The following is a 46,255-nucleotide window of genomic DNA, read 5'->3' as shown; positions in this document are numbered from 1 at the left end:
AAAAAGCATAGCCATAAGCCCCATGAAGACGAGAAAGCAAAACAGGGGCCAAAAAGAGATGATGGCACCAAGAGTAAAAAGGAAGATTAGGACATATAGGGGAAAGGTCAATAGATACATCATCGCATTTGCTCCTACGGAAGGTTAACACAGGCAATGGCGGAAAACAAGGTACAAATTATAATAAGTGCGGTGAATATGGCGAATGCGGCGATCGAATCCGCCCGCGCCGCATTGAATCAATATAGGCAGACGCTGGCAGAGATCAACGGTACAGCGGCGCAGACAGCCAATACTCTCCGCAATTTGATCGCAAGCGTAGTTGGAGGTGGCATCTTCGCCGCGGCGATCCGGTCGGGCTATCAATTCAACGCAACGATTGAAGATACTCGTGTGGGACTTGCATCTCTCATCTACGCCATGAATGAATTTCGCGATGCGCAAGGACGAATCGTTACAGGACACGAGGCATTTAATGCCGCCTTAAAAGCAAGCGAAGAAGTGCAGATTCGACTGCGTCTTGCCGGCCTCGAGACGGCCGCTACATATGAGCAGTTAACAAAGGCATTCAGTCAGGCGTACGTTCCCGCAATCCAGGCCGGATTTGACGAAAAACAGATCGTCGATTTCACCGTGGCTGTTGTGCAGGCCGCGACGGCCATGCGCATCCCTCTCGATATGCTCGGCGAAGAGGTGCGCTCAATTTTGACCGGTACCATGCAGGCGCGCACGACTTTACTCAAGCCGCTCATGGATGCTGCTGGTCTTACGAATGAAAAGATTCAGGCACTTGCCGCTTCCGGGAAACTGTACATAGCGGTCATGGATGCTCTGAAAGGTGCATCTTTAGGTGCTTCTGTCGCGGCGAATAACTTCAGTGTTCGTCTTTCCAACCTGAGGGATGCGATGAGCCAGATATTGGGCAGGGCGCTCAATACCGGTTTTGAAAAAACGAAATCGCTCATCCAGGAAGCAACGAATTGGCTCGTCAAATTCAATAAAGAGACCGGGGAAATCAAATGGAATGAAAATATTGTGTCGGCAATTAAAAAACTTGATGAAGTGATTTTTTTGGTGATCGACAGTATCAAGGCCTTGTCTAAGACCATATGGGAGTTCACGCAGGAGCATCCCATAATCACAGAAATTGCTCTCAAATTCGCAGCCCTCATCGCGATTATCGGTGGCGCAACGGTTGTGTTGCGCAGCTTTGCTGGACTTTTCATCTGGCTCAAAGCAACAGCGTTAGCGAATCTCGCATTCATTGTGTCACTCTTCGGTGGTCTCATTGCGACGCTAAAATCCATCACCATTGAGGCAGGTATCGCATCCGGAGCTTTTACAACGCTATCTGGCACATTAACGGTATTAGGCGCAGCAGCCGGTTTAATAGGCGCCGCATTTGCAGGCTGGCAGTTGGGGAAGATCATCTCTGATATTGAAAATGCCGGCCGTTCCATAGGTGAGTGGGTACAGGCCGGCTATGCGTATATAGATAAATTCCTCGCCCACAATGACCTTTATCCCCTCTGAGATCATTTTTCAAAAAGTAGACAAAAAAAAGGCGTTTCATGTTTCAGAAACGCCTTTTTTTCCGTGGTGGGCCGCACAGGAATCGAACCTGCGACCCGCTGATTAAGAGTCAGCTGCTCTACCTGCTGAGCTAGCGGCCCACATATTATCCTTTTTTTGGCGCGCCCGGTACGACTCGAACGTACGACCAACAGATTCGAAGTCTGTGACTCTATCCAACTGAGCTACGGGCGCCCAATATTCTATACATAGAAGGTGAGTGAAGGGACTCGAACCCTCAACCTCCGGGGCCACAACCCGGCACTCTGACCATTTGAGCTACACCCACCGTATTATCTTTTTCTGGTGCGCCTGGAGGGATTCGAACTCTCGACCCACGGATTAGAAGTCCGTTGCTCTATCCAGCTGAGCTACAGGCGCACTCACTATTCTAGAAACGCAGCTAATAACTTGATATTGTACTGTTTGTCAAGTTTAAATTATCAACGAACATAGCCCACAATTCTGTCAAAACGGTAGCCTTTTTTCTGAATATTCTCACCGTGCGGTGCTGTGGTCAAAAAACAACTTCCCGTTTTTGCGTGCAACCATCTGTAAAGAGGCTTCGTATGTGGCAATTTTGTAACCCCAATGTTCCCCATAGGATAGGCTGAACGAAGATTAACTCTGATACGTTCACTTCCTGTTAAATCCGCTGAATAACAGTACCCCCCCCATTCGGTCGCAAAACGGTACAAAGTTTTTGTTCCGGGAATCTCTGCTGGGAAAAGGAAAAATGCCACTCCCTCTTTGGCAAAGTTCCCCGCTCGAATCAATTTCTCCTCCTCATGAGTTCCGATGGTATACAGATAATCACTGCCGTTGAAGTATCGGTAAACTGCAACGAGCTGCGCTCTTTTATCAACAACCTCACCGTAGACTTCCATTAAAAAATCTCCACCATTCGACTCAAAAAGAATTTCTCCCCTGAAAATACCCGGCTTCATCTTTCTTGCGTCCAAAGTAACTGTCACAAAATCAACTTCTCTGGTAGTAACTCCCTCATCAGGTAAGATAAACATCGAACCAGAATGAACAGATTGAACATGAACACCCTTAACAACCACTCCCTCCAGAATGTTCTTGCCCTCTTTTGGAATAATTTCGATAATCAGAGGACCATATTGGACGTTATCACATATTACCACTTCACCTCTTTCCTTAACCTCCGAGATTGTATTTATCTCCCCCACAAAATGACCATTTAGAGAAACTGCAAACTTACCGCCTTCACTGTCTTTCCAAAACAACAGTTTTGCCCCATTCCCTGAAATGTTGAGTTTCATAACACATCCCTTAACACCTACTGGATAACCTCCAACCTCACCCCAACCACCCAACAACGTGATATGATCCGCCAAACTCGACGAAACTCTATAACTTCCACTACCCTTAACTTCACTGTTGTACAGACTGATAATCCTCGAATCGGGCATGGCAACAGATTTGTCCTTCAGCACTCTCCCATGCCATTTAAGTATTCCTCCGCCCCTATTGGTAATCTCAAACCTTCTTGAGACTTGGGCATCGTTAGGAATCAATCCGAAGTCAAGGACACGAGGCTCAACCCCTATCTCTGGCTCTGCTTCTGACATGGAATTTACTTTTGGTAAAGTAACCGAAGGTGCTTCTCCACATCGCCCGTCCCTGGGAAAAAGGGCGATGAAAATCAGCAAAAAAACACAAAGAATAACCTTCTGGCTCTTATAAAGAAACAATCTGATCATCATCCAGATTTAAAAATATATACTTGACAGTCAATAAACTCCCACTATAACAAAGCTCACCTTAATTAAACGCATAACGAATGTTACAATAAGACAGAGAAAAAAGGAATGTTAAAATACCTCTTGGCCTTAAAGAAAATAGAAGGTCTTGGGAACCTAAGCATAAGGACCCTTATAGATAATTTCCATGATCCCGAACGAATATTTAATGCCCATTTTGAGGAGCTCATTCAGGTGCCTGACATAGGTGAAAAAATCGCTTCCAAAATCTTGTCTTTCCAGGGATGGAATTCAATTGATAAAGAGTTGAGTTTATTAGAAAAACTCGGTGTGAATGTAATCCCTTACTGGGACGAGAACTATCCGGAGCTCCTTAAAAATATATACGACTATCCTGCCTTCCTTTACGTGAAGGGTCAACTTATGAAAGAAGACATATGCATTGCTATAGTTGGTTCACGACAGGCATCTGCCTACGGAAAATTTACCACTGAAAAAATTGCCAGAGAGCTTGCACTCCAGGGTATAACTATCGTCAGCGGCATGGCCCGAGGGATTGACTCCGCCGCGCATTACGGTGCACTATCTGTTAATTGCAGAACAATTGCTGTTCTTGGTTCGGGTATTGATGTCATATACCCACCCGAAAACAAAGACCTCTACAACAAAATTACAGAATTTGGCGCAGTGATCTCCGAATATCCTCCTGGCACACCTCCGATTGCTGCTCATTTTCCAGCGAGAAATAGAATTATAAGTGGCCTCTCATATGGGGTGGTTGTGGTTGAGGCTTCAGACAAAAGTGGCTCACTTATAACAGCCCGTTTTGCACTTGAACAGGGACGCGAGGTTTTCGCCGTACCCGGAGCCATAGATCATCCGGGATCCCGAGGAACAAACAAACTCATCAAGCAGGGAGCCAAACTGGTGCAAAATATCGATGATATTATCGATGAGATATCACCTATGATAAAAGAACACCCTGCACTCAGAAAGAAAACGGATGTTGATCAAAAAGGAGAGCTAAAAGAGTTACCTGCCGATCTCAGTGAAGTGGAAAAGATGGTTATGTTACTACTCAGTAATGAACACCCACTTCCAGTGGATACAGTCATTCAGAAAAGTGGATTCAGGGCTAATGAAATATTAAATGCCCTACTTATACTTGAACTCAAAGGACTAGTAAAACAACTGCCAGGAAAACGCTACGTGAGAGATCATTAATTATGCCCAACTCTCTTATTATTGTTGAATCCCCAACAAAAGTTAAAACTATAAGAAAAATTGTCGGAAATGATTTCGATGTCCGGGCAACGATGGGGCACATAAAGGATCTGCCAAAGAAAAGCTTGGGCATAGATATCAACAACGGATTTGAACCAAAATACACAACCATCGAGGGTAGAAGAAAAGTTGTAGAAGAACTAAGAAAGGCAGCACGCGGTGTGGATCACATTTACCTGGCACCGGATCCCGACAGGGAGGGGGAAGCCATAGCCTGGCACGTAGCTCATGAAGTGGGCGGCAATGGCAAAGTCATCCATCGTGTGCTGTTCAACGATCTAACAAAGAAAACAGTACTAGAAGCACTTAAAAACCCCCGTTCCCTAGATGTGAATAAATATGAAGCGCAACAGACAAGAAGGATACTCGACCGGTTGGTGGGTTACAAGATAAGCCCTCTTCTGTGGGAAAAAATAAAGATGGGTCTCTCTGCAGGCAGAGTCCAATCTGTAGCGGTTCGCTTGATCTGCGAACGAGAGGAAGAGATACGTGCTTTCAAACCTGAGGAGTACTGGAATATATTTGCCAAGCTGGAAGCTCAAAACCCACCACCCCTCGAAGCAAAACTCATCAGAATAGACAGAAAGAAAGCCAGAGTTCAAAACGCCGAAGAAGCACAACGCATCACAGAAGAGGTAAAAAACCTCACATTTACAGTTCTTAAAGTTGACCGCAGAGAAACAAAACGCTCTCCGCAACCGCCATTCACAACAAGCAAACTGCAGCAGGAAGCGGCAAGAGCTCTTGGATTTTCGGCAAAAAAAACCATGAACCTCGCACAACGTTTATATGAAGGTGTGGAATTGGGACCGGAAGGTTCAGTGGGGCTCATAACTTACATGAGAACGGATTCGGTGCGAACTGCCGATGAAGCGTTGGAAGAGGTTCGAGAATACATAAAGGCAAACTACAACTCAGAGTTCTTACCGCCAAAACCCGTCATTTACAAGAACCCATCAACAGCACAGGATGCACATGAGGCGATAAGACCAGCGTCTTTGAAATATAAACCCCAGGACATAAAAAAGTACCTCTCCACGGATCTCTACCGCCTCTACCTCCTCATATGGAACAGATTCATCGCCAGCCAGATGACCCCGGCTCTGTTTGACCAGACAACGATCGATTGTATAGGTGGACCTTACATTTTCAGAGCTCAGGGATCCATCATGAAGTTTCCGGGATACACAGTCATTTATCGGGAAAGCAAGGATGAAAATGAGAAAGATGAAAAAGAAGAATACGAGGATCTCCTTCCCGAGTGCAGCCCTGGTGAAACACTGAAGCTTCTTCAAATCAGAACGGAACAGAAATTCACCCAGCCGCCTCCACGCTACTCAGAAGCTACTCTTGTTAAGGAGCTTGAAGAAAAGGGCATAGGTCGGCCAAGCACTTATGCTACCATTTTAAGTACAATCCAAGAGCGCCATTATGTGCGTCTGGAAAATGGCAGGTTTGTACCAACAGAGCTAGGGATGCTCGTGACTAAGATTTTAGTGGAACACTTTCCCCGTATTATAGATGTATCTTTCACAGCCCAGATGGAAAACGAACTTGACCAGATAGAGGAAGGAAAACTTTCGCGTATCGAAACACTCACACGTTTCTACAACACCTTTGAACAAGAACTGAAAAAAGCTGAGGAAACAATCCAAAAGATAAAGCTTAAAGGAACACCGGTTGAAATAACGTGCGACAAATGTGCTCACAAAATGACAATAAAATGGGGTAAAAACGGGGAATTTCTTGCGTGTTCTAATTTCCCAAAGTGTCGTAACACTATGAATTTCACACGTGACAGTCAGGGAAATATTGTGCCGGAAAAAACGGAGAACATAGAAACGGAACACAAATGCGATAAATGTGGAAAACCGATTATACTAAAGAAAAGTCGCTTTGGAACCTTTCTGGGATGCAGTGGTTATCCAGATTGCAAAAACGTGGTCAGCCTAAAACAGAAGCAAAATGTCCAAGCTGAGCAAAGCGAAACGTGTGAGCTGTGTGGCCGTCCCTTTGTATTGAGGAGAAGCCGTTTCGGGACTTTTCTTGGATGCAGCGGCTATCCTGAGTGCAAGAACATAAAAAAGATAACCTAACCATGTTCACACAGAAAGTTCACATCATTGGTGGTGGTCTCGCTGGATGCGAAGCTGCATGGCAGCTTGCCAAAAGAGGACATAAAGTTCTACTTTATGAAAGGAAGCCCCTGAGTTATTCACCTGCGCATAAATCTCCTCACCTTGCAGAACTGGTCTGCAGTAACTCCCTAAGGGCGGCTTCGATAGAAAACGCTGTGGGTCTTTTAAAAGAAGAGATGCGCAGACTTGGTTCTCTTTTTATGGAAGCCGCAGATGCTACCGCTGTTCCTGCCGGAAAGGCGCTTGCTGTTGATAGAGATGCTTTCTCTAAATACATCGAAAATCGCCTGATGGAACTATCACTAATAACGATAATTAGAGAGGAAGTGACAGAAATCCCATCCGAGGGAATTGTAATTCTTGCCCCTGGACCCTTACCATTGGATGCCCTTGCCAGAGCTATAGAACAACTCACGGGAAGCAGTTACCTGTATTTCTACGATGCGATATCGCCAATAGTGGAAGCCCATTCAATTAATATGCGCAGAGTATTCAAAGCCTCCCGATACGGTGAAGGGACTGAAGAAGATGGTGACTATATTAACTGCCCTCTCAGCGAGGAGGAGTACCTCCGCTTTCGCGAAGAGGTGCTAAGAGCAGATAAGATGCCCCTTCGTGAATTCGAGCTTCCCATTTATCTTGAGAGCTGCCTGCCGATCGAAGTACTTGCCGAAAGGGGGGTACTTACACTGGCACACGGTCCTATGAAACCAGTGGGTCTTATTGATCCAAGAACAGGAAAGCAACCTTTTGCTGTCGTTCAGCTAAGAAAGGAAAACAGGGAAGGCACCATGTACAACATGGTTGGTTTTCAGACGCGACTTACCTGGCCAGAACAAAAAAGAATTTTCCGAATGATTCCTGGACTTGAAAATGCTGAATTTGCCAGGTTAGGTAGCATTCACCGCAATACTTTTATCAATTCGCCAGCCCTGCTTACAGATCATCTACAGCTGAAAAAACAAAAACGCATCTATTTTGCCGGTCAGATTTCAGGCGTTGAGGGTTATGTGGAATCAGCGGCAATGGGTGGACTGGCAGGTATTTTTGTAGCTGCTGAAATTGAAGGGTTCGAACTGCCTACTCCACCCAGAACCACAGCTCACGGGGCACTCATACATTACTTAACCACAGCAAATCCCAAGAACTTTCAACCCATGAATGTCAACTTCGGCCTCTTCCCCCCCTTACCTAGGAAAATTAGTCACCATTCAAGGGGCAAATTTTACAGTGACCGCGCCCTTAAAGACTGGCAAGAGTGGCTCACCGAGATAAGACCGTGAAATGTTGGTTATGGAAATTCACTTTGGTACCCCGATGATTTCAAAGCTCTCCACTATACCGGCCGCAATTATTACACTTGAACCTGTTAGAACAGCACCCGTATTCGAGCGCATCGTGGCACACACGGAGTTATTCCCAACCTTTGTTTTTCCAGTCTTGTAAAGGACGAGTCCTATTGCCTCTTTGGAATTCCTAAGTTGCTGGAAAGAACTTGCTAGTTTCGCATAAGATCTAGACTCGTTCATCCTATTTACGAACTCTTCAAATGGAGGCGAGAAATCGGGGGAATCATTTACAAGAGCGATAACTTTCTTTATCTTGTCCTTTACAGTGCTTCCTGAAAAAGCTGCTTTAATATCAGAGCTATTCACAGATCCGTTAAAATAGATCCTTGACTGAAGTTCTGAGAAACTCGCAATACCAAAATTAATTGGGCCTCCAACATAGGTGAGATCTGTTCTTATGGCTACTGGAACGCTTGTATTTGTGTAAAAATCAGCACATTGTCCGGCTTCTGCCGCAGAACCTCCAACAAATGCATCTGCATAGAAATTGAACCATCCATTTGTTCTGTAAGCACGAGCCCATGCATACGCAACACCCGGTTCCTTAGTCCATTTGAACTCCCTGCTGAAGGGAGGAGTTATCACCATAGTTTTTGCATTTGAACGTTGGACAGTAATATCGATTTTTCCGTCACCTTCATCTCGCGCTAGCCACCGGTCAATCAAAAAGACGTCTTCCCCTCCCTGTTCTAGATTCCTAACCCTGATAAGTGTGACGTACCATCCTGGTTTTTTCCCGGTGTTATCATGCCTTAGCCTTATCGTATGAATTGATCCGTAGTTCCTATCGAGACTGAAATATATTTTATTCCATGAATTGCGTTCAAATAAGTCAATGTTACCCGATGGTGCCTTTATTTCAGGCGAAATGCCCAAATCGCCATGAAGGGTAATGTAAACGTTCGCATCAGTACCCGCACCCTCTACATCTCCAGTAACAAAAGTGATTTCATACACATGCATAGACTGAGGTGGTGCAGATCCTGATCCTTCCTTTTTTCTCCATTCAGACGGGGTCGTTACAGAAGGCACCCTTTTATCCTGTCCTTTTGACTGATCAGATTGCACAGAGTCACCAGGAGTTGACGGCCTCTTTTTCTCCCTTTTGTCCGTAACGGTTGCAAAAGATGGTGTCATCGTTATAAAAACGACCAGCATAATCATGAAAAAGCACACAAATCTTCTCATAAAAACCTCCTTGAATAAGTCTAAAAGCCTGATCCTACTTTTAGATTGTTACCACAGTGACTTATAAACGCAACTACAATATTTTAATTCCCTCCCATTAGGGGAGTTCCTATCTTTCCTTATCACTCAAAGAACATTGGCAAATGTCAAAACTAAATGCTATTTGTAAAAAAAATAATCCAAAAGGAAAGGAAAACAAGTGGGGCATAACCCTGAAAAATGTGCCCTTTGCAGTTCACAAGAGAGAAAGATACTTGTGGAAAAGCCACCTTGGACCGTTTACGCATGCACAAAGTGCGGTCTCGGCATTCTTTATCCCCAACCTACAGAAGACGAACTAAAAAAAATATACGCCGAGGAATACTTCGAAGAACAATACGGTAAACAGATCGAGCCTGATTCGCAAGAAATGAAAAAACGACTCCGACAAGAGCAGCACCGTTTACGTTTCTTCAGAAGTTTCAAAAGGAGAGGCCATATCCTCGATATTGGATGTGGCATGGGATATTTTCTTCTTGCTTGCCGCAATGCCGGATATGAGGTAACGGGTTTGGACGTTTCTGAAGATGCGGCAAGATTCTGTCAGAATAAGTTAAAAATAACCGTTTTAGTTGGCAACATAACAAAAATAGACCTTCCAGATAAGCAGTTTGACGTGATCACAATGTGGCACACCCTCGAACACACCCACGACCCCAGAGGATACTTAAAAAAAGCACATAAATTGCTAAAAGATGACGGGATTATTGTAATAGATGTACCGAACTACGAGGGAACGGATGCTAAAATCGCAAAAGAAAAATGGAAGGGTTGGCAACTTCCCTTCCACCTGTATCATTTCACCCCCGGCTCTATTCTCGAGCTTCTCAGACAGGAAGGATTCGTGCCTTTAAAAACAAAAAATTATCTTTCCGAAGAATGGAAAGAAAGACTCATGCGTTTGCCCCTGGGCTTCATCTATGCGAGACCTATAGCAAGATTATTCTCAGGCCACAGTTTCGCGGTACTCGCAAAAAAGAACATATGATTTTTTGCAGAAAACCCGGATTACCTCACCGAATTCAACCGCAGAAAGACTTACAAAAGTAAGACAAAAAAGCTAAAAAACTCTTTAACAATCACTGTTTAGCAGTGGTTTTTTTCAATTCTTCATACCACAAAGTATGTCTGTGCTTCACATACTCTTCGTCAACGTATCCTGTAAACATACTCCTAAGAAGAGGCCAATTTGCCTTAAAAAGCAAAACCACACCCACATGAACAACAAAAGCTAACATAAAAAGCAAACCGAACAAGGTATGTATAAGGGTATTCACTGTTTCGACCATTGGTGGGAGAATGACCCATTCCAGGTTTTTTAAAACCTTTATAATCCCCGTTCCTGTTAAAACCAATATGACAAAACCCATTCCCACATAGGCAATTCTTTGTTCAGGAAGGTACTTTTCTGAAGGTGGTTCTTCACCAAAACCAAACATTGCTTTAATAACTTTAAGACCTCTTGAAACATCACCCCTCTTCGGTAGAAGACCGAATTCTTTCCTCAAACCATGAAACACTATATGAAACAACACAGCAGATACAAAAACAATTGAAGCTACATAGTGAACCATTGTTACATTGTTAAAATCCGCTGTCCATCCCAGCCCAGGAATTTCGGAAATAAAATACCTCTTGTAGAGAGGCAAACACCCAAGACCGGTAAACAGAAGAACTATACCTGAAATAGCAACGCTCCAGTGTTCTAAAAGCTCAATAAGAGAGTGCCTTTTGATCTTAGCCTTCATCGTGCTTTGCCTCCTGAGGACTTTTCTTAAACAAAACTGCTGCAACCACTGCCCCCACAGTTGAGATTAATCCTGAAGCTAAAACCACTTTGCCAATGGGATTAAAGGATTTTTCAACTCTGTTTTCAACCCCAACAGGCAACATAAACCTCTCCTTTTTTGCTTTCAAACCTTCATTTATAGCCTCAAAGGGGACTTGTGAAAGATACAGTGTGGATGTTCCACCATTTTCTCTCTTTCCATATACACACAACCCCTCTTCTTTAACTCTTCTCTGGGCAAGCTCGAACACATGCTTCCTTTCACCAAAAATAAACACAGCTTTTTCACCAAGTCTTTCCCGACAAGCTATGACACAAGCGGGTTCCTGACCTTCCTTTATTCTATCTTTGCAAAGGTCACATTTGTACATTACCCCGCCGCCCGCATATTTTGGCAGAATCTCTAAATAGATCCCTACACCAGCCTGTCTCTGCGGTATATGCCAAGGGCATACATCCCTGCACTTTGCACCCCCAAAACACAGTTTGTCGTTTATCACAGAATTGCCTTCCGGCTGTTTTGTCAAAGCACCAAAAGGACATCCCCTCACGCATGGAGGATTATCGCAGTGCATGCACCTTCTTGGAATGTATATCTCATGAGAATCTATACTGACTCTTTGAACGAACAGCCAATTGTAAGGAGTTAAAGTGTCAACTTTATCCCTTTTATCTGACCAGTCCTCATAAAAATCTCTAGGCCAGTAAGGTGGGATCGGTTTCTTTGGTTCGGGAAATCTATTTTTATTATAGTCTCTACATGCCTTCACACACCAATGTACTGGTTCGTTCTTACAACCATCACATCTGGTAATGTCAATTATCGTTGCGAACTGCCCTCCAACGGCATTCACCCTCCCACCGCCAAGAACAAAGGAAAGAAAAATAGATGATGACAAAGTCATAAAACTCCTTCTTGAGAGTAGCATGTCTTTTCCTCCGCTAACTATTAATATCCACGCATTTCTACGTTTTACCAACCCGACAATTAAAGACCACAAATGTTTTAAACTTAATAGCCGATTTCATATACCACATCGAAAAGAAAAAACCGAAAAACATTTAACAGACTTCGATACAACACATCTCACCCTCTGACACATCTTGAAAGACATCTCATGTTGATTAACTTCAGCAATCAGTATAAAAACAAACAAAAGAAAGAAGGAGGGTAAGATGGCTCTTAGAACTAAAGAAGCGTACTTCGACAGCATAAAAAAACAAAAAGTGGAACTCTACGCCTTAGGGGAACAGATCTACGACCTAACCTCTCATCCACTGATAAAGCCGGCGCTAAACGCCATCGGCCTTGTCTATGAACTCTCCCTTAAGGAGGAATACAAAAATTATCTGACGGTCTGGTCCCCATTTATTAAAGACACGGTAAACCGTTTCTTACACATTATGCTGGACAGGGATGACTTAGCAAAAAGGTTTAACATGGCGCGATATTTCGTGCGCAAACACGGTGCCTGCATTGGTGCTCGCTGTGTCAGTACCGCCGCATTAAACAGTCTTTACGCAGTCACGTTTGAAATGGACCGTGAATTGGGTACTCCATACCACGGCAGATTTCTGGAATTCCTAAAATACGTGCAGAAAGAAGATCTAGCCGTATGCGGAGCGATGATGGATGTAAAAGGAGACCGGAGCCTTAACCCAGGCAGTCAATCCGATCCCGATTCATACGTGCACATCGTAGAGAATACGGAGAAAGGTATTGTAGTAAAGGGAGCAAAAGCAAGTATATCAGGAGCTGCAATTGCCAACGAAATAGTCGTAGTACCCTGTACTGCCCTCGGACCCGGCGAGGAAAGCTACGCGGTGAGTTTTGCCATACCGACCGATACACCAGGTGTCATCCACATAGCCGAGGCACCAGCACCCAATATGAGACGTCTCGTGGGAGAGGAAATGGATTTCGGGAACGCTCACTACGGGGTACACGGATCAACACACGTAATTTTCGACAATGTCTTCGTGCCAAAAGATAGAGTTTTTATGTGTGGAGAGTGGAAATTCGCCGGTTCTCTTGTCAACTATTTCGCTCTTCTTCAAAGGCTAGCCACTTCGGGATGCAAAACGGGTCACAGAGATTTACTCATTGGGGCATCAGCCGTAATCGCTGAGTACAACGGGGTTGGTAAAGCTAGACATATACAGGAAAAACTTAACGAACTCTACTTCCATAGTGAGCTTTCAGCAGGATGCGCACTCGCCTCTGTATATAAAGCCTTTAAAAGCCCATCGGGCGTCTATTTCCCCGACTCCCTCTACATAAACGTCGCAAAATTGCAAGGTGTAAAGGCCATTTGGGATGGAACATTCAAGATTGCAGACATTGCAGGCGGTTTAGTGTGCACGGCACCTACCGCTCGAGATTTTAAGCATGAAAAAATCGGTCCTATTTTGAAAAAGTATCTAAAGGCGAAAAATGACGTTCCCACAGAACACCGTATAAGAATGATGAGACTGATTGAATATCTGAGTGGCCAAGCATCAGTGATCCCCATTGAATCAACCCACGGTGCAGGATCTCCCCAAGCCCAAAGAATTGCAATACAAAGTGCCCTCTCTAAAGTCCTCGATCAACTGAAAAGAGACGCCCGAGTAATGGCGGGTATAGAGACTGAAGTGTAACGGACACACCTTCTTCACCAGTTCCGTCAGGAGGTAGCAGCTATGATATCAAAAATACCTTTCGGCTGACACGGAAGACGATTAGTTCTAACAAAAAAGGTAGTCTTCCCAAAGGGCAGAAACATTATGCCCGGACTTCGCTGTACTCCACCAAGATCACATCACAGAGTAGAATAAAATGCCCATACCCATAAAGCTCTTTGCGATGTGTATCTCAGCGAGAGTTGAAATCGTAACCGATCCCAAGAAGTGCGTGAACAGCACTGTTCCACAGCTCTGAGTGACCATCCTTCACAGGAACCCGAACCCATGATAGGGTGAACTTACCCTCCGCACTGAGGAAAAGATTCTTACCGATATAGAGCCTCTTCTCCAGAGCTACCTGAGCTGTTGGACCAGAAATGTAATACCCATCTATGATGCCCCCACTCTGTTCAAAGGTTTTACCGTGGATTGTGCTCTCAGGGTGAGTGACAACGACACCTCCACCGAGCCGGCCGATGAACCAGGGGAATAACCATGCGCGGTTAACCGTAAGTAGGTTGAAACCATGGGTTATGCTGAAATGTTCAACTCCAGGAGGGTTATTTTTTAAATACAGCTTATGATGAACAAGCTCCAATTCCCACGAATTTTTTTTGTCCCATAGGCCGGCACGTAATGACCAGTACACAGGCGTTTCAAAGGCCTTTGTGTCATACTTGGCGTTGAATCGCACGGTATCAGCACCATCCTGGCGAATCACATGTCTCGTTTTGAAATTGTACGCAGTACCGCCAAATACCTGTAGACACAACTTATCACCTGCAAAAGTGTATCCCGGTAACGAAAGGAAAAAAATTATAGCAAACAGACGGAAAAATGTTTTCACACTTTCACTATAAGACACTTTTTGAATGCATAATGAATCTAAAAAAGAAGACATGTCAAGTTAGTATTAGCCTTTAAGCCAAAGACAAACTAGACAAAAGGAAAGTAAAATACACAAAACCAGAACAAAGCCAAAACTCAAAGAACGTAACCTATGAACGGAAATGATCGGGGCGGAGGGATTTGAACCCCCGACATCTTGCTCCCAAAGCAAGCGCGCTACCAGGCTGCGCCACGCCCCGATTAACCCTTAACTATTAGTCTTTAAAAAAGATTGCAAGTATTTTTTGAATTGTTTTACCGCCTGAGCCCTGTGACTTAATCTGTTTTTTTTCTCTAAAGGCAACTCCGCTGCGGTTAAACCCAGCTCGGGGATGTAAAACAATGGATCGTATCCAAACCCTCCATTTCCCCGTGGTTCCTCCGCAATCACACCTCTCCAACGACCTTCGAATGTTTTGTGCTCACCATTGGGATGAATAAAAACCAAAATACAACGGAAAGTTGCTCCCCTTTTATCAAACGGAACTCCCCTCAGTGCCTCAAGAAGCTTTCTATTATTATCCTCATCCTTTGCACCCTCACCTGCGAATCGGGCAGAAAGTACACCCGGTGCTCCTCCAAGGGCATCTACCTCCAGTCCTGAATCATCTGCAAGTACCCACTCCCTGGTATAGCGGGCAACTGTTAAACCTTTTTTGAGCGCGTTTTCGTAGAACGTACATCCATCTTCTTGAATCTCCGGACAGTCAGGATAATCCCTTAGGGATTTAACCGTCACCTGAAGATCGGCTAACATGAAACCTATTTCTTTTATTTTACCCTCATTACGGGATGCCAATACTATCGTCATAATTAATTTAAGTAACCCAAAAATTTTCTTCTACCTATACATAAATCTCCAGGCCCCTCGCCAGATGAAGCGCGTTAATTGACACTCTCGCTACCTCAAAGATCCAAACCATACGCTTCCCATTTTGATAATCACCTAACCACTGGAGGTTTAAATATTTTCAAACCTCAAACACCCAGCGACAAATGACACCTTACTTCTCACTAGTGAGAATCATAATTCTCTGTCAACGTTTAAGATACTCTACAAACCCTTTTGCCAGGCATCTGGCAATTTCATGTTGATATTTCGGATCAAGAATTTTCTTCCTATTCCCTTCATTCGTGGCAAATCCAACTTCAACGAGTACTGCAGGCAACGTTACTCTTTCCAGCAGAGGGATCGGTGCCTCCCTTAACCCCCGACCTTCCTTGGGGAATACCGTATCTAGACTCCTGAGCACTTTCTGGGCAAGCCTAACCGATTCATTGAGGTACTTCGTACGCGTCATATCACTTATTATGTCCGCGGATTCACCACTTCCACCCTTTACATGTCTGAACCCGGGAAAGTAAACTTCAAACCCTTTGGCATCGCGATAGAAACCGGCATTGATGTGTAGACTGATCATCGCACTAGCGGAGGAGTTATTAATAATCTTCAACCTATCCTCCAATCCCACGTCTATATCCGAATGTCTCGTCAGTATAACATTAATACCAGGAACCTTCTGCAACTCCCTCTGGAGCATTAGGGCTAAGTTCAAAGTTATGTCCTTCTCGTATATCTTCTCAGTAATTCTAACCCCTAAATCCTTTCCCCCATGAGCTGCATCAATAACCACAACAGCTCTTACCTCTGCATGGGTATACTGGGTTAGGGAAAAGCACAAAATAACAGATGAAATAATCAACTTCAGGATAGGAAAAGGTATCACAGAAATCTCCCGCTTTTACACCACACTAAAAGCAAAAACTGTGGTGACATAACTCAAATAAATGGTCCTGTCAATTGTAATGCTTATTATGCCCGGCGCAACCGCTCAACGGAAATAACTGACTTCAACCTCTTTATAGAGGCTACGAGATGATTAAATTGGTTCAGATCATTGACATCTAGCTGAAAATCACAAATTGCCTTTAAATCAGGAGTGGTTTCTACCTCCGCATGACTTATATTGATATCCATAGCGGAAATAGCAGCGCTCACCTCGGCGAGTACACCCTTCTTATCATGACAAATAACACGGACACCTACAGAATAGGTCTGGTTTCCCTTAACATTCCACCTAACATCAACAATCCTTTCCGGATCTAGCTCTTGAATATTGGGACACTGGGCAGTGTGAATCGTCACTCCTCTACCTCTGGACACGTATCCCAGAATCTCATCACCTGGTATTGGGTTGCAACATTTGGCAAAGCGCACAAGGACATCGTCAACGCCTGACAACGATATTCCTAAAGTTGAAGGGGGTATAGTCTTCGGTTTCGCTTTATCTTCCTTTTCTTCGGGCTCCGAAACCTTCTCAGGAAGAAAATGACGGACTATGTGTTTTGGAGAAGCTCGACCATAAGCCACAAGGGCCATGAGGTCTTCCACAGTTTCCACACCGTGTTCTGACATAACTTTAGTCATTTCTTCTGATTTAAGAGCTGATGATAACTTGAGGTTGTTTTTTTTGAACTCCCTCTCTAGTATTTCTCTTCCCAGCTCAGTGTTTCTCCGCCTCTCCTCTGCCTTCAACCAACTCTTAATCTTCGACCTTGCCCGTGACGTAACTGCCCATTTTAACCAATCCTTCCCCGGATGGGAACCAGCCTGAGTTATTATCTCCACTACATCCCCATTCTGAAGTTCGTACTTCAAAGGAACAATCTTACGGTTGACCCGAGCACCAACGCAGGTATGTCCCACCTCCGTATGGATACTGTATGCAAAATCAATTGGGGTTGCTCCCTTGGGAAATACCTTCACTTCACCCGTGGGTGTGAAGACGTAAACTTCATCAGGGAAAAGAGCCATTTTAAGATTGGATATGAACTCTCGGGGAGAGTCGGATTCTTGCTGTACCTCGAGGAGCTCCCGGAGCCTCATGATCTGCTCATCTTCCACACTGAATTTGGATCTCTTCTCCTTGTAGCGCCAGTGAGCAGCTATACCGTGCTCTGCCCATTCATGCATTTCTCTAGTACGTATCTGAACCTCTACTCTCTCACCATAAGGGCCAATTACCGTGGTGTGTAAGGAACGGTAGCCGTTGGCCTTCGGCATAGCTATTCTATCCTTAAACCTACCTGGCACAGGTTTCCACAGAGCATGGATCACACTCAACGCCTCATAGCACGTCTTATCCTGATCGCTATCGAGGATAATCCGGAAAGCAATAAGATCATAAACCTCGTCGAAGTCTATACCCTGACGGATCATCTTAGAATAAATACTGTAAAAGTGCTTCGCCCGCCCTTCCACTTCCCCCTTGAGACCGAACTTCTCGATCTCTCTCGCAATTATCCCTTTAACTTCCTCCACATAGGCGTCCCTCTCCCCCTTTTTTTTAGCCACACGTCTCTTTATTTCCTCGTATGCCTCAGGTTCGAGAAAAGAAAAGGCCAAATCCTCGAGTTCTGTTCTCATCCAGTTTATACCCAAACGGTTGGCTAGAGGGGCATAAATATCCATTGTTTCCCTAGCAATAAATTCTCTTTTGTCCGGTGGATGAAACTCAAGTGTCCGCATGTTGTGTACACGGTCCGCAAGCCTAACCAGAAGCACCCGGATATCCGAGGACATAGCCAGCAACATCTTACGAAAATTCTCCGCTTGCTGTTCCACCCTACTTCCGTAAGGTATCCGACTGATCTTCGTAACACCATCCACAAGCTGGGCAACCTCTGGACCGAATTCCTCCTCTATCTGCTCCAGCGTAGCGAAAGTATCCTCCACAGTATCGTGCAGGAGACCTGTAACAATAGTGGCCGCATCCATCCTCATATCAGTTAGTATTCCGGCCACTTCCATTGGATGGGCAAGATAGGGCTCTCCGGAAAGTCTCAGTTGCCCCTGGTGTGCCCTCGCAGAAAAAACATAGGCTTTTTCGATTTTCTCCAGATCATCCGGAGGAAGAAAAGTTTGTGCCTTGTCTAGAATGTCTGTTATGCGAAGCATTAATCACTCAATGCCTCTTTTACGATCTTTTCCACCTCATTAACAAGTTCTTCGGGGGAAAAAACCTTTACCTCTCCTGTCCTGCGGAATTTTAGTTCCACCAATCCTTCATTTAAGCGTTTGGGACCTATTGTCACCCGCAGAGGAATGCCTATGAGATCTGCATCCATGAACTTCACTCCCGCTCGTTCATCCCTGTCATCGAGAAGCACTTCGATACCTCGGCCAGTCAGTTCATTGTAGAGATGTTCCGCCATCTCCCGAAGCGGTGGTTCATTCACATTAGTAGATATTATTATAACATGGAAAGGCGCTATACCCATAGGCCATATGATACCCTTATCATCGTGATTCTGTTCTATACACGCTGCCACCGTTCTTCCTACACCAATACCATAGCATCCCATAACCATGTAGCGTTCCTGTCCATCCTTATCGAGGAAAACTGCCCTCATTGCCTTGCTGTACTTGATTCCCAATTTGAATATATGCCCAACCTCAATACCTTTTGCAAACTTTAGCTCCATTCCGCAACGGGGACAAAGATCACCAGGTTTCACCACTCGAAAATCTCCAAAGAGAGGTTTCCGAAAGTCCCTACCGAAATTAGCATTTCGCATATGATAATCCTCTCTATTCGCTCCGATAACCATGTTTATTCTGTTCATCAGCGAATAATCAGCATAAACTGGGCATCGGATATTTATGGGACCCACAAAACCTCTCGGTGATCCTGCAACTTCCTGAATCATCTCCTCATCAGCCATTTCCAGAACATCACAATTGAGGAAATTCCTGACCTTTACTTCGTTAACTTCCATATCTCCCCGGATGAGTATCGCGACCGGTTTGCCATCGGCACTGTATATCAATGTTTTTACAATATCATCAGGTTTAACCTTAAGAAATCCACTGACTTCCTCAATAGTGCGGACATTGGGGGTGTACACCTCTTCAAGCGGCAAAAATTCCTCTTCATTTATAAACTTCTCTTCTGGTTTAGCGATTTCCGCCTTCTCGAGGTTTGCCCCATAACCGCAACGTTCACAGTACACCATTGAGTCTTCACCGGTCTCAGCTAAGACCATAAATTCATGAGAAAAGCTACCACCGATACTGCCGGTATCAGCCTCAACAGCCCTGAATTTTAACCCACACCGGGTAAATATCCTGGTATAAGCATCGAACATCTTCTGATAACTCACATCGGCTCCTGCTTCGTCCACATCAAAACTATACGCATCTTTCATGTAGAACTCCCTGCACCGCATAACGCCGAATCTGGGTCTAATCTCATCCCGAAACTTCACCTGAATCTGGTAGAGATTCAGTGGCAACTGCCTGTAAGATTTTACCTCATTACGGACAATATCCGTTATAACCTCTTCGTGAGTAGGCCCTAGACAGTACTCATTATCGCGGCGATCCCTGATTCTAAGGAGTTCCTTACCATAGAGAAACCACCGACCGGACTCCCGCCATAAATCCGCTGGTTGAACCATCGGCATCAACAATTCCTGAGCACCGGCCTTGTCCATCTCCTCTCTTATAATCCGCTCCACCTTTTTAACTACCCGATAACCGAGAGGAAGGTAATTGTAAATACCACTTGCCAGCTTCCGAATCATACCCGCCCTTACCATCAGCTGATGACTGATAACCTCTGCATCCGAGGGAATCTCCCTCAAAGTAGGCAAAAAAAACTGGGAGTAACGCATCTAACCTTTAATCCTCCTTCTTTATTGTAAGTAACTCTCCAATTTCTGTCATGAGAACACACACAAAATCTTCCTCTCTTACACTGCGTATGATTTCACCTTTCTTAAAGAGCATCCCGTAACCCTTCCCCCCTGCAATACCAATATCAGCATGGGCCGCTTCACCCGGACCGTTAACCACACAACCCATCAGGGCCACTTTTATCGGCTCCTTCACGTTAGCAATTCTCCTCTCCACTTCCCTAACTAGTTTTTCCAGATTGATCTGACAACGACCACATGTGGGACACGCAATAACATCCACACCAATTCTACGTATATTTAAGGCACGAAGAATAGCGTATGCAAGTGAAATTTCTCGGACGGGGTCTCCTGTAACAGAAACACGGATCGTGTCACCTATACCTTCCATGAGGAGCGTACCTATACCGATAGCTGACTTCACCGCAGCATTCACCAGAGTTCCTGCTTCAGTAACGCCTAGATGTAAAGGGTAATCCACCTCTGCGCTCAGCCTTCGGTAAGCTTCAATCATCGTAAGAACATCGGAAGATTTTACGGAGAGTTTCATTGCGTGGAAACCCATATCCTCCATCAAGCGCACATGCCTGATCGCACTCTCCACAAGGGCTTCCGCACCAGGTTGACCATACTTTTTTAGAATATCCTTCTCCAAAGAGCCGGCGTTAACACCTATTCGAATAACAGCGCCTGTATCTTTGGCTAGGTTTACCACCTCCCGTATCCCTCCCTTTTTCATATTACCGGGATTTATGCGCACCCCATCAGCCCCCTGCTCTAAAGCAATCAGGGCCAAACGGTGGTCAAAATGGATATCTGCAACAAGGGGTACAGCTATCTTGCTCTTGATAGCACCAATAGCTTTTGCGGCTTTTTCATCAGGAACTGCCACCCTTACGATTTCACAGCCAGCCTTCTCCAATCTCTTAATCTGCCGGACGGTACTTTTTACATCCCTTGTATCTGTATTGGTCATGGACTGCACCACAACAGGTGCATCACCACCCACCTGCACCGTACCAACTTGCAAGGCACGGGTTTTCTTCCTTTTTATGATACCTACCATAAAGGATCTTCTATTGAAGCCTGAGGACCGCTTCGTGTATGCGCCTGATCCCTTCCCTGATCTGCTCTAAAGACGTTGCATAGGAGAGGCGAATATGACGGTCACTCCCAAAATCAATCCCTGGAACGACTGCAACATCCACCGTATCGAGCAAATAGGCAGCAAAGTCCGAAGAGGTATTGATTCGTATATCCCCGCAACTCTTGCCGAACAAACGGGATATATCGGGAAATACATAAAACGCTCCTCGGGGCACTGTACAGCTAAAACCGGAGATAGCGTTAAGTGCATCCACAATATAATTTCTCCTTTTCTCAAATTGACTTACCATCTCCGTTACAGACGTCTGATCCCCTTTCAGGGCAGCAAGCGAAGCTTTCTGAGCAATGGAATTTGGGTTAGAGGTGTTCTGGCTTTGAAGTTTCGTCACCGCATCTATAATATCCTTCGGTCCAGCAGCGTAACCTATCCTCCAGCCGGTCATAGCATAAGCCTTGGATACACCATTCACGATAACTGTGCGTTTCTTAAGTTCTTCATCAACGGAAGCTATACTTTTAAACTTAAAACCATCATACACAATCTTCTCGTAGATATCATCGGAAATGATCAAGATATCGTTTTCTAGGAAAACCTCAGAGAGCGCTTCAACTTCTTCCGGCTCATACGCCGCACCCGTCGGGTTGGAAGGGCTGTTCAAAATGAACGCCTTCGTTTTTTCAGTAATAGCCTCCCGCAACGCTTCAGTGGTTACTTTGAATCCTGTCTCCTCAGAGGTCTCTAAAATCACAGGGACAGCTCCCGCAAGGTTCACTATATCGATATACGAAACCCAATAAGGAGCAGGGATAATTACTTCATCGCCCTCATCAAAGAGTACCTGGGCGAGATTGTAAAGTGTATGTTTTGCTCCGCATGACACACATATTTCCGAACGCTCATACGTAAGACCGTAATCTATTTGTAAACGCTCAATTATGGCGTCTTTGAGCTCGTCAATCCCCCCAACAGGTGTATATCTGGTGAATCCCTCATCAATGGCCTTTTTGGCCGCCTCTTTGATATGGGCAGGTGTGTCAAAATCAGGTTCTCCAGCACCGAAACCGACAACATCCCTCCCCTTAGCCCTCAAAGCATTAGCCTTCATGGTTATCGCTAGTGTAGGTGATGGTTTAATTGACTGAATACGTTTCGAAAGATTCACAGGCATGTCACTCTCCTTCTTCACCCTGCTGGTTTTTTCATTTTACTAAACTTTTCCTCAAGTTTCTGCAACACTACATCGGGAACTAGCCCTTCTACAGAACCACCGAGACTCGCCGCCTCTTTTATAAGATTTGAACTCGTAAAAAACCACTGATAACCAGTCATGAGGAACACCGTCTCTAAATCACGATAAAGCCTCCTGTTTATCAGCGCCATCTGGAATTCGTATTCAAAATCCGAAACCGCCCGGAGTCCCCTGAGAATCACGTTTGCACCCTTACTCCTTGCATAATCCACAAGCAAACCAGAATGACAATCCACCCTTATTCGATCGTTCTTCCCCTTCAGTGACGCTTTTATAAGTTCCATTCTTTCCTCAACGGTGAAGAGGTACTTTTTGTTAGGGTTATAAGCCACAAGAACTATAAGTTCATCAAATACACGAAGGGCACGATTTATGATGTCTAAATGACCATTGGTGATGGGATCGAATGACCCGGGATACACAGCTATCTTTTTCATGGACCCTCTTCTCCTTTCCTTAGTCTTATAAGTGACAACGCAGTTTCTCCGTATTGCCTCTCCCTAACTTCCAGCATTTTAGAATGAAGCTCCCCACAGCTAATAGGTTCCCGGGTGGAATGCTGTATAATAAAAACTCCCTGATCCTTTAACAACCTCTCTGTCAGAACGGTCCTTAAGATCCAGTTCACCAAACCTTTATTGTAGGGTGGATCGGCAAATATAACATCGTAAGTTTCCTTCTTATTGCTAAGAATGTTTATAGCCTTTTTCACCTCGACACACAGCACTTCCACCCTATCACCCCACTCCATACTTCTTGTCATATCCCTTATGAACGCCGCCATTTTCGCGTTCTTCTCCACAAACACTACCTTCCGAGCTCCACGGCTTAACGCTTCCAGTCCCACCCCCCCCGAACCCGCGTAAAGATCAAGAAAAGTCAATCCTTCAACACTTGCAAGTATGTTAAAAATGGCCTCCCGCACACCTGCGGTCGTAGGCCGAAGTGAAGTACTCCTTGGTGGGATCAATCTCTTCCCCTTCGCTAAACCACCCGTAATCCTCATACCCCAAACAGTAACAGCCGCCCTAGGGGATCAGAGATAATCCCTTATGAGAATCTCCGCAATCTGAACAGCATTCAATGCCGCTCCCTTTCGCAGATTATCCGAAACGATCCACATATTGATACCATTAGGAATAGACTCATCCTCCCGTATCCTCCCCACAAATACCTCATCACAACCAGCTGCCCCAATCGCCATTGGGTAAACATTATTGGCAGGATCGTCCAACACCACAACCCCTGGTGCTTCTGAGAGTAACCTCCGCACTTCTTGAGGGGTTATTTTCTTGTAAGTTTCCACATTCACAGACTCAGAGTGGGAATAGAACACAGGAACTCTGACCGTCGTGGCTGTTATGGCAATGTTCTGATCATTCATAATCTTTTTAGTTTCATGGACCATCTTCATCTCTTCCCGCGTATATCCATTTTCCAAAAAAACATCTATATGGGGAATACAGTTAAATGCAATCTGATGAGGATAAACTTCCACTTCCGGTTCCTGAAACATGAGGAGTGCTTTTGTCTGTTTCTCCAGTTCTTCTATCGCTCTTCGGCCTGTTCCCGAAACAGACTGGTATGTTGATACCACAATCCTCTTTATACCAACTGCATCGTAAATGGGTTTCAAAGCCACCACCATCTGAATAGTGGAACAGTTAGGATTAGAGATGATGCCCCGATTCTTATATAAGACAATTGTTTCAGGGTTCACCTCCGGCACCACAAGGGGAATATCGGGCTCCATGCGGAAGGCACTCGAGTTATCAACTACCACACAACCCTCTGCAGCTGCTACCGGTGCAAACTGCCTACTAATGGAGGCCCCTGCGGAGAACAATGCTATTTCCACACCCTTGAAGGAATCGTCCCGAAGCACGTCCACAGGAATACTCTCTCCTTTAAAATCAATGTACTTACCAATCGATCTCTCCGAGGCCAACAGCTTCAGCTCTCTTACAGGGAAATCCCTTTCTTCCAGAATTTTAACCATCTCGTTGCCGACAGCCCCTGTAGCGCCGACAACAGCCACTGATCGTGCTTTCATACAATCCTCCTCCGCAACATTCAAATTGTGATGTATTTCTTCTTGAGCCGATGCTCCTTTATCTTACGGAAATACTTCTGAAATTCACGGGTGAAAAACAAAAAAGGCCCCGATATACTGTAACCAGTGACCAATGTAAAAATTATGATCTGCGGTTCTGTAATTATGAGGATCAGAATAACAACAAGTAATACTAAGAAAACAAACGGTTTCCGGGCAAAGAGGTTAAGATCTTTAAAGCTGTAATACTTAATACTGCTAACCATAAAGAAGGAGAGTAAAACCGCAGCTAGAGGAACAACGGGATGATGAAATTCACCTTTACCTCCAAGTTTATAAAAGAGAAGAACAGAAGATGCCACTACGGCAGCTGCACCCGGAATGGGAAGACCATTAAAGACCTTGCTGTCGACCACCCCTACCTGAACGTTAAAACGGGCAAGTCTCAAAGCCCCACACACCATAAACAGGAAGGCAACGGAGAAACCCCATTTTCCCAAATCGAACAAGGACCACTTGTAAAGCAGTACTGCCGGCGCCACACCAAAAGCCACTAAATCTGCTAACGAATCGTATTCCACACCAAATTTGCTCGTAGTATTAGTCATCCTGGCAATACGACCATCGAGGCCGTCCAAAACCGCTGAAATCAGTATGGCTACCGCGGCCAGATCGAATAATCCTTTCATAGCAGCCAAGATGGCATAAAAACCGCAGAAGAGGCTTGCCGTCGTGAAGAGATTGGGAAGTACATAAATCCCCTTCTTTACCCTTTCTTTCCTCGCTGGTCTTTTCATTGATTTCATGGCAATTCTCCTATAGGTGACTCCCCGGCAAGGACACGATCTCCAACTTTTACCAGAATACGTGTCTCCACAGGAAGATAAACATCAAGCCGGGAACCAAATTTAATCATCCCAAACCTCTGTCCCCTCAACACCTCTGTGCCCCTTGTAACCCAGCAAACAATCCTTCTTGCCACGAGACCTGCGATTTGAACAACAACTAGTTTTTTCCCATCCTCCCTCCTCAACAAAAGGGCGTTCTGTTCATTTTCAAATACAGCCCGGTCCAAATTCGCGGCAAAAAATTGTCCCTTTCGGTAACTTATATCCTCCACAAGACCCCCACAGGGAGCCCTGTTCACATGCACATTAAACACATTCATAAATATGCTAACCTTCCTGCAGGGCTCACCCAACATCTCATGTGTTACACCATTCTCCACCTTGATAATCCTCCCATCCGCCGGCGCGAGAATCAATGCAGGATTGGATGGAATGTTTCGCTCAGGGTTACGGAAAAACCATGATACGAAAAGCGTAGATACGCCCAAGAGAACTGCCAAAAAAGGAAAACGGCATATCGCAGCAATCAGTGTTAGAAAAATAAGAGGGATTATAAAGGGCATTCCCTCCTTTAAGATGGGTTCTGTATGTTTTGTCTCCATAAAATCCGACTAGCACTGTCTATGCTATACAAATTAGGGTATATTGTCAAACCATTATGAAATTCCCTGGCTTGCATGTTCACACCTTTTCTTCAGCTGCCGAAACACGCAAGTACCGAGGCACAAAAGTAAGAGGATCCTCACCACCGTCTCTCCGAAACTTCCACAAACCTAGAGTACCCACATTAGAAGCCCTCACCTGATGTCCATCAACAGGCGCAAAAACACAACTACCTTTTAACCTTTCCTCGATTACTGCTCGGAACGCGAGTGCACCATCACCGACAAACACGGTACGTTCACCTACTGTCCCAAGCATATCATCGATTGAGGACAAACGATCCGGCACTCTGGACTCTATCTCTCCTGAGGCGCTCGCGACGTATACTCCCCAAAAGATCTGACCCCTCTTTGCATCTAGAATCGAGCACACGGGCAGCCCACTGATATGAGCGTTCATCGCCAGCGCAGCCAGAGTAGAAACACCCACTATGGGTTTACCCGAGGCAAGGGCCAGAGCTTTCATCGTGCTCACACCGATGCGCAATCCAGTGAAGGATCCGGGACCTGTTGTGCAAGCGAAAAGATCCACATCGTGAATAGTTAAATCACCCTTTTTGAGAATGATATCAATCACAGGTAAAAACGTTTCTGAATGATGTCTTCCGGTATTCAGCAGGATCTCCCCTAAAAGTTTGTTGTCCTCTCTCAGAGCCACCGAGAGAGAACTGCCTGATGTGTCCACAGCAAGAACACGCATAGGTCACCTCATAAAGAATCTGGTGAAGTCCTGGATAGGTTTTATCTCCAAACGGTCTATATCCATTGCCATAACAAAAATCATGATCATGATGAGAATGATGAATCCCACCTGCTGGGCCTTCTCTCTCCATTTTAAACTGAGAGCTTTGCCTCGAACCACTTCAATGGCGTAGAACATGAGATGTCCTCCATCAAGCACAGGAATAGGAAGTAGATTCAAAATGCCTAAATTTACACTGAGCAAACCCATAAAAAGAATAAAGTGGACTATACCTTCTTGAACCTGGCTCCCTGCCATCTGAGCTATGAGGATAGGTCCACCAATGCTACGGGGTGATAGGGTACCTCCGATAATTTTCACAATACTCAAAATGGTCAGTTTGGAGATTATCCATGTCTGCTTCACCCCTGTCCAGAGAGCCTCGATGGGATTCTGTCTCATAATAACCGTGCGCTTCGCAGGTGCCACACCTATTTTATAGGCTGTAACCTCTTCGCCAAAAATATTTACTACCTTTACAGGTCGGGGAGTCACATCAAAGTTTAACACACTTCCATTTCTGTCCACAGAAAGCTTAAGCGGCTGACCATCGCTCTTACCAATGATCTCTGCCATTTTATCCCATCTTTCAACTGGTTTACCATTTATAGATAAAACTCGATCACCCGCTTTTATCCCTGCCGCATGGGCAGCAGAATCCTCGAGCACCTCCCCTATTTCGCTCGTCAGTACAGGTACACCTGAAACGTTCACAGCAGCAAAAACGAAGATAGCGAGTAAAAAATTAAAAAGTGGACCCGCGCTGACTATAGCTATCCTTCTCCACACGGACTGATGAATAAAGGATCTCTTCAAATCCTCAGGCGAAAGGGCCTCTGTCTCAGATTCCCCCAACAACCTCACATATCCTCCCAGAGGTATGAGAGATATCATATATTCCGTCTCACCAATGCGTTTGCCCACAAGCTTTGGCCCAAATCCGAGGGAAAACTTAAGAACTCCTACACCAAAGCGCTTCGCCATGAGAAAATGACCCAACTCATGAACAAAAATGAGAACACCTAGTAGCACAATCACAGAAACTAAACTTGTCATTTTTTCTCCATTTCTTTCAGTAATCCCCTCGCAACATCCCGAGCAACTCTATCAATCTCCAGCACATCCTCCACTGTTTGAGGTTTTGTGAACACTAAACTGTCGAGAGCACCACTTATAATTTCGGGCATCACGGTAAATCCGATCCTCCCCTCGAGGAAGGCTTCCACGGCCACTTCGTTGGCGGCGTTCATAACTACAGGTCTATCCCCACCAGCCCTGGCTGCTTCATACGCAATTTTTATACAAGGAAAACGTGCAAAATCCAGTTCCATAAATGTCAAAGGAGATAACGTGCGGAAGTCCAGATACGGCACCCCCGTTACAATCCTCTCGGGATATGAAAGTGCATAAGCAATGGGTATTCGCATGTCGGGCACCGAGAGTTGTGCCATCACGGATCCATCCTCGAATTCCACCATTGAATGGACAATACTCTGTGGATGTATTACCACATCGATTTTTTCCACTGGTATGGCGAAAATCCAGCTCGCCTCAATTACTTCCAGACCTTTATTCATAAGTGTTGCCGAATCAACCGTTACCTTTTTCCCCATTTGCCAGTTGGGATGTCGCAACGCATCCTGTGGTGTAACTCTCTTTAGATCATCAATGCCCAACTCCCTAAATGGTCCTCCGGAAGCGGTGAGAATAATTTTTCGAAGATTCTCCCGGCGCTGACCTTCCAGACACTGAAACACTGCGCTATGCTCACTATCCACTGGTATAATCTTGCAACCACGTCGCTTTGCCGCTTCCATAATAAACGAACCACCGATAACCAGCGATTCTTTGTTAGCTAATGCAACATCTTTACCCGCCTCCACGGCTGAAATTGTGGGAACAAGACCAATGGCACCCACAAGAGCAGAAACCACCATGTCCACTTCTGGAAGTGTTCCAACCTGGACATATCCATCCTGACCCCAGAGGATCTCTGCCGGTGAGACATCGTCCACCATAGAACTCAGTAGTCTTGCTACCCTCTCGTCTGCCACGGCGACCACCTGCGGTTTAAATACTGCGATCTGTTCACGAAGTACCTCAACGTTCCGTCCCGCTGCAAGGGCTACCACTTTGAACCTGTCAGGGTGAGCCTTGATCACGTTCAGTGTGTTTACCCCTATTGAACCTGTAGAACCTAGTATGGCGATCTTCTTCATCCGACAACAAACTGTTTGTAATAATATACAAACGGCACTATAAACAAAAGGCAGTCCAGCCTGTCCAGCACGCCCCCATGACCGGGCAGCATGCGCCCTGAGTCTTTAACTCCTGCCCCGCGCTTTATAAGGGATTCACAGAGATCTCCAAGCTGACCTATAACACTACCAACAAAACCTATTGCGACCGCGTGGAAAGGGTATAGTTTGGGAAGTAAAAAATATGAATATATTACGCAGGCTATGACACTACCTATGCACAGCGCAACTGTCCCCTCTATGCTTTTACCGGCGCTAATAAAAGGGGCAAGTCTATTTTTTCCAAACATTCTTCCCCCATAAAATGCTGCAACATCCCCTGAAAAAGCAAGAACAAGCACAAAAAAAACCCACACCACCCCGTCATCGAAACGCCTTATCCATATGAAGTGGGAAAAAAGAAGAGGTACGTATAGAAAACCCAGTACACTCTTCATAAGTCTGGTAATATCCAGACCATCCTCCCTGACGTTTGTTAGCTGAATAATGAAAAAAACAATAACAGTCATGCTGATTACGGCAAGTACAATGTCCCCGTTTCCTGCATAAAAGGCTAAAGGAATAAGGAGACCAGCGAATAATACGTAAACTTTATATATCGACCAATGTGTTCCAAAAACTAGTGTTTGATACTCGTGCAACCCAAGGAGAACTAAAACTGTGATGAGAAGGGTAAAACCCAGATGGGATCCAAAGATTATCACAGACACCACAAGAGGTAAAACCACAATTGCCGTTAGCCATCGTTTTAGATGGGATGTATCTCGCATGTTATAGTTGGTCGCTTGTTCTCCCAAAACGACGCTCCCTTCTCTGGTATTCAGAAATAGCCGCAAGCAGATCTTCTTTTGTAAAATCAGGCCAAAAAACATCCGTAAAGTAAAATTCCGTATAAGCACACTGCCACAGCAAAAAGTTGCTTATTCTGAACTCACCACTCGTCCTTATCAGTAAATCCGGGTCCGGAATACCAGCAGTGTAAAGGTAACGTGAAAAGGTCTCATCGTCCACTTCATCGGGACTGATGAGGCCCTCTTTGGCATCTTGAATCAATCTCCTTGCAGCCATAACTATCTCATCACGTCCGCCATAACTGAGAGCAAGATTGAGGACCATACTTCTATTATTCTCCGTCTTCTTCATAGCATCCTCAAGGGCCCGGCGCACGGATTTCTTTAATGAAGATAAATCACCTATGACATTTAGTCGTATATCGTTCTTTGAAAGTTCATCGATTTCACTCTGGATGTACTGTTTTAGCAATCTCATCAAACCACTTACTTCCTCATAGGGACGTAACCAGTTCTCCGTGGAAAAAGCGAAAAGTGTTAGATACGGTATGCCCAACTCCCGACAGGCACGGACAACGATTCTGACAGCTTCTGCACCTCTACGGTGACCCTCGATCCTCTTCTTCTTATGCTTTTTCGCCCAACGGCCGTTTCCATCCATGATAATGGCGATATGCTGGGGCAGTCTTTTCTCCGATACATCTTGCATAGAAGCTATTTAGCACACATAAAAATCCTTTATCAAGCAACACAAAAAACCCTGCCTTCCAAAAAAGAAGCAGGGTTCACGCATCCACCTTTACAGGCAGAACATCATATCTCCATTATTTCCTTTTCTTTAGCCTTCAATATCTCCTCCACCTTATCCATGTACTTATCCATGCGCTTCTGCACTTCTTCCTGACACGTAAACATATCATCTTCTGAAATCTTGTTTTCCTTTTTTAAGTTTTTAAACTTTTCATTTGCCTCCCGCCTGGCGTTCCTTAACTTTACCCGACAATCCTCCGCCATTTTCCTTACCATCTTTACCAGCTCTTTTCGTCTCTCCTCGGTCAACGGTGGCATAACAATACGTACCACTTTACCATCGTTGGACGGCATTAAACCCAACTCAGACTTCTGTATGGACTTCTCGATAGCACCGATCAAACTCGTGTCCCAGGGGGCAATAACGATCATTCTGCTCTCCGGAATGGATAAATTTGCCACCTGATTGAGCGGAGTGGGCACTCCATAGTAATCTACCTTGATCCCGTCGAGAAGAGTGAGGGAGGCCCTTCCTGTGCGAACTTTACCGAAAGACTTCTCTAAACTCTGAATGGCCTTTTCAAAATTCTCCTTTAATTCATCAAATATTTCGTCTTTCATGATTCATTCCTCCACAAGGGTTCCAATGGAATGTCCCGATACAGCTTTTATGATATTCCCCTTTTGCAAAAGATTAAACACCAAAATGGGTAGATGGTTCTCCCTGCAGATCGCAATTGCAGTAGCGTCCATAACCTTAAGATCCCTCATAAGCACATCGGTAAACGTAATGCGGTCAAACTTCACAGCGTGCGGATTGTTTATGGGGTCGCTGTCAAACACGCCATCCACTTTTGTGGCCTTGAGAAGCACGTCTGCCTTCATCTCTACTGCTCTCAATGCCGCTGCCGTATCCGTGGAGAAAAAAGGGTTTCCCGTTCCTCCAGCAAAAATGACCACCCTCCCCTTATCTAGGTGATTCAAAGCCCGCCGAGGTATAAATCCTTCTGCAACTTCTCTTACTTCAATAGCAGACTGAACTCTTGTTTCTAAACCCATTCTTTCCAAAATGCTCTGAAAGGCCAGTGCGTTTATAAGCGTGGCCAGCATCCCGGCGTAATCAGCCATCGTTCTATCCATACCCGAGAGTTCTGCATCTCTACCGCGCCAGAAGTTTCCAGCTCCTACAACAATGCCTATTTGAACACCCCTTTCCACTACCTCCCGAACCTCGGAAGCAATTTCTCTCATTACAGTAAAGTCTACACCAGATTTTGATTCACCCAGAAAAGCTTCACCGCTAAGCTTAAGTAAAACCCTTTTAAACTGCTTCCCTTTCATAACCTTTTATTTACAGCTCCTCTCCGAGCTGGAAACGCACGAAACGGCGCAAGACAATATTCTCTCCCGTCTTGGCAATGAGATTATTTATTAGTGTTTCCACAGTTATCTCAGGATCCTTAATAAACTTCTGATTCAAAAGACAAACCTCTTCGTAGAACTTCTTCAACTTTCCCTCAATAATGCGGTCCCAGACCTTCTCCGGTTTATTCTCCTTAATAAGCTGTTCCCGGTAGATGTTCTTCTCCCTTTCCAGAACCTCTTCAGGAATATCCTCTGGTTTGACATACTGAGGGTTCAAAGCAGCCACATGCATGGCGATGTCTCTCGCCAGCTCCTTGAAATCGTCTGTCTTTGCCACAAAATCCGTTTCACAATTGAGCTCCACGAGCACACCTATCTTCCCACCCATATGTATGTAAGACGCTATGGTTCCTTCCTTGGCAGCTTTTGAGGATCGCTTTGTGGCCGCAGACATTCCCTTTTTCCTCAGATACTCAATGGCCTTATCGAAATCCCCATTTGAAGCTGTCAATGCCTCTTTGCAATCCATCATCCCAGCACCGGTTTTATCCCTGAGTTTCTTCACCATATCAGCTGTTATGTTCACCTTCTAGTTCCTCCTAAAAAATTATTCCTCTTCAAAACCCTCTTCATACTCCAAGTCTGAAAATTCCACACTCTCAGGTACATCTGCTTCTTCCCAGACTTCTGAAGCAGCAACACCAACAGGTCCTACTTCTTTGTCCGTTTCTGCTTGGACCCTCTCCTCATACAGCTTCTTGCCCTCAAGAACCGCATCCGCAATGCGGGAGGCGAACAATCTTATAGCCCTTATGGCATCGTCATTTCCAGGCACCACGTAATCTATAAGATCGGGGTCACAATTAGTATCCACTATCGCCACGATAGGTATACTAAGTTTACGCGCCTCTTTAACGGCGATCTCTTCCCTCTTAGGATCCACAATAAAAACACCCGCCGGTAATCCCTTGATGTTCCTTATCCCACCAAGAACCTTTTCGAGTTTCTCTCTCTTCTTCTGTAAAGCCGCCACTTCTTTTTTGGGCAAAGCTCGAACGGAATCATCAGCAAACATTGCATCCAGTTGATTCAATCGGTCTATGCTTCTTTTAATAGTGGCGAAATTCGTCAACATTCCACCAAGCCACCGCTGGTTAACATAAGGCATACCACAACGCTCTGCCTCTTCTTTTATGGCATCCTGTGCCTGTTTTTTGGTACCCACAAACAACAGCTCTCCGCCTTGAGCCACAAGTTCTATCACAAACTCGTAAGCCCTTTGGAAGAGCACAACCGTTTGCTGGAGATCGATGATATATATGCCGTTGCGGGCTCCAAAAATGTAAGGTTTCATCTTGGGATTCCACTTGTTGGTCTGATGACCGAAGTGGACCCCTGCCTCTAACAGTAATTTCATGGAAACTGCGGTCATAAAAAAACTCCTCTAAATGGTTTTTATGCCTCCACAGCCCTCCTTCGGTTACGCAACCTCAGTATGGCGAGGCAACCAACGAACCGTCGAGCTGTGTGTGAAGTGCGGGTGCCTTTAACACAAAACGTCCATATTCATCAAGAATAAAAAACCTTTAGAACCAGAAAGACGGAATGTATGCGCGTCTACGTTGTATAATGAGCATTTATCCTCACGTACTCGTAAGTAAGATCGGAAGCCCAGACTCGCCAGGAAGATTTCCCCATTCCCAGTTTGAGTCTCACTTTTATCTCGGGAGTCTTCACTACCTCTTCCAGGAGCTTCCTATCAACCTCCACACCTCTTCCGTTCTTAAAAACAACTTTCTCTCCTATGGAAAGCTCGAATCTTTGCACAGGAATACCAATACCCAGAGAACCAGCAGCAGAAACTATACGTCCCCAGTTGGGATCCTCTCCGAAAAACGCTGCTTTTACCAGATTGGCATTAGCCACAGCCTTCGCTACCCGTTTTGCATCTCTCAAACTAGCTGCCTCTTCCACAGTAATCTCTATTACTTTCGTAGCACCCTCCCCATCCTTCACCATGAGCCGGGCAAGATCTCCAAGGACATCCGTAAGAACCTCCCGGAAACGCTGACAATCACTGGAATTTATCTTGATACTCCTGTTCCCTGCTGCGCCGCTCGCCATAAAAACAGCTGTGTCATTCGTGCTCATACATCCATCGACGGATACCGCATTGAACGTTTTATCCACTGCATGTTTGAAGATCCGTTCCATTGTGGAACGATCAATTACAGCATCGGTCAGAGTAAAAGAAAGCATGGTAGCCATTGAGGGTTCAATCATACCTGCTCCTTTGGCAATGCCACAGATGGAAACCTCATTTCCGCCAACTAAGACCCTACGAAAAGAAATCTTTGGAAAACGGTCAGTGGTCATAATTGCTTCTGCTGCCTCACCTATTCCATCCACACTTAAGGATCGAACAAGGTAAGGTAAAGCAGCTTCCACCTTGCCGACTGGCATTCTCTGTCCAATAACGCCAGTAGAAGCCATGAGAACTTCATCGGCAGGGACTTTTAAAAGCTCAGCGAGTTTATCTGTTATTAGACAGGCGTCATGATAACCCTCGTCCCCTGTAGCAGCGTTCGCGTTGCCACTGTTAACGAGTATCGCTCTGACTGTACCCTTCTTTATCCGTTCCTGGGACAATAAAACCGGTGCCGCCTTAAAGTCGTTTGTTGTGAAAACCCCCACTGTTCTCGCTGGAATTTCCGCAAAAATAAGGGCTAGATCGCGTTGTCCAGATGACTTTATGCCCGCTTCGACACCCGCAGCCATGAATCCAGGAACAGCGTAAACGTCACCTCCACATGCCATCCTTCAACACTCATCTACCGCAGCATTTCTTGTACTTTTTACCACTCCCACACGGGCAGGGCTCATTACGGCCGACCTTCTTCTGCTTTCGAACAGGCTGTGACGACTGAGCATCATCCTCCCTGTTCATGATATAAACCCGTTCCGTTCTTCCCCAAGTCCTCTCCAGCTCTTCCTCAGCTCTTACTTGAACTTTGCATAAACGCTCTACAACATCTTCCTTTATGCGGGCCGTCATGTCCATGAACATTTCGTAACCTTCTTTCTGGTACTCCCTTATCGGGTCCTTCTGACCGTAGCCCCGAAGGCCAATACCCTCCCTCAGATGGTCCATCGCCAGAAGATGGTCCTTCCAGTGGTTGTCAATAGACTGAAGCATGATGAACCTTATCAAGTACGACATCAGATCCCTGCCGTACTGCTCTTCCTTTCTCCGGAGGTGGTCTTTAACGGCATTTATGATTTTTTCTGTAATCTCTAAAGGCCCGATTCCGTTTTTTCTCTTGGCAAAATCAAGGTGCAGGGAGAAGAGCTTAAAGACCCGATCATCGAGACCCTTCAGATTCCAATCCTCTGGATGCGCCTTCGCATCCACATATTCCGGAACGATGCTCTCCACCACCTCTTCCACCATGCCCTCGAGATCTTCCCAGAGGTTATCACCCTTAAGTACCCGTCGGCGCTGTTCATAAATCACCTGACGCTGTTTGTTCATCACATCGTCGTACTCGAGGAGATGCTTGCGAATCTCGAAATTCTGGGCTTCCACACGCTTCTGAGCATTCTCTATAGCTTTCGTAACAAGGGAATGCTCAATAGGTTCTTCCTCCCCCATACCTCCTATTTTATCGATGATAGAGGCGATCCTATCAGCACCGAAAACACGCAACAAATCATCCTCAAGTGAGAGGTAGAAACGGGACGATCCCTGATCACCCTGTCGACCAGCCCTTCCTCTCAACTGGTTATCTATCCTGCGACTTTCGTGACGCTCAGTACCAATGATGTGAAGTCCTCCCATTTCAGCTACACCCGGTCCCAGTTTGATATCAGTTCCCCTTCCCGCCATATTTGTAGAGATGGTGACCGCCCCGCGCTGACCGGCTTGGGCTACAATCTCCGCTTCCCTTTCATGGTTTTTGGCATTCAGAACCTCATGTTTAATCCCGTATCGAGATAGGTGCTTACTTAAAAGCTCAGACTTCTCAATTGAGGTGGTGCCTATGAGGACAGGCCTCCCTTTTGCATGAAGCTCTCTAACTTCGCGGATTATGGCGTTTATCTTCTCCGCCTGAGTACGGTAGATTACATCGGGATAATCCACCCTTATCATGGGCATATTCGTCGGTATGACCACAACCTCTAAGTTGTATATTTTCTTGAACTCCTCAGCCTCCGTGTCTGCGGTACCCGTCATACCCGCCAGTTTTTCGTACATGCGGAAGAAATTTTGGAAGGTGATAGAGGCCAGAGTCTGGTTTTCAGCTTCGATTCTAACATGTTCCTTGGCCTCCAAGGCCTGATGAAGGCCATCACTGTACCTTCTTCCAGGCATGAGTCGACCGGTAAATTCATCTACAATTATAACCTTACCGTCTTTAACGACGTAATCCACATCCCTCTTGAACAGAGTGTGGGCTCTGAGTGCTTGGTTCACGTGATGGAGAAGATCCATATTGCGGGGATCGTAAAGATTGGGAACTTTCAACATCTGCTCGACCCTCGCAATGCCCTCCTCGGTTAGCACCACTGTTCTCGTCTTCTCGTCTACGGTATAATCTTTATCTCTCCTTAGGCGAGGGATGATCTGATTGATCCGATAGTACTTTTCCGTCGATTCCTCCGAGGGTCCGGAAATTATGAGGGGTGTTCGTGCTTCATCAATGAGTATGCTATCCACTTCATCAACGATGGCGTAGTAGAAGTCCCTCTGCACGTAATCTTCCAGGGCGTATTTCATATTATCTCTGAGATAATCAAACCCGAACTCGTTATTTGTGCCGTAGGTGATGTCTGCATTATATGCCTCTCTCCTCTCGTCATCATCCATCCCGTGCACAATAACCCCCACAGTAAGCCCAAGAAATTCGTATATGGGGCCCATCCACTTCGCATCCCGTCTTGCAAGGTAATCGTTAACCGTAACCAAATGGCATCCCCTACCCAAAAGGGCATTTAGATAGAGGGGCATTGTAGCTGCCAGCGTTTTCCCTTCACCTGTTGCCATCTCGGCTATCTTGCCCTGGTGGAGAACAACACCCCCGATTATCTGCACATCAAAAGGCCGCATCATTACCGTTCTCCTTGCCGCTTCCCGAACTACAGCAAAGGCCTCAGGCAATATATCATCCAGTGTTTCTCCGTCTTTCAGACGCTCCTTAAACTTATCAGTCATAGCCCGGAGCTCAGCATCACTCATACGCATCATCTTAGGCTCCAGGGCGTTGATTTCCCTGAGGATCAGAGAAATCTCTCTCAAAATACGGTCGTTTCTCGTTCCTACTATCCGTTTCAGTAAAGATGCTAACATCCCTACTCTCTAGATACGAACATAAGACGATCACCAATGGCGACCTTGTCACCCGTTGAAACGTTTATCTCCAATACCTTTCCACTTACAACGCTCGTTATATTGTGTAACATTTTCATTGCTTCCAACACGATTAGCACATCACCAACCGAAACCTCTTCACCAACTTCAACTGGGATGCTGCTCACCGAACCTGGCACATGAGCTCTAATATCCCCTGCTTTCCATGCCAGTTCGATCTCCTGAGGGGTCATGGGTTTTTTCTTCTTCGTTTTTTCTTCCCCTTCTTCCTCCTCGGCCTCTGTTATTATAGGCTCAGAATGATGGTCGATAATCATATAAGTTATGGTATCCCCTTCTTTAGTCTTTCGCTGCGGACCGATCTCAATGGAATGCAAACGACCGCTAGTATCTGGAATCTCCAGTTTCTCTCCCATGCTGAAACCACCTCTCCGGAACCATACATTGGGAGGCAATACCCAAGTTTTACCGAATTTAGCCTCGAATTTGAAGAACTCAACCGCATCGTTGGGATGTTGGAGATAAAGGACTAGCTCTTCCTCTGTAGCCTGCTTGCCGATCCTATGTTCAAGTACCCTCTTTTCCACTTCTAAATCCACATCCTCGATCTTCTGATAACCGTACTCTTTTTCCACAATGCTCTTCCAGTCCGATCCAAAAACAGCTTTGTATATCTCATCGGCAGGCCTATAAAACGGAAATTCCCCGTAACGACCAAGCATGAGGTTCTTGAGATCATCACTTGCATCTTTATAACGTACACCTTTGAGTACATTGTTCGCAGCGGTCGTCCACAGTATCTGCGAACCCGGGGTCACACTCCACCAGTTACCCAGTTCCACCTGCACACGGGGAAGTTCGTGTTCTAGTATTTCGGGCATCCTGTGGAGAAATCCGCCTTTCTGTGCCTGTTCAAAACTGGAACCTGTTGCACCCCCGGGGAGTTTGTGGATCTGGACTGTGGGATCGAAACCAAGGAACTGAGATTCGAAATCCCGATAATGTATCCTCTCGGGACGTAATTTGCTGGACGTATCGATTACAGCCTGACGATTTATACCAACTGCGGGATAACCGTAATCCTCCAATACATCCACTACGGTCAGCAAGGGTGGTGGTCCGTAAAACCCTGTAAAGGCATGATCGCTGGCATCGACAATCTTGGCACCATTCTTCACCGCTTCAACGATGCGCCCTAAGTCTGCCCCATCCGTATTGTGCCCGTGATAATGAATGATCAACTCAGGATACCTCTCATGGATGGATCTCACAAGCTGTCCTATCCTCCTCGGCGTCCCAAGACCCCCGTGGTTTTTGATACAGAGGATGATGTCTGGTCCGGTTACTTCCAGTATTTCTGCCACTTTGCGGAGGTAAAACTCATCGGTGTGTTCCGGTCCCGTGGAGAAACATATGGCTGGCTCCAGAATGCAACCAGCTGCCTTCACCTCTTCGAAAACGGGTATCATATTGGGAACATAGTTCAAAAAATCAAAAACCCTCCATACGTGTACATAACGGGCGAAAGTCCGAACCGTCAACCTGATAACGTTTTCAGGATAAGGTCGGTAGCCAAACAAGTTTATCCCCCGGCAAAGGGTCTGGAAAAGTGTATCGGGCATCTTCTCACTCAACACCCTCAGCTTTTCAAGAGGGTTGATCTGCTTTCTCAGAAGATCCACATGAACAGAGGCACCTCCAGAAATCTCAATGGAGAAATAACCAGCATCGTTTCTCTCTTTAGCCACGAGAAGTTGTGTATGGGGCATAACCCGATTCTTGAAATCAGACTGTGAAAGGTCCCTCTCCGTATTGGTTATGTAAAAACCTCTTTGACGGCGTATCTTGTCGAGAACATAACGAACGCCTTTCTCTTTTAACTCCCTTGGTGTTATCCTTCTCTCATCAAAACTCATCAGAAATCACCTCGGAGAAAAATTTTAGTAAGCGTATCTATTGATCTTGTGTACATGGATCTCCGCAATCAACTTGGCCAGCTTCGCGATCTCCCTTTCCGGTTCGGGATAATCGAAGATCTGCGGATGTGTGTCAATGTAAGTAGTATCAAACTTACCCGCCCTGAAATCCGGTTCATCGCAAATTGCCAAGTAGAAGGGAATGGTCGTCTTCGGTCCAACGATAACAAATCCTTTAAGGGCGCGCTTCAGTCGCTGAATGGCCTGCTCCCAGTTGTACCCTCTGACTGTCATCTTAACGAGAAGGGAATCATACTCAGTGGGAATCTTGTATCCTTGATAAACAGCTCCATCGAGCCTCACACCAGGACCCCCGGGAGACTGGTACACCTCCACCCTTTTCCCTCCCTCGGGCATAAAGTTGTTCTTTGGATCTTCTGCGTTGATTCTCACCTGAATCGCTTTACCAAAGAAGCGTATACGCTCCGCAGGTATATCTAGAAGAGCACCGTCTGCGATGCGAATTTGCTCGCGTACCAGATCCACACCGGTTAGTTCCTCCGTGACCGTGTGCTCTACCTGGAGCCTGGTGTTCACCTCCATGAACCAGAACTCGTTGGTCTCCGAATCAACGAGAAACTCTACCGTTCCTGCATTCACATAACCTGCCTCCTTCGCGGCCCTTATGGCACAATCGTACATGGCCTCTAGTACATCCTCTGGCAGCTCTGCCGGTGCAATTTCTAAAAGCTTCTGGTGCCTCCTCTGAATAGAACAATCGCGGGACCCCAGATGTATTACATTGCCATACTGATCGGCTAGTATCTGAATCTCCACATGGCGGGGACGTTCTATACACAACTCCACATAGACGTTTTCATCATTGAAGGCTGCAAGCGCCTCAGCTCGCGCTAGGGGTAACTGGATCATAAGATCCGTTTCGTTAACAATCTTTCTTATACCGCGGCCACCACCACCTGCTGAAGCTTTGAGCATTAACGGATACCCCCAGCGGGAAGCAAATTCGTACGCCTGCCGCAAACCCTCGCTGCCAGGGGCTAGATCAGAAGTTCCTGGAATAGAGGGAACACCCGCCTTTTCCACAATGTTTCTAGCCACTACCTTGTTACCCAGTTTTCTAATAACGTCAGACGGGGGTCCAACAAATATAATCCCTTCTCTTTCACAAGCAGCAGCAAAATCAGGATTTTCGGATAGGAAACCATACCCTGGATGAATAGCGTCTGCACCACATTTCTTCGCTGCCCAGATGATTTTGTCTATATTGAGGTAGTCCTTAAGAGGACCATCCCCAATGAGAATGGCCTCATCGGCCAAACGGACGTAGTAGGCATCCTCATCGGGCTTCTCGTAAATCACCGCTACATCCAGGGAAAGTTCCTGGGCGGTACGCATAATTCTTAGAGCAATTTCACCCCTATTGGCAATTAATAATTTCTTAATTCTCTTTAACCCTGAAGCCACATTACACACTCCTTACTAAACTTCATTTAGCTGTGAAATTGGGCTTATACCTGTATCAATGCTCCGTGTCAATATCTTTAACGATCAAAAAATATCCTTGACTAAGAAACGCCGATTACGCTAAGCACAGCATTCAATCATAAAACTCCTCTTTTAAGGAGCTCTCTATGGCGAAGTACGAAACAAAATCCATAAGAAATGTAGTCATAATAGGGCAGGGAGGAACAGGCAAAACTTCTCTAAGTGAGGCCTTACTCTACGTTTCAGGAAAGACAGATAGACTCGGCCGAGTGGATGATGGTACCTCCACAATGGACTACGAGCCAGAGGAGCAAAAGCGACATATTACTATATCATCTGCGATGAACTACATAGAATGGAACAAACATAAGGTGAATATCATCGATACCCCCGGTGATCCGAACTTCATCTTCGATACTCAATGCTGCATAAGGGTGGCTGATGGAGCGGTTGTGGTAATTGATGCGGTAAGCGGTGTGGAGTTTCAGACGCAGAAACTGTGGGATTTTGCCGATAACAACAATATTCCTCGCCTCGTGTTTGTAAACCGTATGGACAGAGAAAGGGCCGATTTTTACAAAGCCATCGATAGTATTTCCCAGATGATAAAAGCAAAGGTTACACCCATTGCCCTACCCATCGGAAAAGAAGATACTTTTCAGGGTGTTGTAGATCTTGTGAACATGAAGGCCCTGTATCCATCCGATCATAAGGGAGGAGTGAAAGAGGGGAACATTCCCGATGATATGATGGAGGATGTGAACAAATTTCGAGAATCTATGATGGAGGATATCGCAGAGACCGAAGAAGCCCTCATGGACAAATACTTGGAAACAGGTGAACTTTCACCTTCGGAACTCCTGGCGGGCCTGCGTAAGGCTGTTATTTCGCGTAATATCATTCCCGCCATCTGTGGTTCAGCGATAAAAACAGTGGGAATCCATCTCCTCGCAGACCTGATCGTTTCTTGCCTTCCATCGCCCATTGAGAGAGGTCCAGTAAAGGGCAAATCGTTAAGTGGCGACAGTGAAGAAGAAAGGGCTCCCGATCCGCAGGCACCTTTTTCAGCGTGGGTGTTCAAAACCATAGCTGATCCGTATGCAGGTCGGTTGAATATCTTCCGTGTATTCTCGGGCACCCTTCCTCCGGATTCAAGCATCTACAACGCCAATAAAAAAATAAACGAAAAATTCGGGGGTCTGTTTCATCTTGAGGGCAAAGCTCAGAAACAGGCAGAAACACTTATTCCCGGAGACATCGCTGCAGTAGCCAAACTCAAGGAAACAGCAACGGGAGACACTTTATGCAGTGATAAAGCCCCCCTCCTTTTTGAAAAACCAATGGCACCACCAGCTGTTGTCCTCTACGCCATCGAGCCGAAAAGCAGGGGAGACGAAGAGAAGATCATAGGATCCCTTCATCGACTTGTTGAGGAGGATCCCACTCTCCGATTTTACAGGGATGACCAGACCAAAGAGATGATCCTAGCAGGCCTCGGTCAGGTCCACATCGAGGTGACCGTGGAGAAGATGAGGCGGAAATTCGGTGTTGAGGTGAATTTAAGAACCCCGAAGGTGCCTTACAAGGAAACGATAAAAGGCAAGACAAACGTTCAGGGTAAGTACAAAAAACAGTCCGGAGGGCGTGGTCAATACGGCGACTGCTGGCTGGAGCTCGAACCGTTGCCCAGGGGTGCAGGCTTTGAGTTCGTGGACCGTATCGTCGGAGGTGTTATACCACAACAGTTCCGTCCCGCGGTTGAAAAGGGTGTACTGGAAGCTATGGAGGAAGGCGTCCTTGCAGGTTACCCCGTTGTTGACGTGAAAGTTTCGCTGGTCGATGGTTCTTACCACGTGGTCGACTCCTCGGAACTGGCCTTCAAGATAGCTGGGTCCCTCGCCTTTAAAAAGGGCATGATGGCCTGCCAGCCCACGCTCCTGGAACCTATAGTGCAGATCAACATAGAGGTCCCTGAGGAGTACATGGGCGATGTTATAGGTGATTTGAACAGCCGCCGTGGCAAAATTGTGGGGATGGAGGCAAAAGGCTCAACCCAGATCATAAAGGGCCTTGTTCCCCTGGCGGAGATTCTCAGATACGCCCCCGACCTGACATCAATAACTAGTGGACGGGGCTCCTTCACATATGAATTCTCACATTACGAGGAAGTACCGGCACACATCGCGGAGAAAATTATCGCCGAAGCGAAAAAAGCTAAAGAGGAAAGCAGCAGATAGTCTATGGAGAAACCCATAAAGGCTGCTGTAATAACCGTGAGTGATCGCACATTCCGCGGTGAGCGCACGGACTTAAGTGGTTCAGAAGTTCAGCGACTCCTCGAAAATGCGGGATTCCAGGTGCTTTACACAAAGGCTGTCCCCGATGAGAGATCTGCAATCGCCTCTGTCCTCAAAGAATGCGCCGATAAACTGAAGATAGATCTCATTGTGACAACAGGAGGCACCGGTGTCAGCCCCAGGGATGTAACGCCAGAGGCCACAAGAGATATCATTGACAAGGAAATACCCGGAATGGCGGAGGCCATGAGGATCGAAAGTCTTAAGAAAACCCCTTACGCCATGATTTCCAGAGCGGTTGTAGGAATTAGAGGCGAAACACTAATCGTGAATCTCCCCGGTAGTCCCCAAGGGGCCCGGGAAAACCTCGAGGTTATCCTCCCCGCACTTCCCCATGCTTTGGAAAAGATAAAAGGGGACGAACGGGACTGTGTTGTCTAAAAAACTTTGTCGGTTATATCTCCCGATACGGATGTACCAGTGGTCTGCGTCTTTTGATTATCGTCCGTCACGGTGGGCTGCACATGTGACCTTAGCTCCCTTTTTAAATCCCTCACGGCTCTATTCAACTCATTGATCGTTCTGCTCAGACGGAAACGCTCCACTATGCCCATGATACCAGCGAATATTACCCCTGCAAGAAAACTCACAAATATGAGCATGTAGGCAGGAAGGGTAAAGTCTATGAGGTCTCTGTACTTAAACTGAATGGGGGTGGAATTGTTCATGGAGAAATCAACAACGAAAATCAGAAGAAGAATTACGACGATGGTGTAAATTATTTTCATTTCGTCCCTCTCATCTCAGACTGGACATATCACTTTTTTTCAAAATAGGTAAGAAGCTTTTCCCATGTCTCGGAAACTGCTTCGGGTATCACTCGCACCTCACCGATAACACTCACAAAATTCGTATCCCCCATCCACCGCGGCACCACATGGACGTGTAGATGATCATCTACACCAGCGCCCGCTGCTTTACCTAGATTCAATCCCACATTAAACCCATCAGGTTTCATAGCTTCCCGGAGAACAGAGATCGCAAGAATAGTCATGTTTGCCAGATCTAGGCGCTCCTCCTCGTCCAGATCCTCAAGACGACTCACATGCCTGTAAGGTATGATCATCACATGACCGCTTGTGTAAGGATAACGGTTCATCATCACAAAACATTTACTCGAACGCTTAAGAATGAAATCGCCTGGACTATCTTCTCTTAGGCAAAAGATACATGATTCAGGCTTTTCCCCTTTTATATACTCCATACGCCACGGCGCCATTATGGTTTTCATTCCTTCCCACCTTGTCCCTCGATAAGATATGCGATTTCTTTTAGCATGAGGTGCGGGTTAAAGCAACACAGAGCTATAATCAGATGTTGTGTTTATCATCAAAAACAAGATCATTAGTCTCTCATATTAAAGAGGCAAAAAGGAGGATATGTCTTATGAAAAATAATGTAACAAATAACCCGAAAAAGCAAGAAAAAGAAGTTGAGGTCAAATCTACTTTTTTATAACCTAATCCCTGTTGGCACAAGAGTCCAACTCAAATATGATTCTACATATGCCTTATCAGTCATACTTGGAGACAATGTAACATGAACGAGCAGACTAACAAAAAACCAAGAAGGGTTTTCACACCTTTATGAGATTACAATTAATCCAACCCTTATGATAACAACCTTAAAAAAGAGATGAACTTGGATTAGGACCAGAACATATCATGATAGATAAATAACAGCCATTCTACATAACCTCGGCATCAAACGTTCAACCTATTACTCCTAGCTTAAACAAAAGGATAACCCCCTAAGAAAAACACCTCATAGAAGAGAAAAAAACACAGACAGATCCAAAAAAAACCCCTGTGGGGGTGTGACTGGTCAAGACTAATCTTATAAGGTGGTATCTTCTTACAATCATAGACTTCTTCCCCCTTTATAATTGCCTATGGCCTTCAATAAATGCATCCCAAAAACAAGGTAAATCCAGAGATGAAAAGACAAGATTTCCTCTTGAAGGAAAAAGCAAAGATACTTATGAACTAAATGTAACTGAGGGAGAAGTAGAAGTTAGGGATCATTTGAGAAATGTAGTATATGGAGGATATAAAGTTGTCATGAAACACGATAGTTATAAAAGCCAGAAGATAACTGGTGGGAAAAACAAAGGACAAACTAATCCTATACAAGAAGGGATACCAAACAGTAAAACATATAAGCAATGTTGAGAAGATATTAGAGATGATTGAGAAGTGGTTAAGCTATTGAATAAAAAAAGCCAGGTGAGATTTTTAAAGTAGGAGAGACAGGATGAAAACATTCAGAAAATTTAAACCTTTATCCCTTCTCTTTTATATTCTCCTCATAAGCCCTGTTTTTGCAGGAGAGCCCCCTACTGAGCCAATCCTAAAGATTGACACCGGTATGCACACCGCACCCATTAGAAGGATTGCCGTAGATGCAAAGGAAAAGTTTATAGTAACAGGCTCTCATGACAAAACCATAAAGCTCTGGGAACTAAAAACCGGCAGGCTCATTAAGACCATAAGACCCCCCATTGGAGAAGGCAATGAAGGAAAAATCCATAGCGTTGCCATCTCCCCCGATGGCAGACACATCGCTGCCGGGGGCTGGACAGGTTTTGAGTGGGATAAATCATATTCCATCTATATCTTTGCTACCTCTACAGGCAGGCTCATCTCAAGGTTAGAAGGCTTACCCAATGTGATATTTCATCTTAGCTATTCCCGAGATGGCCGATACCTGGTGGCATGCTTATGGAGAAATAACGGCATCAGGGTCTATGCCACCCATCCATCAGGTAAATATACCCCTGTCTTTGAGGATAAGGCATACGGGGATAGTAGCTGCTGGGCGGACTTTGATGGCTCAGGGAGGCTTGCCGTAAGCTCTCTTGATGGCTATATAAGGCTATACAGTAGAGATTTCCGGCTTATCCATAAAAAAAAGACCGTAGGGGGTAGCGAGCCTTATGGTGTTAGCT

40 protein-coding genes and 5 tRNA genes are annotated in these 46,255 nt (G+C 45.5%); 9 read left to right on the top strand and 36 right to left on the bottom strand.

The window, feature by feature from the left end; genetic code table 11:
• Window positions 1-156 precede the first annotated feature (156 nt).
• Entirely contained in the window at window positions 157-1,533 is a 1,377-nt protein-coding gene (locus N2317_07875; GenBank protein MCX7817406.1) for a hypothetical protein, read from the top strand.
• A 64-nt stretch (window positions 1,534-1,597) separates the two neighbouring features.
• On the opposite strand, the gene N2317_07870 is transcribed toward N2317_07875, so the two are convergent.
• The 5 genes from N2317_07870 to N2317_07850 form a co-directional block, all read right to left on the bottom strand.
• Window positions 1,598-1,673, bottom strand: a tRNA-Lys gene (locus N2317_07870).
• 17 nt (window positions 1,674-1,690) lie between these two features.
• Window positions 1,691-1,767, bottom strand: a tRNA-Arg gene (locus tag N2317_07865).
• Window positions 1,768-1,787: 20 nt separating this feature from the next.
• Window positions 1,788-1,861: transfer RNA gene (locus tag N2317_07860), tRNA-His, on the bottom strand.
• A gap of 15 nt (window positions 1,862-1,876) precedes the next feature.
• Window positions 1,877-1,953: transfer RNA gene (locus tag N2317_07855), tRNA-Arg, on the bottom strand.
• A gap of 62 nt (window positions 1,954-2,015) precedes the next feature.
• Window positions 2,016-3,167 carry a hypothetical protein gene (locus N2317_07850; protein ID MCX7817405.1) on the bottom strand — a complete coding sequence of 384 codons (1,152 nt, stop codon included), beginning with the start codon at window positions 3,165-3,167 and terminating at the stop codon, window positions 2,016-2,018.
• A gap of 240 nt (window positions 3,168-3,407) precedes the next feature.
• On the opposite strand from N2317_07850, the gene dprA reads away from it, so the two are divergent.
• Genes dprA through trmFO form a run of 3 tightly spaced genes read left to right on the top strand, consistent with a single transcriptional unit; the run spans window position 3,408 to window position 8,004 of the window.
• Entirely contained in the window at window positions 3,408-4,523 is a 1,116-nt protein-coding gene (gene dprA / locus N2317_07845) for a DNA-processing protein DprA (GenBank protein ID MCX7817404.1), read from the top strand.
• A 2-nt stretch (window positions 4,524-4,525) separates the two neighbouring features.
• Window positions 4,526-6,679, top strand: a complete 2,154-nt coding sequence (gene topA / locus N2317_07840; GenBank protein MCX7817403.1) for a type I DNA topoisomerase — start codon at window positions 4,526-4,528, stop codon at window positions 6,677-6,679.
• 2 nt (window positions 6,680-6,681) lie between these two features.
• Window positions 6,682-8,004 carry a methylenetetrahydrofolate--tRNA-(uracil(54)-C(5))-methyltransferase (FADH(2)-oxidizing) TrmFO gene (gene trmFO / locus N2317_07835; GenBank protein ID MCX7817402.1) on the top strand — a complete coding sequence of 441 codons (1,323 nt, stop codon included), beginning with the start codon at window positions 6,682-6,684 and terminating at the stop codon, window positions 8,002-8,004.
• A gap of 18 nt (window positions 8,005-8,022) precedes the next feature.
• Here trmFO and N2317_07830 read toward each other — a convergent pair whose 3' ends face one another.
• Complete coding sequence (locus tag N2317_07830; GenBank protein ID MCX7817401.1) at window positions 8,023-9,258, bottom strand: PLAT/LH2 domain-containing protein; 1,236 nt, start codon at window positions 9,256-9,258, stop codon at window positions 8,023-8,025.
• 256 nt (window positions 9,259-9,514) lie between these two features.
• On the opposite strand from N2317_07830, the gene N2317_07825 reads away from it, so the two are divergent.
• A complete protein-coding gene (locus tag N2317_07825; protein MCX7817400.1) occupies window positions 9,515-10,285 on the top strand; it encodes a class I SAM-dependent methyltransferase in 771 nt (256 codons plus the stop codon).
• A gap of 91 nt (window positions 10,286-10,376) precedes the next feature.
• Here N2317_07825 and N2317_07820 read toward each other — a convergent pair whose 3' ends face one another.
• Both N2317_07820 and N2317_07815 read right to left on the bottom strand, forming a co-directional pair.
• The gene (locus tag N2317_07820) at window positions 10,377-11,045 is read right to left on the bottom strand and encodes a cytochrome b/b6 domain-containing protein (protein ID MCX7817399.1); all 669 of its coding nucleotides are present in this window, start codon (window positions 11,043-11,045) and stop codon (window positions 10,377-10,379) included.
• Entirely contained in the window at window positions 11,035-12,015 is a 981-nt protein-coding gene (locus N2317_07815) for a 4Fe-4S dicluster domain-containing protein (protein ID MCX7817398.1), read from the bottom strand. Before N2317_07815 ends, N2317_07820 begins: the two co-directional genes overlap by 11 nt.
• Before the next feature lie 247 nt (window positions 12,016-12,262).
• Between N2317_07815 and N2317_07810 the strand changes: the two genes are divergently transcribed.
• Window positions 12,263-13,726 carry a 4-hydroxybutyryl-CoA dehydratase gene (locus tag N2317_07810; protein ID MCX7817397.1) on the top strand — a complete coding sequence of 488 codons (1,464 nt, stop codon included), beginning with the start codon at window positions 12,263-12,265 and terminating at the stop codon, window positions 13,724-13,726.
• 214 nt (window positions 13,727-13,940) lie between these two features.
• Here N2317_07810 and N2317_07805 read toward each other — a convergent pair whose 3' ends face one another.
• The 26 genes from N2317_07805 to N2317_07680 form a co-directional block, all read right to left on the bottom strand.
• Complete coding sequence (locus N2317_07805; GenBank protein MCX7817396.1) at window positions 13,941-14,597, bottom strand: hypothetical protein; 657 nt, start codon at window positions 14,595-14,597, stop codon at window positions 13,941-13,943.
• A gap of 167 nt (window positions 14,598-14,764) precedes the next feature.
• A tRNA-Pro gene (locus N2317_07800) sits at window positions 14,765-14,838 on the bottom strand.
• An 8-nt stretch (window positions 14,839-14,846) separates the two neighbouring features.
• Entirely contained in the window at window positions 14,847-15,449 is a 603-nt protein-coding gene (locus N2317_07795) for an XTP/dITP diphosphatase (protein MCX7817395.1), read from the bottom strand.
• A gap of 226 nt (window positions 15,450-15,675) precedes the next feature.
• Complete coding sequence (locus N2317_07790) at window positions 15,676-16,365, bottom strand: N-acetylmuramoyl-L-alanine amidase (protein ID MCX7817394.1); 690 nt, start codon at window positions 16,363-16,365, stop codon at window positions 15,676-15,678.
• Between the two features lie 86 nt (window positions 16,366-16,451).
• Window positions 16,452-18,596: a bifunctional (p)ppGpp synthetase/guanosine-3',5'-bis(diphosphate) 3'-pyrophosphohydrolase gene (locus N2317_07785; GenBank protein ID MCX7817393.1), complete on the bottom strand. Its 2,145-nt coding sequence runs from the start codon at window positions 18,594-18,596 to the stop codon at window positions 16,452-16,454.
• Complete coding sequence (locus tag N2317_07780; GenBank protein MCX7817392.1) at window positions 18,596-20,314, bottom strand: proline--tRNA ligase; 1,719 nt, start codon at window positions 20,312-20,314, stop codon at window positions 18,596-18,598. The genes N2317_07785 and N2317_07780 overlap by 1 nt, the downstream gene beginning before the upstream one ends.
• 7 nt (window positions 20,315-20,321) lie before the next feature.
• Window positions 20,322-21,401: a flavodoxin-dependent (E)-4-hydroxy-3-methylbut-2-enyl-diphosphate synthase gene (ispG, locus tag N2317_07775; GenBank protein MCX7817391.1), complete on the bottom strand. Its 1,080-nt coding sequence runs from the start codon at window positions 21,399-21,401 to the stop codon at window positions 20,322-20,324.
• 10 nt (window positions 21,402-21,411) lie between these two features.
• Window positions 21,412-22,605 (bottom strand): pyridoxal phosphate-dependent aminotransferase, encoded by a 1,194-nt coding sequence (locus N2317_07770; GenBank protein MCX7817390.1) that lies wholly within the window; start codon window positions 22,603-22,605, stop codon window positions 21,412-21,414.
• Between the two features lie 20 nt (window positions 22,606-22,625).
• On the bottom strand, window positions 22,626-23,129 hold the full coding sequence (gene coaD, locus N2317_07765; GenBank protein ID MCX7817389.1) for a pantetheine-phosphate adenylyltransferase: 504 nt from the start codon (window positions 23,127-23,129) through the stop codon (window positions 22,626-22,628).
• Window positions 23,126-23,698 carry a 16S rRNA (guanine(966)-N(2))-methyltransferase RsmD gene (gene rsmD / locus N2317_07760; GenBank protein ID MCX7817388.1) on the bottom strand — a complete coding sequence of 191 codons (573 nt, stop codon included), beginning with the start codon at window positions 23,696-23,698 and terminating at the stop codon, window positions 23,126-23,128. Before rsmD ends, coaD begins: the two co-directional genes overlap by 4 nt.
• A gap of 30 nt (window positions 23,699-23,728) precedes the next feature.
• Entirely contained in the window at window positions 23,729-24,745 is a 1,017-nt protein-coding gene (locus N2317_07755; GenBank protein MCX7817387.1) for an aspartate-semialdehyde dehydrogenase, read from the bottom strand.
• A 20-nt stretch (window positions 24,746-24,765) separates the two neighbouring features.
• The gene (pssA, locus tag N2317_07750) at window positions 24,766-25,551 is read right to left on the bottom strand and encodes a CDP-diacylglycerol--serine O-phosphatidyltransferase (protein ID MCX7817386.1); all 786 of its coding nucleotides are present in this window, start codon (window positions 25,549-25,551) and stop codon (window positions 24,766-24,768) included.
• A complete protein-coding gene (locus N2317_07745; protein ID MCX7817385.1) occupies window positions 25,548-26,195 on the bottom strand; it encodes a phosphatidylserine decarboxylase family protein in 648 nt (215 codons plus the stop codon). The genes pssA and N2317_07745 overlap by 4 nt, the downstream gene beginning before the upstream one ends.
• A gap of 79 nt (window positions 26,196-26,274) precedes the next feature.
• Window positions 26,275-26,955, bottom strand: a complete 681-nt coding sequence (tsaB, locus tag N2317_07740) for a tRNA (adenosine(37)-N6)-threonylcarbamoyltransferase complex dimerization subunit type 1 TsaB (protein MCX7817384.1) — start codon at window positions 26,953-26,955, stop codon at window positions 26,275-26,277.
• A gap of 3 nt (window positions 26,956-26,958) precedes the next feature.
• Entirely contained in the window at window positions 26,959-28,053 is a 1,095-nt protein-coding gene (gene rseP, locus N2317_07735) for an RIP metalloprotease RseP (GenBank protein ID MCX7817383.1), read from the bottom strand.
• Window positions 28,050-29,216 (bottom strand): 1-deoxy-D-xylulose-5-phosphate reductoisomerase, encoded by a 1,167-nt coding sequence (locus N2317_07730; protein MCX7817382.1) that lies wholly within the window; start codon window positions 29,214-29,216, stop codon window positions 28,050-28,052. The genes rseP and N2317_07730 overlap by 4 nt, the downstream gene beginning before the upstream one ends.
• A complete protein-coding gene (locus N2317_07725) occupies window positions 29,213-30,052 on the bottom strand; it encodes a phosphatidate cytidylyltransferase (GenBank protein ID MCX7817381.1) in 840 nt (279 codons plus the stop codon). Before N2317_07725 ends, N2317_07730 begins: the two co-directional genes overlap by 4 nt.
• Window positions 30,027-30,755, bottom strand: a complete 729-nt coding sequence (locus tag N2317_07720) for an isoprenyl transferase (GenBank protein ID MCX7817380.1) — start codon at window positions 30,753-30,755, stop codon at window positions 30,027-30,029. Before N2317_07720 ends, N2317_07725 begins: the two co-directional genes overlap by 26 nt.
• A 104-nt stretch (window positions 30,756-30,859) precedes the next feature.
• Window positions 30,860-31,417, bottom strand: coding sequence for a ribosome recycling factor (gene frr, locus N2317_07715; protein ID MCX7817379.1), 558 nt, complete (start codon window positions 31,415-31,417; stop codon window positions 30,860-30,862).
• A 3-nt stretch (window positions 31,418-31,420) separates the two neighbouring features.
• Window positions 31,421-32,137 (bottom strand): UMP kinase, encoded by a 717-nt coding sequence (gene pyrH / locus N2317_07710; GenBank protein MCX7817378.1) that lies wholly within the window; start codon window positions 32,135-32,137, stop codon window positions 31,421-31,423.
• Window positions 32,138-32,147: 10 nt separating this feature from the next.
• Complete coding sequence (tsf, locus tag N2317_07705) at window positions 32,148-32,747, bottom strand: translation elongation factor Ts (GenBank protein MCX7817377.1); 600 nt, start codon at window positions 32,745-32,747, stop codon at window positions 32,148-32,150.
• Between the two features lie 21 nt (window positions 32,748-32,768).
• Complete coding sequence (rpsB, locus tag N2317_07700; GenBank protein MCX7817376.1) at window positions 32,769-33,593, bottom strand: 30S ribosomal protein S2; 825 nt, start codon at window positions 33,591-33,593, stop codon at window positions 32,769-32,771.
• Window positions 33,594-33,778: 185 nt separating this feature from the next.
• Window positions 33,779-34,978 carry a bifunctional glutamate N-acetyltransferase/amino-acid acetyltransferase ArgJ gene (argJ, locus tag N2317_07695; GenBank protein ID MCX7817375.1) on the bottom strand — a complete coding sequence of 400 codons (1,200 nt, stop codon included), beginning with the start codon at window positions 34,976-34,978 and terminating at the stop codon, window positions 33,779-33,781.
• Between the two features lie 10 nt (window positions 34,979-34,988).
• The gene (secA, locus tag N2317_07690) at window positions 34,989-37,508 is read right to left on the bottom strand and encodes a preprotein translocase subunit SecA (GenBank protein ID MCX7817374.1); all 2,520 of its coding nucleotides are present in this window, start codon (window positions 37,506-37,508) and stop codon (window positions 34,989-34,991) included.
• 2 nt (window positions 37,509-37,510) lie between these two features.
• The gene (locus N2317_07685) at window positions 37,511-39,445 is read right to left on the bottom strand and encodes a pyruvate carboxylase (GenBank protein ID MCX7817373.1); all 1,935 of its coding nucleotides are present in this window, start codon (window positions 39,443-39,445) and stop codon (window positions 37,511-37,513) included.
• A gap of 24 nt (window positions 39,446-39,469) precedes the next feature.
• Window positions 39,470-40,930: an ATP-grasp domain-containing protein gene (locus N2317_07680; protein ID MCX7817372.1), complete on the bottom strand. Its 1,461-nt coding sequence runs from the start codon at window positions 40,928-40,930 to the stop codon at window positions 39,470-39,472.
• Between the two features lie 167 nt (window positions 40,931-41,097).
• Between N2317_07680 and fusA the strand changes: the two genes are divergently transcribed.
• Window positions 41,098-43,188, top strand: coding sequence for an elongation factor G (gene fusA, locus N2317_07675; GenBank protein MCX7817371.1), 2,091 nt, complete (start codon window positions 41,098-41,100; stop codon window positions 43,186-43,188).
• A gap of 3 nt (window positions 43,189-43,191) precedes the next feature.
• The gene (locus N2317_07670) at window positions 43,192-43,689 is read left to right on the top strand and encodes a MogA/MoaB family molybdenum cofactor biosynthesis protein (protein MCX7817370.1); all 498 of its coding nucleotides are present in this window, start codon (window positions 43,192-43,194) and stop codon (window positions 43,687-43,689) included.
• Here N2317_07670 and N2317_07665 read toward each other — a convergent pair.
• Window positions 43,686-44,036: a LapA family protein gene (locus N2317_07665; GenBank protein ID MCX7817369.1), complete on the bottom strand. Its 351-nt coding sequence runs from the start codon at window positions 44,034-44,036 to the stop codon at window positions 43,686-43,688. The genes N2317_07670 and N2317_07665 overlap by 4 nt on opposite strands.
• A 29-nt stretch (window positions 44,037-44,065) precedes the next feature.
• Window positions 44,066-44,539, bottom strand: a complete 474-nt coding sequence (locus N2317_07660) for an HIT domain-containing protein (protein ID MCX7817368.1) — start codon at window positions 44,537-44,539, stop codon at window positions 44,066-44,068.
• Window positions 44,540-45,561: 1,022 nt separating this feature from the next.
• Here N2317_07660 and N2317_07655 point away from each other — a divergent pair.
• Window positions 45,562-46,255 (top strand): hypothetical protein (locus N2317_07655; GenBank protein MCX7817367.1); only part of this gene is annotated, 694 nt, incomplete at its 3' end.

The sequence above is a fragment of the Syntrophales bacterium genome, from assembly GCA_026417625.1.
In the GTDB taxonomy this organism is placed as follows: Bacteria; Desulfobacterota; Syntrophia; order Syntrophales; family UBA8958; genus JAOACW01.
The sequence above is the reverse complement of the archived record's forward strand: the minus strand, read 5'-3'. Positions and strand labels throughout refer to the sequence as shown.

What these genes read in the sequence shown, in the direction of transcription:
- argJ (MCX7817375.1), bottom strand. Translation starts at nt 34,978, where the DNA reads ATGGCATGTGGAGGTGACGTTTACGCTGTTCCTGGATTCATGGCTGCG.
- N2317_07720 (MCX7817380.1), bottom strand. Translation starts at nt 30,755, where the DNA reads ATGCAAGATGTATCGGAGAAAAGACTGCCCCAGCATATCGCCATTATC.
- N2317_07795 (MCX7817395.1), bottom strand. Translation starts at nt 15,449, where the DNA reads ATGACGATAGTATTGGCATCCCGTAATGAGGGTAAAATAAAAGAAATA.
- N2317_07745 (MCX7817385.1), bottom strand. Translation starts at nt 26,195, where the DNA reads ATGGAGACAAAACATACAGAACCCATCTTAAAGGAGGGAATGCCCTTT.
- N2317_07730 (MCX7817382.1), bottom strand. Translation starts at nt 29,216, where the DNA reads ATGAAGAAGATCGCCATACTAGGTTCTACAGGTTCAATAGGGGTAAAC.
- coaD (MCX7817389.1), bottom strand. Translation starts at nt 23,129, where the DNA reads ATGAAAAAGATAGCTGTGTATCCCGGGTCATTCGATCCCATCACCAAT.
- tsaB (MCX7817384.1), bottom strand. Translation starts at nt 26,955, where the DNA reads ATGCGTGTTCTTGCTGTGGACACATCAGGCAGTTCTCTCTCGGTGGCT.
- N2317_07815 (MCX7817398.1), bottom strand. Translation starts at nt 12,015, where the DNA reads ATGCTACTCTCAAGAAGGAGTTTTATGACTTTGTCATCATCTATTTTT.
- N2317_07785 (MCX7817393.1), bottom strand. Translation starts at nt 18,596, where the DNA reads ATGCTTCGCATAACAGACATTCTAGACAAGGCACAAACTTTTCTTCCT.
- frr (MCX7817379.1), bottom strand. Translation starts at nt 31,417, where the DNA reads ATGAAAGACGAAATATTTGATGAATTAAAGGAGAATTTTGAAAAGGCC.
- rpsB (MCX7817376.1), bottom strand. Translation starts at nt 33,593, where the DNA reads ATGACCGCAGTTTCCATGAAATTACTGTTAGAGGCAGGGGTCCACTTC.
- N2317_07875 (MCX7817406.1), top strand. Translation starts at nt 157, where the DNA reads ATGGCGGAAAACAAGGTACAAATTATAATAAGTGCGGTGAATATGGCG.
- N2317_07755 (MCX7817387.1), bottom strand. Translation starts at nt 24,745, where the DNA reads ATGAAAGCACGATCAGTGGCTGTTGTCGGCGCTACAGGGGCTGTCGGC.
- rsmD (MCX7817388.1), bottom strand. Translation starts at nt 23,698, where the DNA reads ATGAGGATTACGGGTGGTTTAGCGAAGGGGAAGAGATTGATCCCACCA.
- N2317_07810 (MCX7817397.1), top strand. Translation starts at nt 12,263, where the DNA reads ATGGCTCTTAGAACTAAAGAAGCGTACTTCGACAGCATAAAAAAACAA.
- rseP (MCX7817383.1), bottom strand. Translation starts at nt 28,053, where the DNA reads ATGACAAGTTTAGTTTCTGTGATTGTGCTACTAGGTGTTCTCATTTTT.
- N2317_07820 (MCX7817399.1), bottom strand. Translation starts at nt 11,045, where the DNA reads ATGAAGGCTAAGATCAAAAGGCACTCTCTTATTGAGCTTTTAGAACAC.
- pyrH (MCX7817378.1), bottom strand. Translation starts at nt 32,137, where the DNA reads ATGAAAGGGAAGCAGTTTAAAAGGGTTTTACTTAAGCTTAGCGGTGAA.
- trmFO (MCX7817402.1), top strand. Translation starts at nt 6,682, where the DNA reads ATGTTCACACAGAAAGTTCACATCATTGGTGGTGGTCTCGCTGGATGC.
- fusA (MCX7817371.1), top strand. Translation starts at nt 41,098, where the DNA reads ATGGCGAAGTACGAAACAAAATCCATAAGAAATGTAGTCATAATAGGG.
- dprA (MCX7817404.1), top strand. Translation starts at nt 3,408, where the DNA reads ATGTTAAAATACCTCTTGGCCTTAAAGAAAATAGAAGGTCTTGGGAAC.
- topA (MCX7817403.1), top strand. Translation starts at nt 4,526, where the DNA reads ATGCCCAACTCTCTTATTATTGTTGAATCCCCAACAAAAGTTAAAACT.
- pssA (MCX7817386.1), bottom strand. Translation starts at nt 25,551, where the DNA reads ATGAAATCAATGAAAAGACCAGCGAGGAAAGAAAGGGTAAAGAAGGGG.
- N2317_07850 (MCX7817405.1), bottom strand. Translation starts at nt 3,167, where the DNA reads ATGTCAGAAGCAGAGCCAGAGATAGGGGTTGAGCCTCGTGTCCTTGAC.
- secA (MCX7817374.1), bottom strand. Translation starts at nt 37,508, where the DNA reads ATGTTAGCATCTTTACTGAAACGGATAGTAGGAACGAGAAACGACCGT.
- N2317_07670 (MCX7817370.1), top strand. Translation starts at nt 43,192, where the DNA reads ATGGAGAAACCCATAAAGGCTGCTGTAATAACCGTGAGTGATCGCACA.
- N2317_07685 (MCX7817373.1), bottom strand. Translation starts at nt 39,445, where the DNA reads ATGAGTTTTGATGAGAGAAGGATAACACCAAGGGAGTTAAAAGAGAAA.
- N2317_07665 (MCX7817369.1), bottom strand. Translation starts at nt 44,036, where the DNA reads ATGAAAATAATTTACACCATCGTCGTAATTCTTCTTCTGATTTTCGTT.
- N2317_07660 (MCX7817368.1), bottom strand. Translation starts at nt 44,539, where the DNA reads ATGAAAACCATAATGGCGCCGTGGCGTATGGAGTATATAAAAGGGGAA.
- N2317_07830 (MCX7817401.1), bottom strand. Translation starts at nt 9,258, where the DNA reads ATGAGAAGATTTGTGTGCTTTTTCATGATTATGCTGGTCGTTTTTATA.
- ispG (MCX7817391.1), bottom strand. Translation starts at nt 21,401, where the DNA reads ATGGTAGGTATCATAAAAAGGAAGAAAACCCGTGCCTTGCAAGTTGGT.
- N2317_07780 (MCX7817392.1), bottom strand. Translation starts at nt 20,314, where the DNA reads ATGCGTTACTCCCAGTTTTTTTTGCCTACTTTGAGGGAGATTCCCTCG.